The organism is Bradyrhizobium australiense (assembly GCF_013114825.1).
Classification (GTDB): Bacteria; Pseudomonadota; Alphaproteobacteria; order Rhizobiales; family Xanthobacteraceae; genus Bradyrhizobium; species Bradyrhizobium australiense.
Genome location: NZ_JAAVLX010000002.1, coordinates 391,678 through 448,749, shown reverse-complemented (window position 1 = coordinate 448,749; position 57,072 = coordinate 391,678). Strand labels below are relative to the sequence as shown.

The window sequence follows — 57,072 nt, the reverse complement described above, 5'->3', positions numbered from 1 at the left end:
ATTGTAGAGCGTCTCGGCATCGACCTGGAATAATTCGTCGCGCGGATACTCTTCGAGGATGTGCTGGACCGCCTTGCCCGAATGGCTTTCCGGGTCGAAGCCAGCACGCTGCAGCACCTGAGCCACCTTGTGCCGCATGTAGGGAATCTGGCGTGCCGAACGGGTATAGGCGGCCGAGGTGAATAGGCCGACAAGGCGCAATTCTCCCTCTAGTCGTCCGTCGTGGGCGTAGACCTTGATACCGACATAATCCATGTGAACGCGCCGATGAACGCGGCTGCTCACATTCGCCTTGACGACGATGAGAAGCGTCGGTTCGCGCATGAATTCACGAATTTCCTGCGTCATGACCACCATTTCGGTTCCGCGGCGCAGGACTTTGAAGTCGGGATCGCGCAAGATGCCGAGGCCTTCACCGGTACTGACTTCGTCCGACGCGTCGGCATCGGAGATGAAGTGATATTCGCGCAGTCCGAGGAAGGTGAAGTTGTCATCGCACAGCCATTGTAGGAATCGGTTCGCTTCGGCGACCTCGTCGACCGGCAGCGGCGGCGGGTTCGACTGGAAATTCTCGATCGCCTGCTCGATACGAGCGCGCATGGCACGCCAGTCGGTAACGCAGGCGCGCACGTCGTTGAGCGTCTTGGTGAGGCCCTCAACCAACTTTCGGCGATCGGTATCGGCATCCAGCCGGGCGATGTGAAAATGGATCAGACTTTCGCGCGTGCCCTTTTCGCCCTCGGCCAACGTTTCGCCGAAGAAACGCAGGAGCTTGCCTTGGCCGTCGCGCTCCACGGCGATGATCGGGTGAGCAACGAGCGTAACTTCGATGCCTTGCTCGGCGAGCTCCGCCATGGTGGAATCGATCAGGAACGGCATATTATCATTAAGAATCTCGAGCACTGAAATCTCGCGCCCGTCCGGCATCAGCGGATTGAGCACGCGGACATCGGCGCTGCCGGCGGTACGTTGCTGCACATGTTGCCAAGCCTGATCCGCGAGGAAGGCCAACGAGGCGGCATCGTAGTTGGCGAGGTCCTCAATATTGGTATGGCCGAACAGAAGCTCGGCAAAGGCGCGGGGCGTCTCGCCCGGCTGTACGCTTCCCGCCGCCTCGCAGATGAGGTTTGTCCGGGCTTTATCGTCACGCCATGCCATGACGTCCTCCGTTTCCCGCGCTGGCTCCTCGCAGAGAGCATCTGCCGCATATTGCAGCGCAACCATAGGAGTATCCCTACTTTAGCTGCAATTCGTGCCCTCCGCAAAGCTTCTCAGCGTCGCTGCGTCCGTTGCTCTCGACGATCGCTGATTTTGGCGAGCAATCTTGAGCACCGCGGTGTGATTGGGGGCGGCTGATCGCGATCCGGAACGGTATCGAGATTCGTACCATGCGAACGGTTTCGCTTGGCATCGACTGGATCAGTCGACGATTGAAGCCAGCACGAGATTCTTTACCAGCGCCCGAAAATGCGCGCGAAGCTCACTTGGTGTGGCCGCCATAAAGACGACTGCGAGGTCTTCCTGCGGATCGACCCAAAAGTAGGTGCCGAATGCTCCTCCCCAGGCAAACTCCCCAGTAGACCCGGCCAGGTCAGCGCGCCCGATCTGGGTCCGAACGATGAAGCCGAGGCCGAAACTATAGCCCTCGGCAAGCACCGTGGAGGTGGTACGCGCCCGGACATTGGGATCGAGTTGATCGCTGGTCATCAGCTCCAGGGTCTTGCGCGACAAAATCCGCTGGCCATCAAGCGTACCTTTGTTTGCCAGCATCTGGGCAAAACGCAGATAGTCCATCGCGGTTGAGACCGCGCAACCACCGCCGCATTCGAACTTGAGCGGCCTATCGATTGCGTGCAATACCACCTGAGGCTGGCTTGTCAGAGGATCTTTGGGAAACGCCCGGGCGTAACGGGCTCCTTTTGCATCGGGGACGACGAAGCTGGTATCGACCATGCCAAGCGGCTTCCAGATGCGGTCCTCAAGAAAGGCACCCAGCGATTTCCCCGTGATGGCCTCAACGATGAGACCTAAAACATCAACGGACAAGCCGTAGTCCCAGACCGCGCCGGGTTGATTAATCAGCGGCGCCTTGCTGAGCAAGTCGATGAACTCGGGCCCGGTGTAGTTGAGAGCGGCAAAGGATGACGAGACCGGCTGCATTTCGTGTGCCTCGGTCGTCCCGTTGCTGCCGTAGGTGAAACCAGAAGTGTGCCGCAACAGGTCCTGTATCGTAGGCTGCCGCGCAGCCGGAACGATATCGACCGTGCCGTCGATCTTGGTCACGGCCAGCTGCATGTTGGCAAGAGCTGGCAAATATTTGTCTACCGGATCGAACAGAAACAGCTTGCCTTCCTCGTGCAGCATCATGATGGCGACTGACACCATCGGTTTGGTCATCGAGGCGATTGAAAAGATCGCGTCCCGAGGCATCGCAGCGTTGGCTTCCGGATCACGGAAGCCCACAGACTCGAAATGGGCAAGCAGCCCCCTGCGAGCGATCGCGATTACCGCGCCGGGAAGACGGCCCGTTTCAACCTCGGCCTTGAGGGTCGCCATAAGATGTTTGAGCCGGTCCGACGAAAGGCCTACCTTTTCCGGCTGACTCAATGGAAGCTGATCCGCCCGAACTGACCCTGAAAGCAAGGCGATCGCCAGCACTACCGATAGGGCGATTATAATTCGATCGCCGGCAGCCTTGAAGGTCTTCATGGCCTTGCCCGTTTATATCAGACTGAAGCACTGACCTCGGAGAAATAGACGGCAGATGAGGCTCCGCCATCAACTGCCGGCGCCGGTTTCGAGCGGGACAGCGTTGCATCCTGAGATCTTTCCCGAAGGCTGTCTAGACCCTCGCGAGCACCGGTAAACCGGCACAACCAAATAAGCCGCCAGAAAGCGACGGGCGAGCCGTCCACACCTGGCCCATAAGCCGACCTAGGCGCCGGCTACTTAGACGTCTGATCTCGGGTGGACTTTCAAAACTAGAACCCAGGACGCTGGCTTGCGGTGCGCGGACCACGCGAATGCACTCACGATACGCATTTTCGGCAGTGAGAATCGGCTTCAACTATCGGCGACAAATTTGCTGAGATTACTTACTCGCACAAACCAAAACGAACCTATAGATCGATCGAGAGCGCGGACGATTGCCCTATAGAATAAAGGAGAAATTGGCGCACCCGACTTCAACGCGTGACCTTTGTCTTCGGAGGGCAAACGCCCAAGTTATCCCAATAGAACATCTACCTTCGATCGCGCCGACCGAAATTGAAGTGTTGGACAGAAGTTAGGACGGGCCGCGATCGGACTCCCACGAGAGAGTGGAAATGCCAATTTCGGCCGTAGCTCAACTGGTAGGTTTTGGTCCCGGAAGATCAAGTTGACTGACACTCTCTCCGCCATTTACACGATTTTGCGCGCCAAACTCCGATTCGTGCGAGTTCGCTTGCTTCGGTTCGTTTGTTGTGCCGATTGCACGCCAATGGCCGGGGCAATGAGAGAATTTCCCGCTAGAGTGCGAGAGGCTCATTAAGCAGTTCGAGAAGATTTCGCATGGCGTTTCACCAGATCATTCGAGACGGTGTCGATGATCTCACCGGATAGTGCGGGATCTGGCACCACGCGGGAGAGGACAACCGATCCGATCATCTCGGCGAGCGCCGCTATCGCCGCGCTCCGCTTCGCTTTCGCACTGTGTCCCGGCACGAGCTTAGTGAGAAGGCCGATATAGTTGCTCACTATGCTGCCAAAGCACTCCCGCAGCTCCGGATCGTCGTGACGTGCCGCGTCGGCAGCCATTGCTGCAAGGCCGCACCCTTGCCCCGGATCATCTCGGTGGTAGTCCGACACATAATGACGCACGAGGGTCTCCAGCGGATCATCGCTCGCCGCAATACGGCCCGCGATATCCTCGCTCATATCTTTGTAGGACCGCTTGACCGCCTGAACGATGAGGTCGTCCTTTGACTTGAACTGCCGGTAGAAGCCTCCGGGAGTGAGCCCGGCCGCCTTCATCAAGTCGACAAGCCCGATACCGTCGATCCCACGCTCCCGAAACAGCCTTGCGGCGGTGGCGATCACACGCTCGCGATTCTGCTCGACCGTTTCCTTGCTGATCTTCACCAGCCCATTCCTTCCGATGGCGGGGCCGACACCTAGCGCCGGCGTGACCTCTTTCATCGGGGCCCGGACCGTGGTCCAAAAAGCCCCTTGACAATGATTACATACATAATCATAAATCGCGATGATTATGAACATAATCATTAAGGCCAACGACGAGGGAATTCGAGATGGCACAGGCGCAATCCCGCGCAGCGCGCGAAAAGGTCGCCCTGATCACGGGCGCTTCCGGGGGCATCGGGCTTGCGACCGGAGTTGCCCTGATCCGCGCGGGATATCGGGTGTTCGGCACCAGCCGTCAGGCCGCGCCCGACGAGGTGCGACAGGGCATTCATATGCTCCGCTGCGACGTCACCGATGATGAGTCCGTCAAACAACTGATCAAGGACGTCGTCGGCCTTGCAGGCCGGATCGACGTGCTCGTGAACAATGCCGGCCGCAGCTTGATCGGCGCCGCCGAAGAATCATCTCTCGATCAGGCACAGAGCCTTTTCGATATCAACGTGTTCGGCATTCTTCGCACGACCACCGAGGTGCTACCCACCATGCGCAAGCAGGGCCAGGGCCGGATCATCAACATCAGTTCGGTGGCCGGCTTCCTGCCCGGACCATATACGGCGCTCTACAACGCCACCAAGCACGCCGTCGAAGGCTATTCCGAATCGCTCGACCACGAACTGCGAACATTCGGCATCCGTGTCGCGCTGGTCGAGCCAGTCTTCACCCGCACCGCGTTGGAAGAGAATGGCGACAAGCCCGATCGGATCCTGAGCGTCTACGACAAGGGACGCGCGGCTATGAATGCGACCTGGCGCAACGGCGTCGCGGCCGGAGATCCCGTGGAAGCCGTGGCGGACAAGGTGGTGCAGGCTGCTACCGAAAAACAGCCGAGCATTCGCTACACGCCCGGAAAGATGGCGGGCCGTCTCCGCCTGATGCGGCGCTTTGTTCCCGAAAAGATGTTCGAGAAGAGTTTTCGCAAGCAGATGGGCGTGGCCGATTGATCCCTCGAATCGAGAGATCGCGAAGCAAGCTGAAATATCTTTTTCACCGAGGAGCGACCCATGAAGTACTATTTGTGCAAGTACATCCCGCCGCGCGCCGATTTTATCGCGACCATGGCCGCGGTAGCCGTCGAACTTGATCTCGTGAAGCCAGCGGGTGCCGGAAGGAACCTTCTCGATGGAGGAGTCCAGCCCGGGCTCGACTGCATCCGATTGAGGTATCCGTAGACATAAATCTTCAACAACGTCGCCGGATGATAGGCCGGCCTGCCTGTCGCCTCCGGCTCAACAATCATCGCCAACGACAAAGCGCGTCATCGAATCCTCCGGCCGAATCGCGGGAGAATCATATCATTGAGGGTGTTTCACACAGTCTGGACCCAAAGGGGACATTGGAAGTAACGGGGCTCCGCATTCTGGATGGGCCAGGATCTTTGCCATCTCGACAGAAATGTTGCGCGGGATCGGCGCTCTCAGCCATTGGGACGTATCCGGCCCTTTTCATTGCCGTGAAATCTCCGAGAGACTAATTGCCTCCGCCCACCTGCCTCATTGGTTTTGGTAGGATGTGTGATTGGGAGGATTGTATGCATATACTCGGCCAGCGTTTCACAAAAGGCGACGGCGTAAGAAGGAAGCCGGCGGCGCCTGTCCCATTGCATTGCAACTCTTTCTCGAATTGGCTTGCGGCCATGCGTTACGCGGACAATTCGCAAAGCGTATCGGTCCGTTCGCTGAAGGGAGGGGATGATCGCCACACCCTGCCCAACCTCCGCCATAGCGAGCAGCGTGTGCGGTGCACGACTCTCGAGCACAATATTCGGCTCGACCTCTGCGAGGCGGCACGCTGCGTCGAATAGCCTTCGGATGGAATAGCCGGGATCCAGTAGCAGCAACGGATAAGAGGCAAGGCGGGTGATGTCTATGAAACCTGCATGGCCTAGCTCTAGGGATGTCGCGCAAGCCGCCAAGGCCTCAGCTGGTGGTAGGACGCGGCTCTCGAAGCGGGGACCCCCTTGTTCAAGTCTGATGCCCACATGAACTTCCCCGCGTTCAAGCATCGCTGTCTGTTCAGCACCGAGTGCTTCAATCAGCTCTACATTTACGTTGGGAAAGCGCTCAGCGTATTGAGGAAGAAATCTCGCCAGCACACTTTCGATCGTGTGCGGTGGCGCGGCGATTTTCAGCACTCCCCTGTCTCCGCGCCGAAGGACCTCCGCGTGTTCGCGGATAGCGTCGAGATCGGTCATTACGCGGCGGCAATCCGCGAGAAGCTGTTTACCTTCTGCGGTTAATACGAGGCCCCGCCCGACACGGTCAAACAGCCTGAGCCCCAACTCCTGCTGAAGATCACCGATTTGTCGCGAAAGCGCAGGCTGTCCAATTCGCAGGCGCACTGCGGCTTTCGATACAGTGCCCAGTTCAGCGACTGCAACAAAGGTTCTTAGACGCCTCAGATCCATGGACCAAATTTATGCCTTGCCGGCATGGAAGACCAGCACAATTATGCATTGGACGTGGATCCACTCTGGCGGCATATTTGCCAACAAGCTTGGAATATCGCCTCCGGCATTTCCGGCGAGCGATGCGACCACGAAGATCCGAGCATAAGAGCGGGCTTCTGCTGCACGCCTCTATGAGCGCCTGAGTAGGAGGATCATCATGGAGAACAGTAAAAATAGCAGGAATTTCACCACCGAGGGGCGCAAGCCGATGCGACCCTATCTGTCCCGTCGGACGGTCCTCGGTCTCGCCGGGGCATTCGGGGTCGCAACGCCGATCGCGATGGTCGGTGGGGCACGTGCATTGACGGCAGTGAAGAGCGCATCTCTTCCTGATGAGCTCCCTCTTTGCCGCACGACTATGCCAGGGGAAAGGTTATCGGGACCGCAGCGAGCGCTCACACTTGCATGGAATGCGACGTCGATTTGCACGGCGGCGGCCCCTGTCGCAAAGGAACGGGGCATCTTCGCAAAACATAATCTCGACGTCGATTTCATCAATTTCGGTGGTTCGACCGAACAACTCCTCGAAGCGATCGCGACGGGCAAAGCGGATGCGGGCATTGGGATGGCTCTACGTTGGCTCAAGCCGCTAGAGCAGGGATTCGACGTTCGTATCACAGCCGGCGTGCACGGCGGCTGCATTCGGCTGCTCGGGTCCAAGGCTGCCAACATCACGAGCCTGGAATCGCTGCGCGGCAAGACCATTGCCATCAGTGACCAGGCAAGCCCGGCGAAGAACTTCTGCTCCATTGCGTTCGCCAAGAAGGGGATTGATCCGGTCAGGGACGTCGACTGGCGCCAATATCCGGCCGATCTGCTTGCGCTTGCCGTTGAGAAGGGCGAGGCTCAGGCACTCACTGACAATGACCCACGCACCTATCTTTGGCTCAAGGGTGGCAAGCTCAACGAGGTCATGACCAATCTCTCTGGGGAATTTTCCGATCGCATCTGCTGCGTGCTCGCTATCCGAGGAAGTCTGATCCGTAGCGAACCGGCCGCGGCAGGTGCATTGACACGATCAGTACTCGAGGCTGGCGACATGGTCGCTGACCGTCCCGCCGACGCCGCCGCGGCGTACTCCGTCTATGGGGGCAAGGGCTCGCTGGACGATCTCGGCGCCATGCTCGCAAGCCACACTCATCATAATCATCCGATCGGGACGGAACTCAAGCGGCAGATCGTATTGTACGCGAGCGAGCTTAAAGAGGTGAACGTGTTCAAGCGAAGCACGGATCCGACGAAGTTCGCAGAACGGGTCTACGTCGACGTCCTAAGCTGAGCGGGCAACAGCCGTGGCGATCAATTCCACCATGGATCAAGTGAGCCGCCCCACAATGATGGCTCTCGCCCAGTGCCAGAGTTCGATGCGGCGGGCATGGATCCTTGGAATGGCAGCGGCGGTATGGCTCGGAGTCGCCGTGCTCACGGGCGTCTGGTCCGACCAGCCGGGAACGGATTGGAGTTACACGGGCGACCTTGCCGCTGCATTTGGTGCGCTCGGCGCTGTTCTCGCATTCGCCACCCTTGCCAGCCCTTGGTTTGGCTGCTTGCCGCGCATGCAGCGCCTCGCACCGTGGATGCTTGCTCTCGCATTGCTTCTCGGTGCATGGGAGACGGTTACGGCGAAGCTTGGCCTCCTTCCGATGCCATTCTTCCCGCCACCTCAAGCTCTGTTGGAAGTCATAGTTGATGATCGCGTCCGCCTCGTCGAAGGTGTTCTCGCCTCGTTGCGACTGTTGGCAGGGGGCTATTTTCTTGGCGCCGTGCTCGGTTTCGTCATCGGCGTGGCCATTGGCTGGTCGAGCGCCGTCGGCTATTGGATCCACCCGGTCTTGCGGCTCGTCGGCCCGCTGCCTGCGACGGCCTGGCTACCGCTTGCGTTCTTTGTCTTCCCATCAAGCCACAGTGCGAGCACGTTTCTGATTGCGCTGGCGACTGGATTTCCGGTTACCGTCCTAACCTGGTCGGGGGTCGCAGGCGTGAGCAAGGCCTATTACGATATCGCGCGCACGCTCGGCGCAAACCAAAGCTTCCTCATTCTCAAGGTGACCATTCCGGCGGCGATGCCACACGTATTCGTCGGCCTGTTCATGGGCCTCGGAAACTCGTTCGCCGTCCTCGTTATTGCTGAGATGCTGGGCGTCAAGGCAGGTCTTGGTTGGTACCTTCAATGGGCGCAGGGGTGGGCTGCTTATGCTAATATGTACGCCGCACTGCTCATCATGGCGCTCATCTTCTCCGGCTTGATCACCCTGCTTTTCCGCCTGCGTGATCGGCTTCTGGCATGGCAGAAGGGGTTGGTGCGATGGTAGCCCACACGGCAGAGTCGGAACCTGCGCTTCAGGCCGGTATCCCATCGCAGCGGGGAGCCGCGCTCTCGATTCACGAGATAAGCCATTGTTTCGAGTTGGAGGGACGTCCGCTGCCGGTACTCGAAGGTATCAGCTTGCGTCTCGAGCCCGGAGAGTTCGTCGCAATCCTGGGTCCGAGTGGCTGCGGCAAGTCGACTTTGTTGCGACTGGTTGCAGGGCTCGACTTCCCCACGATCGGCAGACTATCCATGGACGGCCGGGCGATTGACGGGCCTGATGCATCCCGCATCATCGTTTTTCAGGACGCAACGCTCTATCCATGGCGCACAGTTTGGAGCAACGTTGCCCTTGGGCTGGAAGCGCGCGGGCTGCTTCGAAGCCATCGCGAACGCGTCGATGACGCGTTGCGACTGGTCGGCCTTGCTGGTTTTCCCACGGTTTATCCACGCCAGCTTTCCGGCGGAATGGCGCAGCGCGCGGCTCTGGCGCGGGCACTGGTCAACGACCCAAAGCTTCTCATTCTCGATGAGCCGCTGGGCCAACTCGATTCCTTGACGCGCATCATCATGCAGGAAGAACTCGTGCGACTCTGGCAGCGGGCGGGCTTCACTGCGCTTCTGGTCACCCACGACGTGGAAGAGGCCATATTCCTCGCTACTCGGGTCATCGTGCTGAGTGACCGTCCCGCACGTATCAGGGCCGAGGTTGTGAATGCGCGGCCTTATCCGCGTCATCGCGGCGATCCGCATCTGGCAGAGCTTCGGCGTGAAATCATGGGCCATCTGGGGCTTGCCGAGACCTGGTGAGGGCTAAGGGAGCGTCGCATTGACCGATCTGCTCACGCGCATTGAAGATCAGCCGCCCGAGGTGCTGGATGTCATCGCCAGATCGATGAGCATCCGCGCAGCCGAGCCAGCCATGCAATCGATATGCGCACGCTATATGAGGGAAATCGGTGTGCAGGACGCCCACGTGCTCGAGGTCGGCTGCGGCAACGGTGCTGTCACGCAGCTCATCATGCAACACCTGCGCCCGACACGACTCTTGGGTATCGATCCATCCTCGTTATTCATCAAGATGGCGAACGAAACATTCAACGGTGAGCCACGCGCGTCGTTCGAGCGCGGCGATGCCGCATCTACCGGGCAGCCGGACGCCAGTTTCGATATTGTCATTGCACATACCGTCTATTCCCATTTACTCGACCCCAAGGGTGCATTGGCCGAAGCCTGGCGGGTACTTAAGCCGGGAGGTCAGCTCGTTGTTTTTGACGGCGATTTCGCGACGCTTGGCGTCGCACTTTTCGATGGCGACCCGTTGCAATCGGCAGTGGCCGCGGTGCTACGCAATATGGTACACGCACCCTACATCATGCGGCGGCTCCCTGTTCTCGCGGCCGCGGCTGGTTTCTGCGTGCAATCGCTGGATCCCCATGGTTACGTGCAGACGACGCACCCCGACTACCTGCTCACTTTGCTCTCGCGTGGAACCAGCGCGGCCGGCCGGGCTGGCGAGATTGGGCAAGCACTGGTGGATGGCTACGAACGGGAAGCGCAGCGGCGCGTCGCCAACGGCACCTTTTACGGATCCATGCTCTTCCTAAGCCTCACCGCGCGCAAGATTGACGATGCGCCATGACCGCTTGTGGCGGCACTTAGCCGACATCTCGAAGTCCCCGCCGTTGCGACGGCAATTGCCTTTCGCTAGTCGCTTGATGGCACTGTTGTCGACGACGGGCCATTGGGTGGGACCGGCTTTTATCGAAGGCGAATCCCATTTTCCGGCGGTAGCTCAAACAGTGGGCTCTGGTCGAACAAGGTCGAAAATACTTGATCTTTCAAGGGGGATTGACTGACACTCTCTCCGCCGCACTGCTTCGCCATCGTATCCGCCAACTGGAAGTGACCGCATGTCCATGAATGGAATGCAGTAATAACGCCCCTTGGAGTCCGGTACGGTGATCGTCACCGGCCCCTTCTCGAGGTACAGCCAAGCCTGCGAGTAGAGCGTGTCATTGTTTGGGGTCGTGACGAACTGACCTTTGGCCGAGACGAGCTTGCGCTGGTGCTGGAACGTGTTCGCCTTGACACCCTCGCTGAATCGCGCGCTTCTCTGCCGTCCCATTTCGATCAGCGGCAGACCCCACATCCATGCGTCAGCGCGCTTTACGCAGGCTACCCCGAGCGTCGGTGGACGACTCCGTTGCGCGAGCGACGCCGGAGACCTGTGCGACCGTCGCAGCAGAGGTGAAAAGAAAGCGTCTTCGGTTCATGTTGTTCCTCCTGTCGCGTGGCTGGCGCGCCTCATCGGAGAGCGTCGAGCTTCCCAGAAGCCAATGCTTCCCGAAGCCGGAATTTCTGCACCTTGCCGGACGCGGTCAGCGGAAACTCGGTGCAGGCAAACCAGAGCGTCGGCGCCTTGTGGTGCGCCATCGCCGCGCGGCAGTGTGCGGTCAACCGCTCCGCGCATCCGGACGCGTTCGACCTTAGCCGGACGGCCGCGGCGACGACCTCTCCCCATTTCTCGTCCGGCGCGCCGAACACCGCGACATCGGCGACGTCAGGATGCTGCAGCAGGCAGGCCTCGACCTCGACCGGATAAATATTCTCTCCGCCGCGGATGATCATGTCCTTGAGGCGGCCCGTGACACGCAAGTAGCCGCGCTCATCCAGCGTCCCCAGGTCACCAGTGCGCAGCCATCCATCAGCCGTGATGGCCTGACGCGTATCCTCCGGTGCGTCGAAATAGCCGATCATGGTCTGATATCCACGGACTTGAATTTCGCCCTCAGTGCCGGTCGGCAAAACGCGAAGATCCAACGGATCCGCCACGCGCACTTCGACGTTCCAGAGCGGCCTTCCCACGGTGTGGACGAACTCGGTCTCCGGATCGTCGACGCTCGTCTGCGCGACGATCGGGCTGAGCTCGGTCTGACCGAAGACGGTGACAACCGGAAGGCCGAGCGCTTCCTTTACGCGGCGATGGATCTCCGGAGAGACCGGCGCACCTCCGGACAATGCGGCGCGCAGCGACGACAGATCGCGCGGGGCGGTCTTCATCGCGTCGATCAGCGCGAGCAGCATCGTCGGAACGCCGAAGACAATCTCAGCTTTCGTCGCTTCGATCGCCTGCAACACCGTCGGCGGATCGAAAAACAACGGGAGCACGAGCGTCGTGCGCGATGTCATGCATCCCAAGACGCTCATCACCGACCCGGCGGTATGGAAAAGCGGCATTGGACTGAGCAGGACGCTGTCTTCGAGGCCGGCCCTGGCGGCAACGTAGCTCGCGTTCGATACAAGGCCACGGTGATGAAGCAGCGCGCCCTTGGGGCGGCCCGTGGTTCCCGACGTGTACTGAATTTGAGCAGGATGTCCCGGGTCGATCTCGCGTAGGGGCGTCGCCCGTATGCTCCGGATTTGATCGAGCCAGCCGTCGAAAGCGTAACGCTTCAGGCCGATCATCTTTTCCATATCGCGGGCCACGGCTCCGGTGTCGACGCCGCGGAAGCTCGATAGATGGAAAAGGGCGGATGACCTCGACTGGCGCAGCACGAACTCGAGTTCGCTCGGTTTGAACGCTGGGTTGGCGGTCACAAGGACTACGCCAGCGAGCGCAGCGCCGTATTGCAGCACGACCCACTCGGGCACGTTCGGCGCCCAGATGCAGATGCGGTCGCCAGTCTCGAAGTTCCGCAGCAGCCAGCTCGCGCAACGTCTCGCGTCGTCCTCCAGGTCAGCGTACGTCCACCGTCGATCGGTGTTCGGGACCCCGACGGGCGACGGCATTGACGTCGGCACGACCTCGATCAGTGCGGTACCGTCGGGAATCTCGGCGGCCGTCGTGGCCAGCGCCCGGCCGATGCTGACGTCAAGGATTGCTCGCGTCGTATCGGCCGGACAGTATGATTCTGGGAGCCTCTTCCCGTCCATATTCATCCTCCCTCCCTCCTTTGCCTTGCTGGCATCTTCTTCTTTGTTTCGAGCAGCGTCCGCATCGCTTCGGCCCAGACGGCGACAAGGCGCTCGCGTCGCCCCGGCGAACTGCGGAGATTCTCGGAAATTGCGAGCCCTCTGATGAAATGCAGCGTCAGCGCGACGACCTCGTCGTAGGCGTTGGAATCCGTCCACTCGCCAAAAAGCTGGAAGTAGACTCGGTCGAGATCGCGCCGCGCGCCGCGTTCGGCTGCGATCAAGGCCTGCTTCAGCGCCGCGTCGGTGCGCGCGACCGCCCACAGCTCCAGCTCCGCGAGATAGGCCGGCTGACGCGCAGCGAAGGCGAGCGCCTCGACGGCTGCCACCAGGCTATCGGCTGGGCCGCCTCCGGCGCGGCCTTGCGAGACGGCCCTCTCGTTGCGGCGGACCAGTTCGGCCACGCTCGCGGCCAACAGGGAGGCGTGCGTCGGGAAATGATGGAGGAGGGCGCCACGGCTAACTTCCGCCCGATGCTGCACGGCGAGCGTTGTCGTGCCTGCGACGCCGGTCTCGATCAGGCATTCGACGGCGGCATCCAGGATGCGTGATCGTGTGGAATCGGCCCCTCCAGCCGGGCCTCCGGTCTTCGCCGTTCTTGACATACCTCTCCCTTCGACAGTCAGTGTTGACTGTATCACGACAGGTGTTACAGTCAACATTGACTGGTTTGACCGCGAAGGAATCCCATGCCTAGTTTTTCGACCCTCAGCATCACAGTCCGCGAGGACGCCCCCCGCATCGCGCGCCTCGTTCTTGACCGTCCCGAACGCTTTAACGCCATCGACGAAGCGATGCCCGGAGAGATCCGGGCCGCTATCGAATGGGCGGAGAAGAACGACGACGTGCACGTCATCGTGATCGAAGGCGCCGGCAAGGGCTTCTGCGGCGGCTACGATCTTGTCGCCTACGCGGAGAGCGAGATCGAGCACCCCTGCCAGCAGGAGAGCGAGCCTTGGGACCCTATGGTCGACTACGCTTTCATGAAGAAGAATACCGAGAATTTCATGAGCCTGTGGAAGTGCTCGAAGCCGACCATCGCCAAGATTCACGGCGCCGCGGTCGCCGGCGGCAGCGACATCGCGCTCTGCTGCGATCTGATCGTGATGGCCGAGGATGCACGGATTGGTTACATGCCGACACGCGTGTGGGGTTGTCCGACTACCGCGATGTGGACGTTCAAGCTCGGACCTTCACGCGCCAAGGAGGTGATGTTCACCGGCAACATGATCGACGGTCGGACGGCGGCGGAGTGGGGCCTGGCGAACGCCTGTGTTCCGGCCGAGCAGCTTGAGCCGGCAACGCGAAGGCTGGCGGACCGGATCGCCGGCGTGCCGAAGAGCCACCTCGCAATGCACAAGATGGTCGTCAACCAGGTCATGCTGAACATGGGCCTCGAACAGACCCAGTCGCTTGCGACCCTGTTCGACGGCATCACGCGTCACAATCCGGAGGGCCTGTGGTTCAGGCGTTACGCGCAGAAGCATGGATTCAAGGCTGCGATCGAGTGGCGCGATAGCGGACGTCCGATTCCGGAACGCGACGAAGCGCGCAAGTTGATCAACGAAATGGATCGCCGTAACTGAGGCCCGCCAGGAGCGTGATCGATGTCGGTCAACATCCATCCGGTCGATACCACGGCGCCGGCTACCTATCTGCAGACACCGGGCCTGATCGGGGGTCTTCAGTGCTGGAACATCCCATCTTCGAGTTTGCCTTCATGCGACGAGCTGGCACAACCCTCCCAAGGCGCTGCTCGGGCTCAGCGGTCTGGATCGCGGCGCGCTGGCGCATTGGCCTCTCGCTGGCGAAATGAAGGCGCATGACCGAACTCATTCTCCATCACTACGACTTCTCCAACTATTCGGAGAAGGTGCGCGTCGCGATGGGTTTCAAGTCGCTCCGTTGGAAGAGCGTGGTCGTGCCGCCGGTGATGCCAAAGCCCGACCTGATGCCGCTGACGGGCGGCTATCGCCGCGCGCCGGTTCTCCAAGTTGGTGCGGATGTCTATTGCGACACGCGGATGATTCTCAGGGAACTCGACCGGAGGCATCCCGCGCCGACGTTGTTTCCTGCCGGATGCGAAGGGCTGGCCAACGCGGTGTCGGCCTGGGCCGAAGGACCGCTCTTTCGTTCCATCATGTTGTATGCATGGGGCACCAATCACGATTTGATGCCGCCCCAACTGTTCGAAGACAGAGCTCGGATGAGAGGTTTGCCGGTTCCGAGCGTCGCGGCGGCAGAGAGAGCGGCGGCGCGCAACGCGCCGCTGGTTCGTGCGCAGTTGCCGCTGGTCGAAGATATGCTCGCTGATGGTCGGACATGGATCTGCGGCGACCGGTTCACCGTGGCGGATCTGTCTGTATTTCATGCGCTGTGGTTTTTAACGGACCGTAGCGACCGTTTGGCGCACGAACTCCAACGCCTCTCCGCCGTTCGAAGCTGGATGGAAAGAGTTGAACAACTCGGTCATGGCGAGCGTGAGGAGATTGCGCCAGATGAAGCGCTGGAGATCGCACGCAAAGTCGCGCCGGCGCCACCCTCGAGAAACGGCGTCCGGCATCCCGAGGATCCCGAATACGGTTCGCTCGTCGAGGTGCGCGCCGTCGACTACGCGAAGCATGCAATCGTAGGCCGCGTCGAGTTTCTCGACGTCGACGAGGTTGCCATCGGAATCCGTAACGATCGGGTCGGAGACATCGTGGTCCATTTCCCGCGTGTCGGCTTCGAGTTGCGAAAGACACGGAGTTAGCCGCGGATCAGGTCCGCTGACCAAGCGCCACGGCGCTTACCACTTTGGCAGTGCATTGAAGAACGCCCGGAGGAGCAAATGAAGATTGAGAACAATTCGACAGATGACGTGCAAGCTTATCGTGCGGTTGAGCGGATCTATCATTCGTATCTCACGGGCCTCATCCTTCATCTGTCGTCGCGCGCCGGGGCGGCTCGCGCTGCCGAGATCGTGTTCAGAATGTTCCGGCGCCAGCAAGCAACCCATTTCGTGGCGAGCCTTAAAAAACTCGGTTTGGACAGGCTGCCGCATGCAGTCGCCAGCGCACAGTACAACTATCTCGCCAACCAGGTTGGTGGCGTAAAGGTCGAATACGTTTATGAAAGCGACAAGAAGGCATGGATTCGTTATCCGCCTCCCCGTTGGCTTTGGTATGGCACCGCAATTTGTGGAATTCCCTCGGAAGTGTCGCGCGGGATGCTAAGGGGATGGCACGGCAACAATGGCGTGGTTCTCGGTAACCCTCGCCTCGGCTTCGTCTGCACGGGACAGACCGTCGACGGGCAGCCTGGCCTGGAGGGATATTACCGGGAGTACGATCACGAGCTTTCTCCGGAAGAGCGGCTGCAATTTTCGCCCGGTGAGCGCTGCCCGCCATTCAGGCCAGAACTTGCGCCACGCCTTCCCGAAACCAATTGGCCAGAAAGTCGCCTGAGAAAGGCACTCCGCAACTACGCGATGGATTATATCACGTCGATCCTGCCTGAAATGATGTCGGTACTTGGACCAGCCGAGGGAGGTCACTTGGGAGGTCTTGCTGCCCGATTGATCGGCATGCATACGTTCGACGATGTGGCGTCCATGCTCGGTGGAGTGGAGCAAGGTGTCGCAGGCTTTGCCACCGCACTTACGCGGCTGTTGCGGGGCCAAGGCGATGACGCAGAGATGCATCTTGAAGGCGACACGGCGATCGTAAGACAAACGACGTGGCGCCTCATGGCTGGACGGGAGCAAATGTCTCACGCCATATTCGATGCTTGGAACGAGTTGTGGATGGGCGCTGCACTCGCCCACGATCGCTTCATGCGCGTCGCCCTAATCAGCCGACGTGATGCCGGCGACCCGGTGTGGGCATGGGAGATTCGAGAGGGGCGGTAACTCGCAGTAAAACCGCCAACTTGAATTCGGCAGCACCGATGAACTTATCGGTAGATCGAGTCTACCAGTATCTCGACCAGTAACCGTTGAGCGATGACTTCAAGTCCCGTCGTTCAGCGGTTGGCCTCCGGTCAGTATCGTGCCACGCCGGAGGTCTCAGGGCCGTTCCGCACGGTCCAGGAAGGCGTGCTCGCCGGGCTTGCCGCTGTGGAGATCGATGGCCATGCACGACCGGGTTTCCAGGTCCTTTCCTCCCGGACCGAATTTCTGCGCCCGGTGCCGCTTGGAAAGCCTCTCGACGTCACGGTCGACAAGGTTCAGCAAGAGTGCCGCACTGCTACGCTTGGTGCGGTCATACTTGGCTCAGGCGAGGGCTGTGTGCGCAGCACCATCACACTGTCGTGTCCCGTTCACAGAGAAGCATTCGAGAAATTGAGCCCATTCAGTGCGGTCACGCCGCCGAAGCTTTGTCGCCGCGTCAACGGCCGCTCTCCTTATGCGGCCCTTGGTTGTCTGATCGCGCGGCATTCTGAACGCAGAAAATTCCTCATGCTGTCAATGGGTGAATGGAACAGGAAAATTCAGAAGGATCATTGACTCTACTCATGAATTCGTAGGATTTTGATTCTGCTGTCGGGCTCTTTTCCGCGGCGGTGGGCCAATCGCACATCAAATGGCTCTTGGACTTGAACCTAGTCGGGGACAATGTTGGTCAGTGATCGATCGCGCACAAACCGCGGTCTTTGGCGGACTACCAAGACGCAATGTCCGGAGTTAGGCTGCCCTCCGGTAGGAAAACAGCGCTTTTGCAATAGTGGGTTTCGCGATGTAGCGGACCTCCGAATTGAACCCACGACGCTCAGACGGGCCGGGCTTTGGGCGATAATCCCCGACCCGCAGAACGCAAGTTTTCTTACTCTGGCATAGCCAAAACTACGATCGCGGTGTTGCTGCGCTGGGCGTTGGGAGGTCGGCACGCTACTTTGCAACCGAAGGAAGCTCGATGAGGAGGTGTTCAAACTAGCGCGGTACTGCACGAGCTCTTGCAATACTGCGGCGCCGTACCAGACAACGCGCGACGTGGTCGAAGGACAACAGGTCATCCGCTAAAACACTTGAAAGGAAAGGAGAAGTGCCTCAACTGTGAGCCTGAACTTTCTGTCGGCCCAAAAATCAGTATTCCAGACGAGATGACAAAGCGAAATAACATCAACGTGTTATCGCATCGATTTTGCATTGCCCCCATGATGGACTGGAGCGAGAATTCAAGATTTTCAATTAGTTAGAAGGCGGCGTGTGCACGACGTGTGCACCGGGGGATCAAGAAAAATCTTAAAGGCCAGCGTTGGCGGTCGTCCTTGGAAGTGGAATTGATGTCCGTAGAAGCGTGAACGCCCTCAGAGTGACGCGGCGTAGCAAGAACAGGGGTCATCACCTAAAACTTGGAGTCGCCGCACGAGCAGAACTTGGCGATCGGCCGATCGCCAAGGGACCCAAGAAACAGTGAGGCGAAAGGTTGGTTCTTTCGCAGCCCCGTTGGCGCTCAGCACCACGATCGTGAATCGTGGGTTGGACTCCCACTCTCTCCCAGCACACGATTTTCTACGCCAAATTACGATTTTGGACTATTTCGCGCGCGGCAGTGCGCTGACAAGCCTCGGTCCTTGCGCGGGGGCAAGAATTCCTGACGCGGGGGCTCGTCCGTCCGCAGGCAATTCTATGCGGACGATGAGTCCATGTGGTTGGCGGTCATTAAGTCTCAGCGTTCCACCGTGCGCATCCACTATTGCGCGGGCGATAGACAGGCCCAGACCGAAACCCGGGCTTTCATCCATACTGCGCGCGTCATCTCCGCGCATGAAAGGCTCTAGCACAATCTGTTTTCTGGGATCAGAAATGCCAGGCCCGTCGTCCTCGACATCTATTATTATGATCTGCGGCGAGATCTTGAGACGGATCGTCACCTCCCCTCCGAACCTGACAGCGTTCTCGACGAGATTGGTGATGGCGCGATGCAAATCATCGGGACGGGCCATGATTGCGACATGTGGGGGGCCGTCGTAAACGATCTTGTGTCCCATATCGGCGAACTGATCCGCCACGAGCTGCAAGGTAGTCGCGATATCGACCAACGTCATAGACTCCAGCTTGCTGTCGTTACGCAGGAATGAAAGGACCGACTCGAGCATTGCGCGCATCTGGTCGAGATCGCCGAACATGCGGCTGCGAAGGGCTTCGTCCTCAATGAATTCCGACCGCAACCGCATTCGCGTGATCGGCGTACGCAGATCGTGACTGATCGCGGCCAGCACTCTTGTGCGATCGTCGATTAGGCCGGTGATTCGCTCGCGCATGCGGTTGAGCGCTTTCGCGACCGAGCGGATCTCTTCGGGGCCGCGTTCGGGCAGCGGCGACACGGTGCCGTCGAGGCTGAAACTCTCGGCCGCTTTCGCGAAGGCCGATAGCGGCGCGGTGAGCGCGCGGGCCGCCCACAGCCCGAGTAGCGTCATGCTGATGACAGCGAACAACAAGGTGATCATCCATGGCCCGCCCAAAAATGGCGGCCCCTTACGATCAGCGCGCAGTCTTGCGGAAAACGGCGCGCCGTCGGGCAGCGTAATGCCGATCCGTTGCATATCGCCCTCGCGGTCGAGCGCGATTATCCGATAGGCGTTGCTGAAGCGTCGGCTCAGGTCGTGCAAAGCGCGTCCATTGACTTCGCCAGATACAGGAGCGTTGCCGGAAGCAACGCCTTCGATCCCGAGCTGCGGGAAGGCGGTGGCAATATCCGCTGCTAGCCGCTGCCGCTCGGATGCTGGCGCGGCGCTAAGCAATTGGATGGCGCTAGCGAGCTGAGCATGTCCGCGGTCGCCGGGCGGCTCTGATTCGTCCGGGCGATTCACGAAGAACACCGTCGTGATGATCAAATGAATAGCGAGGATCGAGGCGACCACCAGCGCCGCGAGTTGCCCGCCGATGCCTCTGAGATGGAGGAGAGACAGCGTCATGCTTAGTTGCCGGCGCCGACCGCGTCCACCCGCGGGGTGAACATGTAGCCGCCGGATCGCACCGTCTTGATAAGAGTTGGTTCTTGCTGATCTGGTTCGATCTTGCGGCGGATGCGGCTAACTAGGACGTCGATACTGCGCTCGAATGAGCCAGCATTGCGACCCTGGGTGAGATCGAGAAGACTCTCGCGCGATAGCACGCGGCCGGGGCGTTCGCAGAACGTCCACAATAAGTCGAACTCGGCGCTTGTCATTGCAACGCGGGCACCCTCGGGATTGCGTAATTCGCGCAGGCGGAAATCGATTCGCCAGCGCAGGAAGGTTAACGCGGTCGCACCGTCGTTCGCGCTCGCGGTACCGGCGATCGCCTGCCGCCGGAGCACTGCGTTGATCCGTGCCAGTAGTTCGCGCGGATTGAACGGCTTTGCAAGGTAGTCGTCGGCGCCCATCTCAAGACCAAGAATGCGATCAACGTCCTCGCCACGCGCAGTCAGCATGATAATCGGCGTATGTGATTGCGCGCGGACCGTGCGGCACAGGCTCAAGCCGTCTTCGCCTGGCAGCATGACGTCAAGAATTATGAGGTCGACGCGGTGGTCGGTCATTGCCCGGAACATCTCGCGACCATCTGATGCGATCGTCACGTTGCAGGAGTTGTTGCGCAAGTATTTTGCGATGAGAGTCCGCGTTTCACGGTCGTCCTCGACAACAAGGATATTGGGCTGCAGGCGGGCCATGTCTACCTTTTGTGGGTGATTCGAGGGGGTTGGTGAAAGAATGTTTTTTCAAAATGTTTCTGAACCGGCTTTAGTAACAGAATATAACAGATCGCAGGGCTTCGTTAAGATCATTGCCCCAACGTCCGCTTAGTTGCATGAACATTTGCCGAGTGTGCACGGCGAAGGCGGTGCGTGGAGCGACGGGATTGCATCCAACTCGACGTGCGCCCGATCGGGTGTCAGAGAACTCATTTCGACGCGGCGACGCGCGTCATAACCATCCTTCCCTCCGGCCCGAGGAGGGAAGGGCGGTTGCCTATTTACGCGGATCCTTCAGTACAGTGACTCCTTTTTGTTGGTGGGTAGCCCCAGTGGCCGCCCCGGCCACGACCCGCCTCGCCAATCACGACCAAAGCGTGGGACGGCAGCGCGCTGCGTCAAGCAGCAAACTAGGCAAGTCCGGGATTCAGAGGATTCAACGCTCGCTCTTCCAACTAAGGGCTGACCGGGAGAGAATCGGGTGGGATTAGACCAGGGCGTGCTATTTCGTCCCGAGCCGGAGTGTGAAATGTGGTCTTACGCTTGCCGTCGGGGCGCTCGCTTGCCCAAGTCTCGGCCAACCTTCGATTTTAGCTCGAGCAGATCGGTGAAGGTGTCGGCCTGTCGGCGCAACTCGTCGGCAATCATCGGCGGTTGACTCGATCTCGTTGAAACCACGGTCACCCGTACTCCACGGCGCTGTTCAGCCGCAACAAGGGGACGAAAAGCGCCGTCACCGGAGAATAGCACAATCTGGTCGACGTGCTCGGCAGTTTCCATAGCGTCAATTGCGAGTTCGATGTTCGTGTTCAGCTTTGGCCTGAATCGACCGTTCACACCGACAAATTCTTTCGCCGCCTTGGCAACGACTATATAGCCGTTCCATCCGAGCCAGTCGATCCACGAGCGCGCCGGGGAAGACTTCGGATTCTCGATCGTTGCTATGTAGTAGAATGCGCGCAACAGCGGTCCGCGGGACCGGAACTCCTCCAGCAGTAGTGTGTAGTCGATGTCGAAGCCAAGATTTTTGGCGGTTGATTGGAGATTGGGTCCATCAATGAATAGGGCAATTCTGTTTGACTTGGTTCGCACCATTTTGTTCGACTCTCCCAGCTGACTTAACCGAAAGGGTGGGCAGGTCGATGAATGAGTCTGGCAACAGTGTGCCCCAAAGGAGCCGGCGTTACGAGAACGGCGCGGAAGAGATCCCTTTCTGGATATTGCTTAAGTCCTCTTGGCAATATTTGGAAATGTTTTGGCGTATTCGCCATAGGCGCGAAAATCGCGCTGTAACGGCAAATTAGCTTGGGAAGCCAAAAAGCCTAGGAATAGGACGTCGTCCGAAAAGTGTCGAGGTGTCGGAAAGTAAATTGACACTGGTAGCGGAGTCGCGAAGATGGAAAACGAACACTTAAGCTAGAAATGGGAGCACTTTACCGACACGCACCTACTAAGTTAGGCGGTAAGTGCCGGAATCCGCCTGGCGTCTGTTTGGCGTTCAATGTATCGCGGAAATCTGATTTCCTGTCGCAGTCCACCGGCGATCCTGTTCGTTAGGATAATCTCACCATCGTGCCGCCCGACAATTTCCTTGGCGATAGCAAGGCCGAGGCCCGCGCCTGGAATCGGTTGCTGTCGCGCCGGATCAATACGAAAGAAAGGCTCGAAGACCTGGTCGATGACCGCGGCTGGAATGCCTGGCCCGCAATCCTCGATTACGACGATCGCTCGCTGCGGCTGCGCTTCGATCAAAACTGCGCAACTGTTGCCGTGGGTCGCAGCGTTGGTGATGAGGTTTCTGAGTACACGAGTGATGGCGAGAGGTGCAGCTCGTATCAGTACCGGGCTGGAGGCGAGAAGTTCGATGCTAAGGCCGGCTGCAGTCAATTCGTCGATGACGGTTCCAACGAGACTATCGAGGCGTACCGACTCGCCGCGTTTTCCTTCTACTTCTTCATAAACCAGTTGGATCGAGCTGTCCGCAATCCGGCGCAGTTCGTCCAAGTCACGAAGCCATGCGTTCTGCTCGTGGTCTGGCAGGAATTCGGCACGAAGCCGCATCCGAGTGATAGGCGTTCTCAGGTCGTGACCTGCCGCCGCAACCAATCGCATGCGGCTTTCCATCGCGACCTTCAGGCTCGCGGTGAGGCGGTTTAGCGCGCGTGCCGTGGCTTTCACTTCGGCAGGTCCGATTTCGGGGAGGACGATCATCTGTCCGTTTTGCGAAATCGTACTCGCCACTTTCTCCAGCAGCGCGAGCGGGCGGGCCACCCTGTGCGCGATGGCGAGCGCAATCGCGACAGCTCCGGCGCTGATGAGGCTTATCCAGCTGGCCAGCGCGAACCATGGCCCGATCGAGCGCGGTTCGTCGAGCACAGGGATGGCGAACCAGCCGCGCCCCGGCAATTCGACGGATACGACCGCCAGATCGCCGCCGTGGGGTTTGGTTACGGTGAGCCGATTCTGTGCGCCGGCCTCGCGAAGGGCTCTCTGGAGCATACGCGTGGAGAATTCGCGAGGTGCGCCATCGGTCGGCGCACTGTCGAGTGCCATCGGAAGCGAACCGCTGGGCTCATGGTTCTCGAAAAGCCGAAGCAGCGTTGTGATTTGCATCGCCGTTGCTTCGGCGAATTTATCCGGTCCTCGCGGACCGAGGATAAGGATGCTGGCCGAGGTCGCAAGCCCGACGACTGCTACGATGGAGATTACGAGCAAGAGCGCAATCCGTATCCTCAGAGTGTTCACGATTAAACTCCGAGGATCTCGACCGGTGCGCTGAACTGATAGCCACCATTGCGTACGGTCTTGATTACGTCATCGCTGCCGTTGTCTCGCAGTTTTCGGCGGATGCGGCTCATGAGGACGTCGATCGAGCGGTCGAACGGGTCCGAATTCCGCCCACCCGTAAGGTCGAGCAACTGTTCCCGAGACAATAGCCTTCCGGGACGAGAGATCAGTGCGTGTAGCAGGTCGAACTCGGCGCCGGTGAGATCGACCTCTTCCTGCCTGCCGTTGACGATCCGACGTCGGACGGTCTCGATTTCGAAGCCGGCAAATCGGTATGTCTTGTTCTGCTTCGGGGAGGCCGCAACTTCTTGTTGCCGCCGCAACACGGCCCGGATACGCGCAACCAATTCCCGCGGATTGAATGGCTTTCCGAGATAATCGTCCGCTCCGAACTCGAGACCTATGATGCGATCAATGTCCTCTGTCCGCGCAGTGAGGAGAATTATCGGGAGTGTCGAATTTTGCGCGCGCAAGTCGCGGCAAATGTCTAGCCCGGAGCCGTCGGGGAGCATCACGTCCAGAACCGCAAGGGAGATAGTGCTTGAAGCGATTGCCTTCCTGAAACTTTTCAGATCTGAAGCGAGGGAGACACGGAAGTCCTGACTTGCAAGATACTTTCCGAGCAGATTGCGAATTTCCAGATCGTCGTCGACCACAAGAATGTGCGGCTCTCGTTTAGGAGTCATGAGACATCAACCGTGGCTTTGGGTCTGATTGCGATAGCGAAGTTTGCAGAGGTTCACTCGGCAGCTAAACCCAACGATGAGGCCAATGCATGATGCAGAAAGGGCTAATGCATGGCCTGGAAACACTGGGAAACAAAGTCAGGTATTCCGTGGAAGCGCGGCCCTCACAGCTGGAATCAAGCACGGCAGGCACGGACACGCTGCGGCGAAAACCTGCCGGCTAACGAGGTCTAGAACGGTGGAAATGGAGGTGGTGCATCGAAGGACGCTCGCTGATCAGGCGTCAGTTGCCCGAGAAGATGCTCCAGCGGCGCCTTGAGAGCTCGCAGAAAATCCAGTCGAGCGGATAGCTGCCGCTCGAGAAAATCGGACCGTTCGACAATGCCCGGGCTTCCGACGTAGTGGTTGGGCAAGGTGCCGCATATGGCGCGCATGTTTTGAGTGAAAGCATCCACCGCGTCTTCGACGGCCTTCCAGGCCGGCTTCTGGTCGTCGGTAAGCAGAAGCTTGCTTTTTCTGTAGCCGTAGGCGCCCATCTGCCAGTTGATAGCCTCAAGGCAGGCCGTTCGAGGACCAAACTTGGACGGCATTCCTTCAGCAGGTCCCGGTCCCGGGCCCGCTGAAGGCGGACCGAGGTGATCAATCATTCCGAAAGGTGGACCGTCTGGAAAGTCCGGCTGGTTGAAGAATTGGGCCGTCCAGAGCTTTCCGCTCTTACGTGATGGCCCCGACGATTGGCCTGAAAGTGCCAACGAGGCCTTTCCAACGTCGGCCGCAGCAACATCAGCATCCGACGCTTTCCGGATGGTTATCGGATCGTCCTGAACTCGAAGGAGATCATTCGGGATCGGCGTTGCTGCGACGACCTGGAAAACGATAAGCGAGGCAATTACGCCGCCGACCAATTGTGTTCCCAAGCACGCGTAATTTCTCGTCTTTGCTTGCTTCAGCATGCCGCTTCTCCTGCTGTCAAGTGACGAGCCTGAAGCAAATACGTTGCTGCTTTTTGTCCGCTTTGTTGAAATTTGAGAATGGGGTTATTTGTCGAGGCTGTAATGTCATGCTGTGGGCGAAGCTCGCGCTGGACCCGATCAGTACAAGGGAAACACCTGCTGAATTCCACCAAAGTCCGAAGCCGGATTCAATGGCTGCCGATCAATTGGGCGGTCCCGGTTCTCGCGCCCGAACGAATATCCCGGCGGAAATGCATAATCGGAAAATTTGCGGTCTCCTGGCAGGACTTCGGTGCCTGCATCCAGCCACGATCGCGTCGTAACATAAACGCGGGTATGCGGTCCCGCCTGATAGGATCTGTTTGGTCCATTGGGGCCATAGTAGAAGGCGCTATTACGGTCATCGAATTTTTTCTTGGGTGCCGCATGGACTGGAAGCGGTTCGACCATGAATGCTGCGACAGCAAGGAACGTCACGATCCCTGTCGTCGAAATGAACTTCATTTTCATCGCGGGTTTCCTGGCGAAAGTGCCGCTTTCAGCGAGCAGCGTCGCGGCCACATGCTTCGCAGGTCCATTGGAAGTAAAGTGCTTAACTGTTGCCGAGTATTTCCGAGAATGTGCGAGCCGACTGCACGGTGCGACATCGGCTGAACCGCAGTTGAAGAACCGGTTTGCAGATGCGAACGCTATCTTCTCGCACGTCGATCTCTGAGGAAGTCAATCGACGGATTGTGGAATTAGCGACGTTAGAAGCCGAGCCGCCAAGGCATTGCCTGAGTCCCGCTCTGTATCCAGGACAGGGATGGCGAACAACAAAACGAGCGCTTCGGAAACCTCATTTCCGATCCAGCAACATTTCAGAATAGTCGGAAATAATTCGGAGATTTCTCAGCCACATCTGAGCCCTACGGTCCTTCATCGGATCGACGAGGAACAGACTACATGAAGCTGGGGGTATCTATGCGGGGAGGCGCGCTCGCCGCCCCGATCGTGTTTTCCGTGTCGGTTGCCACCACGTTGGCGGCCGTTCTTGTGTCTTGGCCGGCCTTCTCTCAGGCCCAGGTTTCAATTGCCGTCGAGGGAAACCGGCGCGTCGAGGCCGAGACCATCCGCTCCTATTTCAAGCCGCGTCCGGACGGGCGTCTGAACCAGGCGGAAATCGACGACGGCCTGAAGGCGCTGGTCGAGACCGGCCTGTTCCAGGATGTGAAAATCAACCAAGCGGGTAGCCGGTTCGTAGTGACCGTGGTCGAGAACCCGGTGATCGGTCGCATTGCCTTCGAGGGTAATAAGAAGGTCAAAGACGACCAGCTTTCGGCGGAAATACAGTCCAAGCCGCGCGGCACGCTGTCGCGTCCGATGGTGCAATCCGACGCCCAGCGTATCGCCGAAATCTATCGGCGGTCGGGGCGGTATGACGTGCGCGTTAATCCTGAAGTCATCGAGCAGCCCAACAACCGTGTCAATCTGATATTCACCATCACCGAAGGTTCGAAAACCGGCGTCAAGTCGATCGAATTCATCGGTAACAACGCATACTCGTCCTATAGGCTGCGAGACGTCATCAAGACCCGTGAATCGAATTTGTTGAGCTTTCTCGGCGGTAACGACCTCTACGATCCCGACCGCATCGAAGCCGACCGCGACCTGATTCGCCGGTTTTATCTGAAAAACGGCTATGCCGATGTGCACGTGGTGGCGGCATTAACCGAATACGATCCCGAGAAGAAGGGGTTTCTCATTACTTTCAAGATCGAGGAAGGCCAGCAGTATCGCGTTGCCTCAGTCGAGTTCCAGTCCGGCATCGCTACGCTTGATGGAAATTCTCTGCGTAAATTATCGCGCATCAATGTCGGTTCACTCTACAACGCCGAAGCACTGGAAAAGTCTGTCGAGGAGATGCAGATCGAGACCTCCCGCCGAGGCTATGCGTTTGCCATGGTTCGCCCTCGCGGCGATCGCAATTTTGAGACCAACACCGTGTCAATCGTCTTCACGGTGCAGGAGGGACCGCGGAACTATGTCGAACGCATCGATATCCGCGGCAATCACCGCACCCGCGACTATGTCATACGCCGCGAGTTCGATTTGACCGAGGGCGATGCCTACAACCGCGCGCTGGTTGATCGCGCGGAACGGCGGTTGAATAATCTGGATTTCTTCAAGTCCGTAAAGATTACGGCGGAGCCCGGATCATCGAGCGACAGGGTCATCCTCGTCGTCAATCTGGAAGAGAAGTCGACCGGAGACTTCTCGGTCTCGGGCGGGTATTCGACGAGCGACGGTGCATTGGCCGAAGTCAGCATTTCCGAGCGAAACTTCCTTGGCCGCGGCTTGTATGCGAAGGCCGCGGTGACATACGGTCAGTATTCGAGGGGACTTACGCTCTCGTATGTCGAGCCGTATCTGCTGGATTATCGCGTCGCACTGGGATTGGATGCTTTCTATAAGGAGCAGCTCGCGACCAGCACCACTACTTACGGGACCAAGACTATCGGCTTTTCACCGAGGTTGGGTTTTACTCTGCGCGAAGATCTTTCGTTGCAGCTTCGGTATTCGATCTATCAGCAACAGATCACGCTGACGGACGCTTACAACAACTGCAACAACAACACGTCAAATTCACTGCTCGCCTTCAATCCGACGCCTGCATATATCAGTAGCGTGTTAGGCGGCGTCGATCCGACCAATTCCAGTTCTTCTTCTTATTATGGATACGGCTGCTATTCGGATGGTGAGTCCGCGCTGCCGGTTCGAAAAGAACTGGGCAATGGCGCCGTTTGGACGTCCGCCATCGGATACAACCTGGCCTACAACACGCTTGATAACAACAAGAACCCGACCGACGGCTTGCTGATCGATTTCAAACAGGATTATGCAGGGGTCGGGGGCGATGTTAAATATCTCAAGACGTCCATCGACGCGAAGTATTATACTCCTTTGGTAGCCAACATTGTCGGTCTCATTCGCGGTCAGGCCGGAATCCTGAATAGCTTCGGTGGAGATGGTGTTCGAATGCTCGACCATTTCCAAATGGGTCCGAACCTGGTTAGAGGTTTTGCATCTAACGGCATAGGTGCTCGAGACCTCACTTATTACAATCTGGGGGCGACCGGCGACGCCTTGGGCGGCACCAAGTATTGGGGTGCTTCGGCTGAATTGCAGATGCCATTCTGGTTCTTACCAAAGGAAGTTGGACTCAAGGGATCGATCTACGCAGACGCTGGCTCGCTCTGGGACTACAAAGGTCCGACATCGTGGGCCGCAACGGGCGAAGTCAATTCGCCGGCCTGCCCAAGATGCGGCCTGCAATATGACGACGGCAATCAAATACGCTCCTCGGTCGGCGTCGGCTTGATTTGGGCTTCGCCGTTCGGTCCACTTCGGTTCGACTACGCGGTTCCGCTGACCAAAGGAAAGTACGACATCGTCCAGCAGTTCAAGTTCGGCGGCGGGACGTCTTTCTAGACCATTTATTGAAGTCCAGTTCTCGGGCCTCGCGTGCGAGGGATCGACCGACGGTCAAGCTTTGGTGAGAATGCTCCAAGCGACGCCGTCGGCGAACGAAGCTATCCAGCGCAGTTTCATGAACCGTCGATCCGCGGCACGCCACCATTGGGCCGAATTCTGCCATGCGGATCTCGTGATAGGCGGATTCAGACGAAGCAGGAGCTTCATCGGCCGGCATTACCGCGATAGAGCCACAACTGGATCGAGAAGTGACGCGTTCCTGGCCGGTAGATATCCGAATACGATGCCGATTATTGTCGAGAAAGCGAACGCGGCAACGATGGAGCTTGCGGAATACACCAGATGAAAGGCGGGGGTGAGCGCGTTGAAGATGGCGCCAAACCCCAACGCCGCAAGAATTCCGATCGTGCCGCCAATCAGGCACACCAGAACCGCTTCAATCAGGAACTGTTGCAGGATGTCGCTACGGCGAGCGCCGACCGCCATGCGCAGCCCGATCTCACCGATCCGTTCGGAAACTGAGACAAGCATGATGTTCATCACTCCGAGACCGCCGACGATCAGCGAGATAACGGCAATGGCAGCGACCAGCAGGGTCAGCACCTGGGCGGTACTCGTGATCGTCCGGCGAATGTCGTCCGTGTTGAGAATAAAGAAGTCCTTGGCTCCGTGGCGCTGTGTGAGGAAATCGACGGCAGCAAGTTCGGCGGCGCCGCTCGCGGTTTCGTTGGCAACGCGCAGCGAGATGCTTCGCAGCGAAGAATCGCCGAGGAACCGCGCTTGGACCGTCGTATAGGGTAGATAGACAGCCGGGTTAGCATTCGAACCGAAGCCGCTCTGTTGCTGACGTATGATCCCAACGATGCGGCAAGGCACATTACCGACTAGAATGGTCTGGCCGAGGGGGCTGCCTCCGTAATCCGGGAAGAGCGCCTTGCGCGTGTTGTCGTCGATGACGATGTCCTGGGACAGGCTGCGAACACTGCCGGCATCAAAGAACAATCCCGCGGCAAGCTTGGTGCCCTTCACGTCAAAATACTGCTCGCTGACGCCGTTCACCAGCGCGCTCGCTTCCACAGAGCCGTAGCGGAGCGTCCGGTTTGTCGAAACGGTTGGGGTTACCGCGGCGACATAGGGTTGCTGGGCGAGCGCTCGCGCATCCGCAAGCACCAGGGTTTTGATCTTGCCAGAACGAACGTCGCCGAAATCCTTGCCGGGGAAGATTTCCAGTGTGTTGGTGCCAAGATTGCTGATACTGGAGAGGACTTGGCGACGCGATCCTTCGCCGAGCGCTACCACGCACACCACCGAAACAACGCCGATGATGATCCCGAGCATGGTGAGGGCGGTTCGCAGTCGATGAGCTTTCATGGACGCTAGTGCCATACGTAACGCCTCGCCGAGCCGACCGATCTGCGTCCGCCACCGCGCTGGGGGCGGACCTGCTTCTACGGCGAGGTTGCGCGCGGCCGGCGCAAGGCGGGCTCGTTCCGTCCGCCGGTCGGAGACGATGGCCCCATCATGGAGTTCGATGATGCGTTCCGCGTGGCGGGCCACCGTCATATCGTGTGTGACGATGATGACTGTTCGTCCCTCGGCGTGCAGCTCGTCGAGAATGCGCAACACCTCTTCGCCGGCGGTGCTGTCCAGCGCGCCGGTCGGCTCATCTGCAAGAAGGACTCTGGCACCATTGATGAGCGCTCGAGCAATGGAGACGCGCTGTTGTTGTCCACCCGAAAGCTGACCCGGCCTGTGGCTGATCCGGTCGGTCATGCCAAGCCGCGCAAGCAGGGTACCAGCTCTCGCGCCCCGATCGCTCGGTGACAGTCCGGCATAGATAGCCGGCATCTCGACGTTGGCGAGTGCGTTCAGTTCCGATAACAGGTTATAGCGCTGGAAAATGAAGCCGAAGTGCTCGCGCCGCAGCGTAGCCAACTCATCAATGTCCAGCGCGGCCGTTTCCCTTCCTGAAATGCAGTAGCTTCCGGTGGTTGGTCGATCAATGCAGCCAAGTATGTTCATCAGCGTCGATTTGCCGGAGCCCGATGCTCCTACAATGGCGACCATTTCACCGGCTTCGATAGTGAGACCGACTTCCCGCAGTGCAACGACGGTGGCATCGCCAGCGACGAAATGCCGGCAAAGATTCTCAAGGACGATGAGAGGGGCCATTGCTAGAGTTCCCCGGGCGGCGAAGGAATCGCAGCCGCCTCGGACGCACCACGGCTCCTTTCTCCGATCACGACGTGCTCACCCTCCTTTAGGCCGGCCTTCACTTCGACCGTGATCTTGTTGTTAAGGCCGATTTTAATCGTGCGGGTCGTGATCCTGCCATCCGACCCGGCGATGCGCACCGTACTGCTTTCATCCGGCCCGGCGTTGCCGAGTGCGGCGGCCGGGATGGTTAGAACCTTGCGTGCTTCGGCGAGAATGATATGGACCTCCGCGGTCATGTAGGTTCGCAGTTTCCTGTCCGTGTTCGGGATAGTGAATATGCCGTTGTAGTAGACAGCGGATGTGGACGATGACGAGGAACTGCTGTTGGCGGTCGTCGCGGTGGTTGCACTGAAACTGCTGTCATTGCGGATGGATTCCGGCGCCGGCTCTATGGAACCCAGTCTTGCGTAGTGGCGATGTTTCCGATCGCCGAGGACCGTGAAATAGACCGGCTGACCCGGATGGACCTTGACGACGTCCGCCTCGGAGATCTCCGCGCGCACCATCATGGTGTCGAGCTGACCAAGAATAACGATGGTGGGCGCCGACTGAACGGCATTCACCGTCTGACCTTCCTGAGTCACGCTTAAGAGTACGGTGCCGTCGATAGGAGCCGTGATGCGAGTGTAGCCTAGATTGATGCGCGCGGTCTCGATACCGACCTCTGCCTGCACAATCTGGGCGTCGAGCTGCGCCAGCTGCGCGCGTGTTGTCTTCACGGTCGCTTCGGCGGAGTCATATTCGGCGCGCGACGACGCCTTCTGCGCCCAGGTAAGTTGCTGGCGAGCGAGAGTAGCCTCGGCCAAGACAAGGGCCGCCTCCTTCTCGAGACGCTGGGCGCGGGTGTAAGCCAGCGTCGCTTCCGCCGTCCGCAACGAATTCTGCTGCGTCAGGGAATCAATCTCCGCGATCAGATCTCCGGCCCTTACCGTCTGTCCGAGAGATACTTTCAAGGATGTGACGCGACCGGAAACCTGTGCGCCGACGGCGACGAGCTTGACAGGTTTCAGCGTGCCGCTGGCCAGCACTGATTCTTCGATGTCACCGATCGTCGCCGGAGCCGTAATCATGGTCGCGGTCTGCTCTGAAACGAGCATGATCTTGACCAGCCAAAGGAGCAAACCCACCGCGACAAGCGCGAGGATGACGACAGCGAAACGTCTCAAGATGTGCCTGCGCTCGGTCGCTACGTTTGTCGGCATCTATGGAATGTGATTTTCGCGGGGTAAAGTGAAGTGCCTGAAGTTCGGAGTGCTACTGCGAAACTGGAATGTGCGGTCCTGTATTGACGTCATTCACGTCCGGCCGCGAACTCTCGATCGCGCCGTCCCAGCCACCGCCGAGCGCCTTGGAAAGCGCGATGTAATCGGTTGCAATGGCGATGCGGCTCTGCAGGAGCGAATCTTCCGCCGTGTAAAGCGAGCGTTCGGCATCGAGCACGTCGAGAAAACTCGACGAGCCGGTCTCGTAAAGCGAGCGAGATAGGCGCGCCGCCTCGCGGTAACGCTGAGCGGCCTTTGAAAGGCTCTGGATCCTGATGCGTTCCTGCGCCAGCGAGACGATGGAGTTTTCCACGTCCTCGAGTGCAGAAAGCACAGCCGAGCGCCAAGCGATGTAGTATTGGTCGCGCTGGGCCTCCGCGATTTCGACGCCAGCACGCAGCTTACCGCCGTTGAAGATTGGAACGCTGACCGTCGGCCCGAATGACCATCCGATAGATGAATTCTCGCCGAGATCGCCGGTCTTGAGGCCGGTCGTCGACACCGAGCCGGTGAGGGTGACGCTTGGATAGAGCGCGGCCTCCGCCTGGCCGATTTTGGCCGTATACTGTGCCAATTGCCGCTCGGCCCGACGCACGTCGGGCCGCATGACAAGAACGTCGGCCGGAATACCCGTCGGCAACGGAAGGCGGGGAGCCGGAATAGGCGCCCCGCGGCGAAGTGGCTGAGTCAATGCCGTCGGATCCCGGCCGAGCAGCACGCCGAGCCGGTGAACAGCTTCCGAATAGGATGTTTCGTAAGTAGGTATGTTTGCTTCCGTGGTTGCAGCTTGAGCCGAAGCCTTGGCTACATCGACTGCGGAAGAAGAACCGGCATCGAATTTCTTCTGTGTCAGCGCCGCGGTCTCGCGCTGCGAGGACGCAGTGCGGCGCGCGAGCGCGATACGCGCCTGATAGCCGCGGGCTTCGGTGTAATAGGCCGCTACGTCTCCGACCAAGGTCAGCAACGTAGCGCGCAAATCGTCCTCTGCCGCATCGACTCCATAAGTCGCGGCCTCGACGGCGCGACGATTGCCGCCGAACAGATCAAGCTCCCAACTGGCATCAAAGCCGGCCTGGAACTGATTATAGGTACCTGTCCCGCCGCCGCCTGCCGAGACCGCGCTGGCCTGATTTCGGGTAGCCGAGCCGGAACCCTCGACTTGTGGGAACAAGGCACCGACCGCTTGCCGACGCGTTGCTCGTGCCTCGCGAATTCGTCCTTTTGCGCGCGCCACGTCGAGATTGCCGTCCACGGCTTGCTCGATGAGTGCGTTCAGTACCGGATCCTTCAGACGACGCCACCAATGGGACAGATTTGCGGCCGGCGGCGTCTTGGTAGCCTTTGCGTTCGACCAACGCGTCGGAAGCTCAATGGAGGGGGATCCGAAGTCGGGGCCCACAGCGCATCCGGTCAACAGCTGGATTGAAAGCAACAGGATGAATATTCGGCAAGCGTTGCCGCGAGAACTCGCCCCGAATTTCTGACCCGCCCGGGCGGCCGTGATTGCTCCGCGTTCGGAATAACCTGTTGATAATCGCCGGGTCATGGCTGGATCGTCTCCGGCGTCGGATCGGTTTCTCGCGGTGCATTGCGTTTTACGTGGCCGCCTTTGAATACTCTGCGCACGACGACGAAGAGGAGCGGCGCGAAGAGTATTCCAAGCGCGGTGCTTGCGATCATGCCGCCCATGACGCCGATGCCGATCGAATTCTGCGCGCCCGAGCCCGCTCCGGATGCGAAGGCAAGCGGCATTACACCCAGGATGAAGGCAAGGGACGTCATGAGAATCGGGCGAAGGCGCTGGCGAGCTGCTTCGAGGGTCGCCTCGACCAGGTCGATGCCCAACTCCTGCCGCACAAGCGCGAATTCGATGATCAGGATGGCATTCTTTGCCGCGAGGCCAATCGTCGTCAGCAAGCCGACCTTGAAATAGACGTCATTGGCCTGACCGAACATGATCGCCGCCAGAAGTGCGCCAAAAATTCCGATCGGAACCGAAAGCATGACCGCGAACGGGATCGACCAGCTTTCATACAGGGCAGCGAGACACAAGAATACCACGAGCGCCGAGATCACATAGAGCGAAGCAGCTTGATTGTTCGACAGTTGCTCTTGCGCGGAAAGACCGGTCCATTGATTGGCGTAGCCGGAGGGCAGCTGCTTCACGAGGTTGCCGATCGCCTCCATGGCAGCACCTGAACTGATCCCGGCAGCAGCTTCTCCCTTGATCTCGACCGCCGCGGAGCCGTTGTATCGTTCGAGCCGCGGAGATCCGAATGTCCAGCGGCCGGATGCAAAGGCCGAGAATGGCACCATGGTATTCGACGAATTTCGCACGTACCACCGGCCCAGGTCATCTGGCTGCATCCGGAAATCCCGGTCCGATTGCAGGTAGACTTTTTTTGACGCGGCCGCGGTCGATGAAATCGTTGACATAGCTGCTGCCCCAGGCCGTCGAAAGCGTCGTGTTGATATCCGAGAGGCTTACGCCAAGCGCGCTGGCCTTTTCCTGATCGATGTCGATCGAGAACTGCGGCTCGTCTTCCTGGCCATTCGGACGGGCATTGGCGATAGACTTATTCTGTGCCGACAGTTGCAGGAGTCGGTCGCGCGTCTGCATCAGTTCGGCGTGTCCGGCGCCGTTGACATCCTGCAGGTAGAAGTCGAAACCGCTGGAGTTGCCCATGCCCTGGATGGCCGGCGGAGCAAGCGCGAACGCCAGTCCGTCTTTGACGCCGCGAAATGCCATCATGGCACGTCCGGCGACGGCTTGCGCGGACAACACCGCCGATCTCCGTTCAGCCAACGGTCTCAACCGGACGAAGGCGATCCCGACGTTCTGCCCTTGGCCGCCGAAGCCGAAGCCGGCCGTGGTGAACACGCCTTCGACGGCATTCTTCTCCTGCGTGAGGTAGTGCTCCTTGACTTCCTCCAGGACGCGCAGCGTCCTGTCCTGCGTCGCGCCCACCGGAAGCTGCACGCTGGTCATCAGAATGCCCTGATCTTCCTGGGGAAGGAATGAACCCGGCAGGCGCATGAACATCACGCCGATCGCGACGACGATGGCCACGAAAACGAGCAGGAAATGTCCGGATCGTCGTATGGCTCCCTTCGTGACGTTACGATAGGCATGCGTTCCCGAATCGAATACGCGGTTGAACCAGCCAAACGCCCCGGTTCGCGTCGCCTGGTCCCCGGGAGGGCGCAGGACGGTCGCGCACAACGCAGGCGTCAGCACGAGCGCGACCAGCACCGACAGGATCATTGCCGAGACGATCGTGACCGAGAACTGTCGATAGATGATACCCACGGAGCCGCCAAAGAATGCCATCGGCACGAACACGGCGGACAGCACCGTCGCGATGCCGATGAGCGCGCCCGTGATCTCATCCATGGACTTCCGCGTCGCATCCCTTGGAGAAAGTCCTTCCTCCCGCATAACGCGCTCGACGTTCTCGACTACGACGATCGCGTCGTCGACCAGAAGCCCGATTGCCAGCACCATGGCGAACATGGTGAGCGCGTTGATGGAATAGCCGAAGACGGCAAGCACGCCGAACGTGCCAAGCAGCACGACAGGAACCGCCAGAGTTGGGATGAGGGTGGCTCGTATACTCTGCAAGAAGACAAACATAACAATGAAGACGAGAATGATGGCCTCGATCAGCGTCTTTACCACTTCTTCGATCGATAGTTCCACGAAAGGCGTGGTATCATAGGGGTAGACCACTTCGACGCCTTGCGGAAACGTGGAGGACACACGCGCGATGGCGGCCTTGACGGCTTGCGCGGTACTGATGGCGTTTGCGCCCGTCGCCAGATTGACAGCGAGTCCCGCGGCCGGCTTTCCATTATACGCTGCGCTGGTGGTATAGCTTTCGGCGCCGAGTTCGACACTGGCGACGTCGTTCAGCCGCACCAGCGAACCATCGGTGGCGCTCTTGAGGATGATGTTGCGGAATTGCTCGGTCGTCTGGAGGCGACTGCGCGCGGTCACGGTCGCGTTGAGCTGCTGTCCCTTGCGCGCTGGCAAGCCGCCAAGCTGGCCGGCAGAAACTTGCGTGTTTTGCGCTTCGATCGCGGAAGCGACTTCGCTCGGCATCAGCCCGTACTTGGCAAGCTTGTCCGGGTCGATCCAGATGCGCATTGCGTAACCGGATCCGAATAGTTGGGTGTCGCCCACGCCTTCCACGCGCTTGAGCGTATCGTTCAGCGTGCTGTTGACGAAGTCGGCGAGATCGATTGAGGAAAGCTTGCTGTCGGACGAGACGAATCCGATCACCATTAGGAAGCCGGTCGACGACTTCGTGACGGAAACGCCGGAATTCTGTACGGTCTGCGGCAGCAGCGAAGTGACGAGTTGGAGCTTATTCTGTACCTGGATCTGCGCCGTATCCGGGTTCGCTGCGCTGGTGAAGGTAAGCGTAATTTGCGACGAGCCGGTCGATGTGGAAGTCGAGGTCATGTAGTCGAGATTGTCGATACCGGTCATGCCCTGTTCGATGACCTTGGTCACCGAATTTTCGACAGTCTGGGCATCGGCGCCCGCGTAGGTCGCGCTGACGCGCACCGTGGTCGGCGCGATCTGCGGGTATTGCGAGATCGATAGCGTTCTGAGAGAGAGTAGACCGCCCAGCATGACGACGATAGCGAGCACCCAAGCAAATACCGGGCGATCGATGAAGAAACGAGACATCGGCTAGTTCCCGACTACCGGGTTGGAATCCGGCTCCCGGTCGCCTCCAGCCGACTGCTGCATCCTGGATTGTGAGGGTCCCTGCTTTCGACGGCGAACTTCGCCTGTCGTCTCGTCGATCGTGACTTCGACGGCGCCGACCTCCTGGCCTGGCCGCACCAACTGCATGCCCTGAACGATGACGCGATCGCCGCTTCGAATGCCGCCGTCGACAAGCCAGTTGTTTCCCACGCTTCTGCCGACTGACAAAACGCGCAGCTCCACCTTGCCGTCGGGCGCGACAAGCATCGCCGTGGGCTCCCCCTTCGTGTTCCGCGTGACGGCACGCTGCGGTACCAGGAAGCTGCTTTCGGCGACGCCTTGCTCTATAACGGCCCGCACGTACATGCCGGGAAGGAGCAGCCGATCGGGATTGGGAAATTGCGCTCGCAAGGCGAATGTGCCGGTCGTCTCGCTGACGTAGGACTCGACGACGGAAAGCTTGCCGGTGTGCGAGTAGACGGCGCCGTTTTCGAGCTTCAGCTTGACGTTTACATCCGGACCGCTGAACTTGATGCGCCCCTCACTGACAGCTTGCCGCCAGTTGAGCAGATTCGTGCTGGATTCGGTCACGTCGACATTGATCGGATCGAGCGTGCGAATGGTGGCCAAGGCCGTGGTTTGACTTGCCGTCACAAGTGCACCGGGCGTGAGCGAGGACTTGTCAATCCGGCCCCCGATCGGTGCGGTGATCTTGGTATAGGCGAGATTGATGCGGGCGGTTTCGACGTTGGCCTCGGCCGAAGCCACGTCGGCCTTGGCCTGCGCAAGCGCCGCACGGGCATCATCGAAGTCCTGTTTGCTCACCGCGTTCTGCTTGACCAGTCCTTGATATCGTTCGACCTTGGCTTCGGCACTCGGCACGGCTGCCTCGGCTTTCTGATGCGCCGCCACGGCGCTGTCGTATGACGCGCGATAGCTCGCCAGATCAATCTGGTAGAGTGGATCGCCCTTCTTTACCTCGCTCCCTTCCTCGAACACGCGGGCTTGAACGATGCCGTTCACTTGCGGGCGCACCTCCGCTGTCAACGATGCCGCGGTGCGGCCCGGTAGTTCGGTTGTTATCGCCACAGATCGAGGATGAAGCGCGACGACGCCCACCTCGGGCCTGGGAAATGCACCGGGGGGCCGTTGCTGCCCCTCACAAGCTGTCAACAGCAGGAGCGAGACGACGCACGACGTCGTCCGGCCAAACGGGTGACATCGAAGAACAAGGTATAAGGGCCTCTGTTTTCGCTCGTTCACGCAAGTTCCTAATTGCGGTACTTATAAGTACTGATATTAACTGTCGGAGCGGGAGTCAATAGGATCGGTCGGCCCCGAGGCCTCCGGAATGAGGGCGAAAGGAACGCAAGATGAGTCCACCGAACATGTTGCGTCGAAAGCGCGGACGTCCAAAGGTAGTAACCGACGAGGCGCAACGTGCACTTGTGGTCGAAGGCGCCAGGATACTGTTCCTGAAGCGAGGTTACGGTCGCACCACCACCGACGATGTTGCCGAGCGCTGCCGGATTTCAAAGCAAACGCTGTACCGGCTGTTTCCGAGCAAGCAAGATCTGTTCGCAGCCGTCATTGATGTTCATCGACAGAGCATGCTTGCGCTCCCGGGCAACTACGAGGGCATGACGCTCGACGAAGCGCTGCAAAAGATTTTCAGGCTCGATATCGACGCCCGTGCAGACCGGGAACGTATGGCACTGTTGCGCATGGTGATGCTGGAAGCTCCGCAATTTCCCGAACTTTTCAACATCATGCGGCACCAAGGAGCACAGCGATCGCACGCGGAACTTGCCAGATGGCTGTCCGATTTGCGGGAGCGAGGAGCGATCGAGACCGACGATACCTCCAGTATCGCGCGCATTCTGATGGATATGATCTTTGCTCCTCCAATCCTCGAGACCGAAAGCGCTGAGAGCGGAAGCTCCGACCGGCATCAGGCCCATATCCGAAGGTGTATCCAAGTCTTCTTGAGAGGCGTAACACCGCGGTGACGAGGCTGGCTCTCTGCGAGAAGCCCCCGCAATCGGCGGCGAAAGCCGATGGGGCCGCTTCAACAGCTCACCGACATCCTGCGTGCCGGCGGCCAGCACGTCCCGGATCGCGACCGTGACCAGACCGAGGCCATCGCCGGCGCCCTTCATCACCAGATGCGCTTTCGGTGGCTGGTGTCGGCTGAACCGTCGCCCCGATTGCAGAGGCGTCGCAAACGGTGCGAGCGAGTGATCGTTATCGCGACTGTCGCCCTGCCGAAGAATGGTAGTGCCGGCGCGGGGCTTAACGTCTGCTGTCTGCCAATAGGTATCGGGCAGCCAAGCCGTCTCCAACTGTCGCTGTGCATTGGTCATCGTCCATGCATGATCGAGCAGGAGCGACTCCGGCAGGTTGGGATGACTGCAGGTGAGACGTTGCCAGATATCGAGCAATGCCTGTGCGCGCTCGGTCTGGTGAAAGAATAGCACACCGGTGGTCATCGCACCGTTGGACCGTCGATGCATGGCTATGTCGCATCCAAGTGCCTGCGGGAGTAACGGATGACCCGCGAGTCGTGCATGCGGACTGATCCAGAACACCGGCCGACGTGCGCGGGTCCACTGCTCTATGATAAAGTCGACTTTGGACGGCGCCTCCATGATGCAATCCGACTGCAGTGGGGCCTGCATGACAACGTGGTCGAGGCCGAACTGCCGGAAGTCACCGACAAGGCGTTTGGCTTGATCGGCACAGTCGCTCGCTTCGTAAGACGAAATAAACAGCGTGTCCTGTTTGCGATAGAGACCCGTCGGCACCGCAAGTGGCTTGAGGCCACCCCACCACAAATGATGCGGCGCTTCGTCGCCCTGCGTGCCGAGCGTGCCATGAGCATGAAATCTGGACTTAACAAGGTCGAAGGCCGGGTCTTCGCCGAAAGGTAGAATTACAATCGAATTTTCGTGCAGTGATTCGATCAGCCTCTCGACGCGCGTCGCATGCGTCGCCTCGAGTACCACTACTGCAATGGAAGGAAGCGAAACCGTGCTCACCCCGCGCCAGCGAATGACTCCATGATAGCGATTGGTCACCTCGCGCAAGCGCGCCAGCTGCGTCGGCAATCGCGGCGCGCGCGTATGCTGTCTAAGGGCCCCTTCCAAGGTGCTGTTCATCGTTGCCGGGCCACCCATTGGACAATCCGATCATGCGGGTGACGCAATGTTTCGAGGCAAATTGAGGCGTATCTATTGACGACGTGTGGTCGAACGGCGTCCGTGCCGTTTCAAAATATTTCAGGTGGACGCCATTTGTTTCTGTTGGAATTGCTCGTTGCGATCGCGCGTGCATTGCGCGCCATTAACGTTCAGAAACAAAAATGGCAATGCATCCCCGATGAGAGGTCGATTGCGGACCGTTTCGCGTTTTATCGCGACTAAATCACTTATTCTCAGATTGCGAGTCGGCAAGAGTTTTCGAGCGAGACCTGAACCGGCACTATCCACCGACGATATCGCTGCAACGTCTCTGCTCGACACGATCGAACTTCGTCGATGCATTCCTTTGCAGCGTGCGCAAACTCCGTTGGGACTTTGGGCGCAATTGGAGAGCCGCGTCACGTTCAGTCACACAAGGCAACACTCGGACAATCATCGATCATTGTTTGGTCTATGTGGGGTATGAGAAGACCTTGACGGTGTGTTTCCTCCACTGCAGAGTTCAATGGATCCGAAGAGTCGCCTTCTCGCGTTGAGCTTCTGTGTCGGGAGCGAAAGCAGATTGCAAACAGGAGGCAGGCTGTGGCTGGCCGAAGCCGAAGAGTGGGTTAATGGCGAACGACATGCGTCGGCGCAGGGCGAGGTTGTTCAAGTGCGACCAAGGTCAGGTTGTCGTGAGTAGATCAGAGGCATACAGCAGACGCCCTTAGATTGTCCTGAAGTTTCGAACTTTGCGAAAGGCCATGTCGATGTTGTTGTTCAACGCAGTTTTCAGGCGTCCGCGTCCACTCTCTGTGCTGCTGATTATACTAAGTGTTGCACCGGTTTCGGCGCAAACGTTGGAAAATGTAGCCGGGTCATGGTCGGGCAGCGGAACGATGAAGCCGTCCGATGGGCCTCGAGAGCGCGTTCGCTGTAAAGCCGACTATATCGTGAGAAACACAGGGCTTTCCGTCAAGATGACTGTGCGCTGCGCGAGCGATGCTTACAAAATGGAACTAAGCGCTAATATTGATCAGCAGGGAACCAATCTTTCGGGTAACTGGTTTGAAAGTCAGTATCGACAAGGCGGCAAGGTTTCAGGCCGAAATCTCGATGGTCTTATCGAGGCCAAGGTAGAGAGTGAAACGATCACGGCTCTCCTGACGGTTCAGACAAACGGCGCACGACAGACGTTCAGTATGGAGTCCCCCGGCGCATGGGTTTCGCAAGTCACGATCAATCTTGTTCGCGATCCGAAGTGAGAGAGATCGTACGCTCGCTGCCATGAACAGCTCTCGTGGCAGACTCACAAAACACGCCGCCTAACCGTCGTAATGTGCATGCCATCCGAAGCATGCCAATCTGGGTCGTGCACTCATCAACCCCATGGCGTGACGCACCGAAGCTGATGTTCGCTTTGGCTCTAAAGCTACACGATTGCTGCGCTGGACGAGTGCGCGACGATATCTGGAATCTGCGTGTCAGATAGCGGGTGAAGGTCGAGATCCTCTGCATCTGACGGCATGGAGAATCGACGGCCCGGTACGCTGGAATGATTGGGAATCGCTGCGTACCGGGCCTTGCCGAATTCCGGGGGTGTAAGTCATTCGGCATCCAAATCTATATCGCGGCATTGTTTCTCGAGTATTTCCGCATACGCATTTCAGTGGTTTCCTGTCGCGGGAGATTAACAAGCGGAGTCCTCGGACTGCAGGCCGCGTCAATCAGCGCAGATAGCTCGCCAGGTTCAGGCTCTGGACCTTTGCGATGGCGGCGTAGGATGCTGTCAGTTGGGCTTGATAGGTCGCCAGCTTGGCTGTCACCGCAGCAACATCGACACTGGTGAGGTCGCTTCCCAGCGTCTGTACGTATGACAGGTATTCGGTCTGATAGGCACTGGCCGTCTCGATCGACGCCGAAGCATTCGAGATGCGCGTTTGAACGAGGCCGAGCTCGTCGACCGCGTCGACCGCCAGATCCAGCGCTTCGTTCAGGGTGTCAGTGGAAAGTGGCGAGTTACTCGCCACGAGGTTCATCGCGCGCATGAGTTTTTCGAACGCGGGGCTGTCCGCCGACACGCCATAGGACACGGTCCGACTATCGGATACGCGCACCGAGGCTAGCTGGCTATCGCCCTGGTAGTAGCTGGTATCGGCTGAAGACGGCGAGATAGCTGCAGCGTAACTCGTGCTCGAAACGTCCACCGGCGCTGCCCTGGTCTCCGAGCCGCCGAAAACGTAACTACCATTGTACTGCGTGTTGAGAACGGAGGCAGTCTGTTCGAGCATGTTCCTGGCTGATTCAGTGACGCTGGCTGCGTCGGTGCTGCTGGAGGCACTCGTTGCGCTGGTAAGTAGCGCGCGGAACTGGGTTGCCAGCTCGGCGATCGAATTCACCGCCGAATACATCACCTGGATCTCGCTATTGGTGAGCGTGGCCGCATCGATATAGCTCTGCGACCGCGTCGCCGAGACCTGCAGATTGAGAACCTGCTGCGTTGTGGATCCAAGTCCGCCGAAGTCCGACGAAACCAGACCGGAAGCTTCCTGGATCTGTTGGTTGGCCATAGTGCTCTGCGTACGCAAAGCAGATGCGATCATCTGATCGCTGATCCCGAATGTGGCCACGCGCATCTGCATCGCTTGGATTCCTGTCAGCCAACGCTCTGTACGGCGCTCAATAGCGACGAGAACATCTCGTTAATGGCCTGAATCAACTGCGACGCGGCCGAATATTGGTTCTGCAAGGTGCTGATCTTGGCGGTCTCTTCGTCCAGATTGACGCCGGATTGCGACGACATCGCGCTGGCGAAGGTCGATTGGACCGTGGTTTTCGAAGTGTAGGTAGTGGCAGCCGAGGTCGCCTTTGAGGCGACGTTCGAGATGATCTCGGCTGCATAATCCGCGAACGAGCCTGTGGACGACCCCAGTCCGCCCGATGCGCTGAAAGTGCGAGAATCCGTAAGCGTTGCGTAGATGGCATCGACCACGTCGGTGGAGCCCGCCGTCAGTACCTTGCCGCCTGTCGTCAAGGTTGCCGAAGAATCGAGGGTGGAGACCGGCAGTAGCCCGGAATTGGCCAGGATGTCGCTGCGTACGGCAAAATTCGATGCGCCTGTCCCGGTGACGAGATCGTTCAGGCCGAGATAATCCGAGAGGCCGGTGCCGTCGGCGCCTACCGAACTTGTCATTTCGTTGATCGCGATGCCGTTGCTGCTGCTGGAGCTCGTGATCACGACCTTGCCGCTGGCATTGATCGAGGCGCTCAGGCCGGAGATGCCGTTGATCGCACTGACGAGATCGCCGATCGTCGAATAATTCGAGAGGTCCAGATCACCATAGGATACGAGGCTGCCGGACTGGTCGACTACGGCGATACGCACCGTTCCCGTTGCATTTAGGGCCGTCGAGGAACTGACGGTCGTTGTGCCCGTCAGAGTCGACGGCGGCGGCAGCGACGTACCCTGATTGCTGGCGGCATTCAGGCCGTCTGTCAGCTCGTTGGCGAGCTGATCGAGCTGGGATTGTGCGGCGGGCAACACGGTGTCGCGCAAATTGATCAGAGCGTCGATCTCGCCGGATGTAATCTGCGAGGTGACATCGACGCCATTGACCGAGATGCCGCTCAACCCGGATGACGAATTGGGATCGTAGGCCGCAGTTGCGGTAACTGACGACGCCGCGGTGAAGCTGAGCAGGTGAGGAGCGCTACTGTCGACTAACGTCTGACCGGATGCTGTGTAAACCTGCATGTCTCCGGTAGACGAAATGAAGTAGCTGACGTTCATCCTGGTCGCGACGCTCTGCAGGGCGACGTTGCGTTGATCCTCAAGGTCGCCAGTCGGCTGGCGGGCGGCGGCCGCCTGCTTGATCTGGGCGTTGAGACTGGCAATGGTCTTCAGATTGTCATTCACCTGATCAACATCGGAAGAAATCGCCGCATCGGCCGTGCTGCGCAGTTCTTGAATGCCGTTCGAGGTTTCGCGCAACTGGGATGCCAGATCGTCGAGCGCAGTGACGACGCTGGATTGAAGAGACGCGCTGCTTGTGGTCGCGGCCAGTGACGACACGGCCGCCTCCAGGGAGGCGAGCGTGTTGGCAATCGAAGTGCCGGTATCGTCCGCTCCCGCCGTGCTTCCATAAAGTGCCTGCAGGCGGTCGAGATAGTTGTCGTCGATATCTGCGGCGCCAAGCTCCGATTCTGCCGTTATCAATGACCTGAACAGCAGCTTGTCGACATTGCTGGTGATGCCTGTGATGGCCACCCCGGTCCCGGCGCCACCGCTCGTTGTCGAAACCTGATTGGCCGTCTTGACCGTATAGCCGGTGGTGTCGGCGTTTGAGACGTTTGAAGACGCAACGCTGATCTGAACCTGGCTTGCCATCAGGCTGCTGACAGCAATGCTGCGTGCTATATCGAGCGACACCGTGACCTCGCGACTCTGGGTTGATCAGATCTGCACATTGCGCGCGTAGGACGCCATCTGGCCTTTGACGCGCCCGTTCGATCCGTAAGGGGAGTTATCGGAGATCTGCTCGCGGATCGCGGCCATCACGGCGTCGATGCGGCGCTGACTAGCCTCGATGGCGGCACGCAGCCGGGTGATGTTCTCATCCATCGTCATGCGCAACTGTTTGGCGCGCTTTCTTCCAAACTCGATCAACCGTTCTCGATTGAGCGCGGGCAGTTTCACACTGCCGAGCTCAGTCTTGAGCGACGCCATCACGGCAGCTTTTGACCGGCGAGGGGCTTTCCAACTTCGCGCATGTCCTCGTCGTGCAGGTCGATCAGGTCGCCAAATGTGCGAACGTTCCGGACCAGGCGTGGCTTGGACGATTCGTTGCGGTCGATATTGCGCTCCATCTCGAGCGCCCATTCTTCTCCGTCCTTGCGTCGTCGGAACGTCTCGGCCACATAACGGGTCTTGCGGCGGACCTGGACGCGCCAGTTTCCAGATGCCAACTGAGTGAAGGTCGCCACGCGTGTGCACTCCGGCTTTCGTGTGCACCATGTGTGCACCGAGAGGTCAAAACGGGTACAAACGTGTGCAATTTCGTCTAGTTTGGAGTGCACACGTTCTTCTTTCATCCCATTGAGAGTGTAGGGTAAATCATTGGAATCGCAAGACTATCGCTTTTCTGTGGCACCCATGATGGATTGGAGCGAGAGGTCAAGTTTTTCAATTGCTTAGACGGCGGCGTGTGCACGACGTGTGCACCGGGAGATCAACAAAAATCTCACCAGAGCTAATGTGAGCGCGCTTGTGGCGAACGTGCAGGATCTGGATTTTCGAGAGCAGGAGGTAGAAAGTACTGACGCGCAGTTTCAGCTGTTCGACACGGAATTATCGAAAATCGTAGGTTTGACTCCCACTCTCTCCGCCACGAATTTTTTCTATCCTATTGATAATACTTGATAAAACTATCATTCTCTGCTTTCGGTCCCCAGATTGGTCCCCAGACGATGCGCGGTCTCGCTACTTTTCGATTGGCCGAACGGGTCCGCAAATAAGTTTGGTCTCATCCTCCGGCCCGCGTGATCCGCTCCGAATGATCGCGAACAGTTCGGCGTCGGTCAGCGCCTCTACGGAGACCTCGCCGCGTTCGATGGTCTGCGTACACTTGCCGTCCAGCCTGTCTCCGACCTCTTTGATTGCTTGCAGATCACCCTGTTCGGCTTTCTCAATCAGCTTCTCGGTGATCCCGCGCAGCCGATATGGATTGCCGCTCCGAAGGGCCATCCGGAGCGCATCAGCAAACGGCTTTTCCCTGTTTACGGATCCGATAGGTCTGCCCATGTTCTCCCCTTCCAAGCACTTGCTACTTGAGGCAAATTCCGGGTGGAACTATGACGTAAGCTACCGGCGATTTGGTCTACAGGACGTGATTCTTCCTGATTGGTGCCGTGCGAACCGCTGCAATCGCGTCACACTTTGCAGCAGTTGCGCCGCTCGCAACGTTGCGCCTATTGGGAGACGGTCGGGGCAATATCCTCATCCTAGCCTTGGACGCACGCGACGGCCCTCTTCGGGCCGTTTCCCGTTGGACGCATTAGGTAGTTAAGATGACTAAGACTTCAAACCTTCATGATCCCAAATTTTGGGCCACTGCCGATGCTCTCAAAAAAGTAGGCGATTTAAAGCTTTGCTTGGCAAACTCTTCAGCGGATGCTTGCGAAGGTCCGATTATCAACGCGCATACGATACCCCGCAGTCAGCTTCAGCGCATCGCAATCAATAGCCACGTTTATGCCTTCAAAGGCAATCTTCCTACGCTTGCAAAAAACGAGGGAAAGCTGGAAATAGGTAAATTTGGCACCTCTCAATTCTCGGTACTAAAGTGCTTTTGCGCCAAGCATGATCGTGAAATATTTTTGTGCGTTGAGAACGCGGCTCTTGAGGGAACTGACGTTCAGGTGGCTACCCTGAATTATCGTGGCGTTGCATCAGAGGTCTACCGCAAGATGCGAAGCTTAGCCACCTTCGAACACGCCTCTATGATCGATGAAAGGGTCGTCGAAAATGCGTTTAAGCAGGAAATTGTCGATGCCTTTCTCCACGGCTCTAAGCTGGGCCTGCTGGACATAGGCCGAACCTTCTCTGACTGTGAGCGCAGTATATTTTCTGTCAGCCATGACGATGTGAGTTCGCTCATCATTCAATTTCAGCGTCCGCCGGGGGTCATGAGCGTCGGCGGGTTTGGCCCTGAATACGATTTCAACGGCCGCATGGTTCAAGTGTTGGGCATCGATGAGACAAAGTATCAGCACGCCACGATATCTCTCCTCGCAAATGATGAGGGAGCATTCTTTGTGCTTGCTTGGCTGAAAAAAGAGACGGCTGCTCTACGACTTGCTCAATCTCTTATTTTACAGGATCCCAAACGCTATACCACGCTGATCCTACAGCTTGTGTTCGAGTATATCGAAAACACGTGTATGAACATTCCTTGGTGGGATGGCCTTAAGGAGGTCGAGCGCAACGTGCTGACGCGGCGTATGCAGGATGCAGTGTCCACAAGCAATAGGAGCAACTCGCTCACCTATGGCGGCATGACGTTCGACGACTGGGGCTACAAGAGCCACAAATTCAGCAATATCTGAGAGAACTTTGCGCAAGATTGTCCTAAATAGGCTCGGGACGCACAAAAGTCTCTGCTCGCGGGTCAAATTGGCAGAGGTCAGGGATTGGGCCAGACCAAGAGCGCGACGAAAATCGCGTCATCGCCTGTGCGCGCAAATGGTTAAAGGAATACGCGTCAACGGTAAGTCTCGTTTGTATCGGTAGGCTCGCCAGCCAAGATAGATCGGTACACCAGAGGACCTTTTGACGCAATTAGTTTGCGGAAACTACCGACTGAGCAATACTGATACAGGGTCTGTTTTGGGCTGTATTCGAGGAAGGCCATATGGGAGTTTTCGCATAATCAGGAAACTGCGGCGACAACAGCGCAATCAATATGGTTCAATACTGAATTCGTTATGCTGCTTTATGCCGTTAGTCCATTCATGGATGATTGCCCGCAATGCAGCAAGCCTACTACACCTCGACCGTCGCCGATTTTCTGACCAAGCCCGTGCAGGCGGTTCTAGGGCATTTAGCCGAACATCATCCGCATGACCTCGTTCCGCTACAACGCAATGCTTGGATCGCCTAAATCGGCCTCTTGCAGAGCGAGCTACGCCGAGTTGCCAGGGGTTGGATCGCTCTCGAATTTTCAATCCCGCGTATGGGAAAGCGCGTGGATGCCTTGGTTGTTTTGGACGGCATCATTTTCCACATTGAGTTCAAAGTAGGTGCAGAAAAATACGACGCATCGGCGGTCGATCAGGTCATGGACTATGCTCTAGACTTGAAGAATTTTCATGCTGGCAGTCATTCGCGACGGATTGACTCGTCTAGGGCCATGTCTGTCACGGAAGCCACGCCCGAAGTCGCCGACCTGGACCTCGCGGCGGACCAGGTGATAGCAGCCTGCGGCGGCGAGCCGAGGGAGGCGGTGAAGTCGCTCCTGGTCGCGAACGATTTTTTGGAACGGCAGCTTGACGAACTCCGCGCCAAGGTGTCGGCCGGCTAGGCGCCCAAAAAAGGTCATAGGCGCCCTCCGCAAACAAGGGCGCCTATGACTGACGAGGGCGCCTATGAACGGAAGGGGCAGCCCTGTTCCGGTCCCCGGTACGGACGTTTCCGTAGCCGCACCGGGGGAGGGAAAAATTGCTGCGGATAAGAATGCTTTTTTGCGGCCCCCGGGAGAGGAAAACTGACCAGAATAAGAATTCGTTTTTGGCGATGGGCCGCCGGACGCCCTCAGCCTCGCCGTTCCCACGTCCGACAAACTTGTACATAGTTGCGGCGGGGGATTGAGGGCTGGCCGAAGTGCAGCCAATCCGGGTAGGACGCAGGTTATCGGCGATACTAGCCGCTGATGTGGCCGGTTTTTCTCGTTTGATGGGCCTCGATGAGGTCGGCACCGCTCGCATTCTTCGTGAACACCGTAGCGTCACTGATGCACTGCTTGCAATGCATGGTGGTCGGATCGTCAAGACCACGGGAGACGGCTTGTTAGTCGAATTTCCCTCTGTGGTGGATGCGGTCGAGTGTGCCGTGGCGGTGCAGGCGGTGATGGCCGAACGCAACGAAAGCGTCCCTCAGGACCGGCGCATGTTATTCCGAATTCTCGATCCGACGCTTACGCTCTTACTTAGCGAGTGACAATCCGATTTTCCTCGATGGTCATAGCCGGCTTTGCGATGGGATGCGGTTGGCCGGTGTGCCTGAGGACTGACTGATTTTTCAATGATGCAACGGGTGTGGCAATGCCAAAAGGCAGCGTAGGCCGCCTCCCCGAGGGAGGGGAAAATTGCCGAGCATAAGAATTCTTTTTCACCGAAAGCCAAGTCGCGAGGGCAGCGGCACCGACCATGCTGATCGAACGGCAGTTAAGTCGCTTCTAGCCCGCAATCTAGAAGAAACTGAAATGTTGCTTCGTATTGAATTGGCTGACGCGTGGGATCATTTGGATTGCCCCTAGGAACATAGACAATCATGCCCTGGCGAGCCCTTGTCAGCAGGACGCGATAAGCGTTGGCCAAGTATGTTCGACGGTGTTCATTGTTAACGTTTTGCCAGGCGGAGCCGCTAAATTTGTGATGGGACCATTTTCCATCGACTATCCGAAAGTCTGCTTCCCAACAAACGCCAACCCAATCGAGTTCTAAACCCTGGATATCAAATTCGGTAGCGGGGTCTTCGAGATAATACGACGAACGCACGTCACTCTTGTCATTGAGGAACCAGTGAGTGGCACTGAGGTCTTGGGATACGTTCAATCCCTCAGGCTTGAGCCTATAAGCGCCCGATGACGCGACCAGCCCAAATCGTTCCGAACCTCGGGCCCGAGATCGTAACCAACTCCACGCTCTTTCAAGGTCGCGTGTCACCGCAATCGGATAGGTGGCTTTTATCTCTTGGTAGAGCGCGCGGGCGCTTTTATCTTCCCCTGCAATGAGCGCGCCAACGAACTCTGATACTTTCTCCGCGCGAAATGAACGCACTGATACGGCAAGATGCAACGCATCACGCGTTTCGTGCCTCAGGCCCGCAAGCATACCGGCCAAATCTTGCCCCCAATGATAGTCGCGGTGATTGAGTTGGGGAGACGTATATATCAGCCAATGGGAAATCGCTTTCTGAGTGCTTCAAACCATTCGGTTAGACCGGCTTCACCGGCGTTGATTTCTTGACCTCCTCCAACCAAGCAGACAATGGTGCACCACTCCTGATGCCGATCCATCACGCTGATGAGAAATTCAGGCTCTGAGCGGTTCAGCGATGCCGTCCGTGGTCCAACGAAGTTGATCCAGTAACTCCGGTTGCGCCTTCGTCGCAACGACGATTGGGACAACCCGAACCTCGCAGATGCGCGAGGTCGAAGCTCGCGCCCCGCTGCGCGACCGCGGGCATCCGGATCGTCCGTGTCTGGTCGTCGCTGCCTAAGCTCCAGTGGCGCGGTACGATCGTCTGGATACCGCAGTCTGCGGACAGATCGAACGCGACGGCGCCGTGATTCACCAATCCCCCACCTACTCGCCTGTCCGTCCGGCTATCTCGCAAGCGCGCCGCCACGCAGGCTCGGACCCGGAACACCTAAGCCCCGGCGTTTTCGATAGCAATTGCAGCGTATTGGCCCTGCCGCGGGTAGAATAAGACGCCGCGGGACCTCGAGCTGACCGAAATCTTTTTCCCGAAGCCTTGCAATGTCACACCATGTGATACATATTGGAACTATGACCTTTAAGCCGCAGCCAGAATTGCTCGAAGCTGTCCTTGGTGAAGAGACCAAAGTCTCCTTGCCAACGAACAAGGCTGCCGTATTCGTCAGCTTCCATCACAGGCACGCCGCCGACGTGGCACGGCTTGTCTCGGCGCTGACCGAAGACAAGAGGCTCAGACAGAAGCACTTCTGGTCGATTTTCGACCATTCCGACATCAAGCCGGCGTCGCTGTTGCTGCCTGAACAAGCGAAAGTCCGTGAGGCTGGTCGCGCTGCAGGCAGGCCGTTCTGGCAAAAGCATGCGCAAATCGACGAAACGTACATTTCGCGAAAGCAGATCGACGCTATCCGCGACGAGGTCGCCGACGTCTGGAAGAGCATCTTGCCGGATCCGGCTATCCTCGCCGGAAACCACGATGTCCCGGAATACATTCTTCCGGAGCCCGACCCGGAGCTTCTCTTCCGTCTCTGCCATGAGATCGCGCATGTGCATCTGTCCGAGACGGATGTTCAGCGCATCGAATTGGCGGTCAAGCAGGCCATCGAAAAGCGGGCCCGCCGTATTCAAAGGTTCGTCTTCAGGCGGACCCGCGCGTACCTGCGCGGCTACGACGCGGTGCGCGTCGCAATCCACTGCTATCGGGTGAGAACCGGAATTTCTCCTCCTGGAACCGAGCCGAACTGGACGGCGTGTTCGTCCAAATCAGCCTCGATTCCATTTTCTGAGGAGAAGTACCATGAACACGTTCGCCGACGAGCGAACCGAAGACGTTTTCCGCGGCCGGCACCGGACGGATGTGCCCGAAAGCGTCGCACGCCGAGCCGCCAGGCAAATCGACATCCTGCTCGCAGCCGCAAAGCTGGAGGATTGTCGAATCGCCGGACGGGGACGCATTGCGAAGCGCCGCAACACCGCGCCACCCACCTTCTGCTGCAACACCGAGGGCCGGTGGTGGATTACGTTCCAATGGCAGCATGAAAAGGCTGTCAACATTGCGCTCGAAGACACAGGCTGAGAAGACAGAGGCCGACATGACCGAACGACGCCCGACCAATCCGGGTGAGGTACTCCGAGAAGAGTTCCTCATCCCTTGCGAGATCACCCAGGACGAGCTCGCGGAAGCGATGGGCGTATCGCGCTTCCGCGTCAACGAGATCGTCAACGGCAAACGGGCGATCACCGCAGAGACCGCGATCCTGTTGAGCAAGGCGCTCGGCACGTCGGCCAAACTATGGATGAACCTGCAGATGGCGGTCGATTTGTTCGACGCCGAGAAGAAGCTCGCGGGCACGGCCGATACGGTTCGCTGTCTTCTCCCGGCGACGGACTTCGTGGCGGAAATGCCGGCTTAGGCCAGTCGCAGCAGCGCCGGGTTTTCGCGCGCGCCCCTTCCGGCGGACACATCGTCCGTCCAAGCCCACCAATGTTCCTGGATTGCCGTGATGAAGAAACTTCTCTTGGCCGCCGCGGCCCTGATCGCGCTTCCCGTCGCCTCGCATGCCGCCTACACCGAGTGCACCGTTCCGAAGGAAACGGAGCTGGCTAACCGGCCGGGCGGGCAGACCGAGCCGCGTTGGCTGCCGATCGAGAAGGGCCAGAAAGTCGCGATCCGCGACACGTACCGCGACTGGGTCTTCGTCGTCCATTTCGGCAAGGATTCAGGAGAGTCCGTGTACGGCTGGGTCCAACGCAGCGATCTTGCGAACTGCAGGGCGAGGGAAGGCACCCCATAGTGCGTAGCTGCAGCCCGCGCGGGAGGTGCGCAGGAGCAGGGATTGCGTTGTCGCGCCACGGTATCAGGCGCATGGACAGCGATTAGGATCCCGAGCGCGAAGCCGAAGCGGCGATGAAGCTGGCCGCTACGAAAGGGCTGGAGCGGCAACGCTGGATCCGCCTGGCGATGGCATGGCGGGAAGTCGCACGCGCGCGTTCGCCCGAAGGTGCCCACTCCGAAGCCGCGGCCTAGTCGGAATCCGGCGGACACTCGGGGCAGGTGTCTCCGATTGAATCCAGCACATCTCTGATCTCAGCGACTGCCCCTTCCGGCGAGATGCCCGGCGGCGCATCCAGCCGAGCCAGTTCGAACGCGCGCTCGCGGGCGTGCGGGTCGGCGCGGTCCTGCATCCAGCCGTGCTCCTCGCACTCGCGAACGGCGCCGGCCTCCTGCAGCACGGAGATCGCCCAACCGCGCAGCGTCCGGATCGCCGGTCGTCTCTCCTTCGTCATCAGCATCGAGGTAGCTCCTGCCTGGACGAATCCTTGTGCCGCCCGCGTCGTTCCGGCTGGTAACACACAGCAGCGATTCCGATTTGCCCGGTCTACGCTTTTCCACTGTGTTCCGCCCCATCGCCAGCGGCGTCAGTCGCGCGCCCGAAGAGCGGAACGAAAGGACCGTAGCCAAGTTTTTTCCGGATGACGCCGAAGAGGTTTCAGTCGATGGTCGAACTGCTTAAGGACGCCATCACGCGTGTTCCGTCCTTGCGTTTCGCGTACGGCGCGGTCGGCATCGCCGCGGCCGGCGGACTCGCTGCAATGATCCTGGGTCAGAGCGAGGCGGCAATCGTCATATGGGCGTTGGCGTTCCTGGCGACCGTCCTGGTTACGGTTTTCGCGAAGACCATCGGAGGTCGAACCGCAGGTCGACCCTTGGCCGGTGTCGTGCTGATCAATGCTGTGGTGGTTTTCTTTTGCGTCTTCCTTCTGCTGACGATCACCGCGTTCATGGGCCTTGGTCCCCGCGTCTGGGCGAACTTCCTAGAGGTAAGCGACCAGCCGGAGGTGACCGCGTTTTCGCAGCCCGGTGGCGTGGTCAATTTCGGGTGCGAGGCCGGAAATACCGTCTCGGCGGAATACAGGGCTCCGCAAGGATATCGCATCCTCAACGCAACCGTCGAACCAGTCGATCCTCGGGCAGCGAAGACGGTCACGCCGCGCCTGCTTTCGAACGACGGCAGGATCGCCAAAGGACAGGTCGAATATTTCGGTCGTGATCGGACCTGGCTCCGCAACTGCGAGGGCGGCGGTCATGGAAGCATGCGGATCAAAGGCGAAATCGTGCGCGAGGAATCCAACACGTGGCTTTTGGTTTGCTCGTTGTTGGGCCTCGCACTGATTATAGGGATAATCACGCTCTTCGGCTCGGTCCCGCCGCCGGACTCGGGGTCGCGAACCCGCAGGGTTCAGTCCACGCTCCAAGCCAAACCCGGCTAGGCCGACAGGCTGCCGCTCGCCGCTCCGGATGACGGGCCAACGGAGGTGTGCCCGAAGATCGGCTTCAATCGCGCCGTCGAGATGCACGAATGCGGCGATCAGCCGGGAGGAGGGCCGGCTCGGACCTGCGCCAGGTGCGAGGATCATTGTCCCGTCCGCCAGCACCGATCTCAACCCGCAACCTTGTCTTCCTTGTCCGCGCCGCGCATGACGATCTTGAGGGAGTCGTCCGGCAACGGACGCTGCAGCGCCTTCGCCTCGTCCCAGGGCGCACGCATCCACACGTCGCGCTCCTCCTCGGTTGTCAAAATCACCGGCATCGCTTTCGGATGGATCGTCTCTACAACGGCGTTCGGCGATGTCGTCAGGAAGCCGTAGACCAGGTGTGGTCCGGGGATCGGCTTCGACTTGGTGCCGCGGTCGCCCCTGAATTCGGTCCAGATGCCGGCGAAGCAGAACAGCGGGCGACTTTCGTCGAGCGCGAACCAGACGACGTCCTTCTTTTTGGTTTCCGGGTTCGGCTCGGGCGCGTATTCGGCGAAGCTGTTGGCCGGCACCAGGCAGCGGCTCTCCGGCTTCAGCCAGCCGCGCCAGTGCGGGGACGACGTGTTGCGGATGTTTGTGACCGGCGGGCCGCCGGTCCTGGGAGGCGAGGGCATGCCCCAGCGCATCAACACCATCTCCTCAGCGTCACCAGCATTGCGCACGACAGGCGCCGGATAGTCGGGGAAGACGCCCGGCATCGGCGGCAGGTTGCCGACGTACCGGTTCATTTTGCGGAAGAGGCCGGCGATCGCGGCCTGGTTCGTAGTGATGGAGTACATATGCACATCAGCGCTCTTCTTCCGGATACCAGGGTTCGAATTCGAGGGTCTTTTCCTTGCGTAGTCACACGATGTTGGCGGCCGGGCGCCGGCCGCGCAGCGCCTCGCTGCAGTGGCGGCATCGTAGCGAAGCTTCAAGTTTCCAGATGGGCGTGTCGGGCTTTCGGTGAACTTGGTTGACAGCGCTCAGATCGATGATCGAGTGCGTCGAACAGCGGCGGCATTTGACTTCGACGTAGTAGAAGCCGCCGGAGATCGCTTCGGCGGTGGTGGGCGAGGGCTGCACCGGGCCGCCGAAACCGATCATCCGGTAATTCCAGGCCTGGCGGGTCTCGGCGGCGGCCTCGCGCAGCTTCTCGGCCGCTTCCTTCTTGGCGGAATCCGCCTTCATCTCGGCGGCCATGATCCTGCCGCCAAAGACGCGGCTCGGATTCCGCCGTCCCACACATCACCTCGCTGATGCGTCCACGTCCCGCTGCGGGGACCGGATCAGGCCGGTTTCGGAATCGATGATGCCGACGATTTCGCAGACGCGGGTGAAATCGAGGACCGCGCGGCGGTCTTCGAGGACACTGGGCCTTCGGCCTTCGACAACACGCAGGGCAGGGCGTTGACGGGTTTTGGTCATGCTGCCAGCATAGAAACATGAGGAACACAAGCAAGGACGGCAGCCAGCCCCCAGAGTGCTGACTGCAATCGCGGCCGCGCTTATACCAACGCGGGCCGTCCCCCTAACCAAATCACCTCCAAAGCGAGCATCATGAAAACGAGCAAGTCGCCGCACGAACGCATGGAGGCGCTTGAGCGCTGGTCGGCCGGCGCCACGTTGGGAATCCTGGTCGGAATTCTAATAGAGATCGGCATCCTCTGGAAATTCGAACACCACCCGGGCGAGGCGAAGTTCTGGTTTTCTATTCTGGCGAACGCCCTCATCGGCATCGGGCTCGCGATCGAGTATTTCTGCATCCGCTGGACGATCATCGCGTCCAAAGAAGCGGAGGCCGAGAACGACGCAAAGCTCGCGGCGGCACTCAATCGAGCCGCTTCCGCGGAGGAGGACCTCGTCGCGTTCCGGACGACAAGGCGTCATGTGATCGGTCCGCAGCGAGCCGAGCTCACAAGCTTGACGCGTCCATTCGCCGGGACGGTCTTCGACAGCGCCATGAGCCATTTCGAACGAGAGATCGGCGACATCCTGTGGGACATCGAAGAGGCCCTTCATGCCGCCGGCTGGCAACAGATCGATTGGGCCGCGCCCGCAAACGCCTCCGCTATCCGGCGCAGCCACCGCCCCATTTCCGGGTCCGCCCTAGCTCAGAACGTGGAGATCGAAATCGACCCGAACCAGCGACAAGCCCTGCTGCCGGCGGCCGAGGCATTGATCCAGGCCCTGAACCAAAGCGGCATCGACGCCCGCGAGGCTCCGTACACCTCCGTCAACGGCAATCCGCACGCCGTACACATCATGGTCGGCCCAAAGAGATAGCGGAAGCTCCTGTCGTCGGTGGAAACGTCGCCTCCAGAGGCGAGGGCGCGACGACACCGTGTCTCCCTTTCCGCTCCACGAACTTCTTCTTTTGGGCAAGGCGATCACGGCCTGATCCGTAAGGCCGTCGTCGTGTCAGCGCAGAAGTATCCTACGCCGCAGGCGGGCTCGCTGCTTTGCTGTCGTGCGAGACCCCTAACGAACAGTCTGACGGTCTGCCGAATGCACCAGAACAACGGTAGAAAAATCGGAAGCAGCAGTTGGAACATAAGGAGGTAGGCGAAGAAGATGCAGATGGTCGGATCTAACCCGAGGCTCTCAGCGACCCAACCCGCGGCGGAGCCGATCAGCGTAGGATGCGTCACGAATATGTAGAGGAGGGCGAGATTGCCCACGGGACCGAGCGCTACGTTGCCGACTGTCCGGAGCGTTCTGTAAGCGTTTGCCGAAACGGCCCGGACGGATCCTCTGCTGGCGAACACATCGGCGGCGCGAGCTTCCTTCGCGAGAAGGCCGACGCCGCCGGCCATCGCGGCCACATCCAACGCGGCGCCACCGACGTCTCCCCACGTCAAGGAGCGCTCGCCTCTAACGACGATCGTCTCCACGTTCTGGATGCCGCCTAGAAAGAAGTTCTTTGTTCCGAGGACCACGGTTTGGAACGGCTTTCTTTTGGCACGACCGTCCACGATCTCGAATTCCGCGAGCAGTTCGGGCCCGCGCTCGTCCAGTTCGTGGATCGCCATGAGGCCGATCGTTTCCTTGTTGAGTTGCTCCGGCCATGTCGGCAATTGGCCTTGCCAGATCCGCTGCACGGCCCCGCTGAAGCCCTGACTGACCTGGTATTGCTTCGACCCGTTCTCGAAGAAATATCCGACGACCGGAACGACCTGATGACCGTAACGCTCGAAGACGGAACGGAATCGCGGATCTTCGCCGTATAGACCGAATACTTTCGTGGCCAGCGCCGGATATCGTCGGGCCGCCTCCATTGCCGGCAAGCCGTAGGCGACGCAGACCGAGAGAACGTCCAGATCGAGGCCGTCCATGTACGGCTTCGAGAGAGGACACTTGGAGCCGGGCTTGGCCGCCTGGTCAGCCATCGCCGTTCTCGCGGCTAAGTCCTTGAAATCTCGCCAGTCGGTCGCCACAGCGGACGCGCCCGCTACCGCGCCCGCCATCAAAAGGTAGGACACCGTGAGTTTGAGCGACATGTCGCGACTCCCGTAGCGTAGCCGGTGATTCGAACCAAACCAGCATAGGGCAAAACCGGTCGGACCTCGGCACGAGGTTTCGGTGACCATCGGATCGGATAAAGAGTGCAGCCACAATTTTCGAGCTCCAGCCGGCCCTTGCTGCATCCCTGCAGAACGTCTGCAGAACAAAATCTAGTTCCAGACGCCTAAAGGTTTAGCAATTTCATATATATAGTGCCC

The 57,072-nt window shown here is 59.0% G+C and carries 52 protein-coding genes and 2 pseudogenes (1 of these 54 only partly in view); 24 read left to right on the top strand and 30 right to left on the bottom strand.

Going from position 1 to position 57,072, the window contains the following annotated elements; genetic code table 11:
• The 3 genes from HCN58_RS05755 to HCN58_RS05745 all read right to left on the bottom strand — a co-directional run.
• On the bottom strand, positions 1-1,158 hold the 5' portion of the coding sequence (locus HCN58_RS05755; protein WP_171578374.1) for an NAD-glutamate dehydrogenase. Its footprint begins 3,663 nt before the window's first position; the window shows 1,158 of its 4,821 coding nt (coding positions 1-1,158); the start codon lies at positions 1,156-1,158; the stop codon falls past the left edge of the window.
• 261 nt (positions 1,159-1,419) lie between these two features.
• Entirely contained in the window at positions 1,420-2,709 is a 1,290-nt protein-coding gene (locus HCN58_RS05750; protein ID WP_171578373.1) for a serine hydrolase domain-containing protein, read from the bottom strand.
• 819 nt (positions 2,710-3,528) lie between these two features.
• The gene (locus tag HCN58_RS05745) at positions 3,529-4,122 is read right to left on the bottom strand and encodes a TetR/AcrR family transcriptional regulator (RefSeq protein ID WP_171578372.1); all 594 of its coding nucleotides are present in this window, start codon (positions 4,120-4,122) and stop codon (positions 3,529-3,531) included.
• A 167-nt stretch (positions 4,123-4,289) separates the two neighbouring features.
• Here HCN58_RS05745 and HCN58_RS05740 point away from each other — a divergent pair, with 167 nt between their 5' ends.
• Both HCN58_RS05740 and HCN58_RS05735 read left to right on the top strand, forming a co-directional pair.
• On the top strand, positions 4,290-5,123 hold the full coding sequence (locus HCN58_RS05740) for an oxidoreductase (protein WP_171578371.1): 834 nt from the start codon (positions 4,290-4,292) through the stop codon (positions 5,121-5,123).
• A 60-nt stretch (positions 5,124-5,183) separates the two neighbouring features.
• A complete protein-coding gene (locus tag HCN58_RS05735; RefSeq protein WP_171578013.1) occupies positions 5,184-5,351 on the top strand; it encodes a hypothetical protein in 168 nt (55 codons plus the stop codon).
• Here HCN58_RS05735 and HCN58_RS05730 read toward each other — a convergent pair.
• Together HCN58_RS05730 and HCN58_RS05725 are read right to left on the bottom strand one after the other, a co-directional pair.
• Positions 5,321-5,413 (bottom strand): annotated as a pseudogene (locus tag HCN58_RS05730) (transposase); the annotation flags it as partial. The gene HCN58_RS05735 and the pseudogene HCN58_RS05730 sit on opposite strands and share 31 nt — an antisense overlap.
• Before the next feature lie 183 nt (positions 5,414-5,596).
• Positions 5,597-6,586 carry a LysR family transcriptional regulator gene (locus HCN58_RS05725; protein ID WP_171578370.1) on the bottom strand — a complete coding sequence of 330 codons (990 nt, stop codon included), beginning with the start codon at positions 6,584-6,586 and terminating at the stop codon, positions 5,597-5,599.
• A gap of 199 nt (positions 6,587-6,785) precedes the next feature.
• Here HCN58_RS05725 and HCN58_RS05720 point away from each other — a divergent pair, with 199 nt between their 5' ends.
• The 4 genes from HCN58_RS05720 to HCN58_RS05705 are packed head-to-tail and all read left to right on the top strand — an operon-like array spanning position 6,786 to position 10,578.
• A complete protein-coding gene (locus HCN58_RS05720) occupies positions 6,786-7,907 on the top strand; it encodes an ABC transporter substrate-binding protein (RefSeq protein WP_235983403.1) in 1,122 nt (373 codons plus the stop codon).
• A gap of 55 nt (positions 7,908-7,962) precedes the next feature.
• Positions 7,963-8,940: an ABC transporter permease gene (locus HCN58_RS05715; protein WP_171578649.1), complete on the top strand. Its 978-nt coding sequence runs from the start codon at positions 7,963-7,965 to the stop codon at positions 8,938-8,940.
• Positions 8,934-9,746: an ABC transporter ATP-binding protein gene (locus HCN58_RS05710; RefSeq protein WP_171578369.1), complete on the top strand. Its 813-nt coding sequence runs from the start codon at positions 8,934-8,936 to the stop codon at positions 9,744-9,746. The genes HCN58_RS05715 and HCN58_RS05710 overlap by 7 nt, the downstream gene beginning before the upstream one ends.
• A gap of 19 nt (positions 9,747-9,765) precedes the next feature.
• On the top strand, positions 9,766-10,578 hold the full coding sequence (locus HCN58_RS05705; protein ID WP_171578368.1) for a methyltransferase domain-containing protein: 813 nt from the start codon (positions 9,766-9,768) through the stop codon (positions 10,576-10,578).
• A 153-nt stretch (positions 10,579-10,731) separates the two neighbouring features.
• On the opposite strand, the gene HCN58_RS05700 is transcribed toward HCN58_RS05705, so the two are convergent.
• From HCN58_RS05700 to HCN58_RS05690, 3 genes are all read right to left on the bottom strand, one after another.
• On the bottom strand, positions 10,732-11,064 hold the full coding sequence (locus tag HCN58_RS05700; protein ID WP_235983462.1) for a DUF1254 domain-containing protein: 333 nt from the start codon (positions 11,062-11,064) through the stop codon (positions 10,732-10,734).
• A 179-nt stretch (positions 11,065-11,243) separates the two neighbouring features.
• Positions 11,244-12,872: an AMP-binding protein gene (locus HCN58_RS05695; RefSeq protein WP_171578366.1), complete on the bottom strand. Its 1,629-nt coding sequence runs from the start codon at positions 12,870-12,872 to the stop codon at positions 11,244-11,246.
• Between the two features lie 2 nt (positions 12,873-12,874).
• Complete coding sequence (locus HCN58_RS05690; RefSeq protein ID WP_171578365.1) at positions 12,875-13,516, bottom strand: TetR/AcrR family transcriptional regulator; 642 nt, start codon at positions 13,514-13,516, stop codon at positions 12,875-12,877.
• A gap of 84 nt (positions 13,517-13,600) precedes the next feature.
• Between HCN58_RS05690 and HCN58_RS05685 the strand changes: the two genes are divergently transcribed.
• The 4 genes from HCN58_RS05685 to HCN58_RS05670 all read left to right on the top strand — a co-directional run bounded on the left by HCN58_RS05685 (position 13,601) and on the right by HCN58_RS05670 (position 17,397).
• Positions 13,601-14,497, top strand: coding sequence for a crotonase/enoyl-CoA hydratase family protein (locus HCN58_RS05685; protein WP_171578364.1), 897 nt, complete (start codon positions 13,601-13,603; stop codon positions 14,495-14,497).
• Positions 14,498-14,733: 236 nt separating this feature from the next.
• Positions 14,734-15,663 carry a glutathione S-transferase family protein gene (locus tag HCN58_RS05680; protein WP_171578363.1) on the top strand — a complete coding sequence of 310 codons (930 nt, stop codon included), beginning with the start codon at positions 14,734-14,736 and terminating at the stop codon, positions 15,661-15,663.
• A gap of 78 nt (positions 15,664-15,741) precedes the next feature.
• On the top strand, positions 15,742-16,800 hold the full coding sequence (locus tag HCN58_RS05675; RefSeq protein WP_171578362.1) for a hypothetical protein: 1,059 nt from the start codon (positions 15,742-15,744) through the stop codon (positions 16,798-16,800).
• Between the two features lie 120 nt (positions 16,801-16,920).
• Positions 16,921-17,397 (top strand): acyl-CoA thioesterase domain-containing protein, encoded by a 477-nt coding sequence (locus tag HCN58_RS05670; protein ID WP_171578361.1) that lies wholly within the window; start codon positions 16,921-16,923, stop codon positions 17,395-17,397.
• Positions 17,398-18,425: 1,028 nt separating this feature from the next.
• Here the strand turns inward: HCN58_RS05670 and HCN58_RS05665 are convergent.
• The 7 genes from HCN58_RS05665 to HCN58_RS05635 all read right to left on the bottom strand — a co-directional run bounded on the left by HCN58_RS05665 (position 18,426) and on the right by HCN58_RS05635 (position 25,502).
• The gene (locus HCN58_RS05665; protein WP_171578360.1) at positions 18,426-19,808 is read right to left on the bottom strand and encodes an ATP-binding protein; all 1,383 of its coding nucleotides are present in this window, start codon (positions 19,806-19,808) and stop codon (positions 18,426-18,428) included.
• A gap of 2 nt (positions 19,809-19,810) precedes the next feature.
• A complete protein-coding gene (locus tag HCN58_RS05660; protein ID WP_171578359.1) occupies positions 19,811-20,545 on the bottom strand; it encodes a response regulator in 735 nt (244 codons plus the stop codon).
• Positions 20,546-21,103: 558 nt separating this feature from the next.
• Positions 21,104-21,661, bottom strand: coding sequence for a LabA-like NYN domain-containing protein (locus HCN58_RS05655; RefSeq protein ID WP_171578358.1), 558 nt, complete (start codon positions 21,659-21,661; stop codon positions 21,104-21,106).
• Between the two features lie 360 nt (positions 21,662-22,021).
• Positions 22,022-23,311: an ATP-binding protein gene (locus HCN58_RS05650; protein ID WP_171578357.1), complete on the bottom strand. Its 1,290-nt coding sequence runs from the start codon at positions 23,309-23,311 to the stop codon at positions 22,022-22,024.
• A gap of 2 nt (positions 23,312-23,313) precedes the next feature.
• A complete protein-coding gene (locus HCN58_RS05645) occupies positions 23,314-24,039 on the bottom strand; it encodes a response regulator (protein WP_171578356.1) in 726 nt (241 codons plus the stop codon).
• Positions 24,040-24,269: 230 nt separating this feature from the next.
• On the bottom strand, positions 24,270-24,992 hold the full coding sequence (locus tag HCN58_RS05640) for a Spy/CpxP family protein refolding chaperone (RefSeq protein WP_171578355.1): 723 nt from the start codon (positions 24,990-24,992) through the stop codon (positions 24,270-24,272).
• A 138-nt stretch (positions 24,993-25,130) separates the two neighbouring features.
• On the bottom strand, positions 25,131-25,502 hold the full coding sequence (locus HCN58_RS05635; protein ID WP_171578354.1) for a hypothetical protein: 372 nt from the start codon (positions 25,500-25,502) through the stop codon (positions 25,131-25,133).
• 435 nt (positions 25,503-25,937) lie between these two features.
• Between HCN58_RS05635 and bamA the strand changes: the two genes are divergently transcribed.
• Positions 25,938-28,463, top strand: a complete 2,526-nt coding sequence (bamA, locus tag HCN58_RS05630; RefSeq protein WP_171578353.1) for an outer membrane protein assembly factor BamA — start codon at positions 25,938-25,940, stop codon at positions 28,461-28,463.
• Positions 28,464-28,682: 219 nt separating this feature from the next.
• Here the strand turns inward: bamA and HCN58_RS05625 are convergent, their stop codons facing one another.
• The 5 genes and pseudogenes from HCN58_RS05625 to HCN58_RS05605 form a co-directional block, all read right to left on the bottom strand.
• Positions 28,683-30,638, bottom strand: a complete 1,956-nt coding sequence (locus HCN58_RS05625; protein ID WP_171578352.1) for a MacB family efflux pump subunit — start codon at positions 30,636-30,638, stop codon at positions 28,683-28,685.
• Positions 30,639-30,640: 2 nt separating this feature from the next.
• Positions 30,641-31,885, bottom strand: coding sequence for an efflux RND transporter periplasmic adaptor subunit (locus HCN58_RS05620; RefSeq protein ID WP_171578351.1), 1,245 nt, complete (start codon positions 31,883-31,885; stop codon positions 30,641-30,643).
• A 52-nt stretch (positions 31,886-31,937) separates the two neighbouring features.
• The gene (locus HCN58_RS05615; protein ID WP_171578350.1) at positions 31,938-33,491 is read right to left on the bottom strand and encodes an efflux transporter outer membrane subunit; all 1,554 of its coding nucleotides are present in this window, start codon (positions 33,489-33,491) and stop codon (positions 31,938-31,940) included.
• Positions 33,488-36,641, bottom strand: a pseudogene (locus HCN58_RS05610) (efflux RND transporter permease subunit). The gene HCN58_RS05615 and the pseudogene HCN58_RS05610 overlap by 4 nt, the downstream one beginning before the upstream one ends.
• A 3-nt stretch (positions 36,642-36,644) precedes the next feature.
• The gene (locus tag HCN58_RS05605) at positions 36,645-37,835 is read right to left on the bottom strand and encodes an efflux RND transporter periplasmic adaptor subunit (RefSeq protein WP_512698829.1); all 1,191 of its coding nucleotides are present in this window, start codon (positions 37,833-37,835) and stop codon (positions 36,645-36,647) included.
• A 200-nt stretch (positions 37,836-38,035) separates the two neighbouring features.
• On the opposite strand from HCN58_RS05605, the gene HCN58_RS05600 reads away from it, so the two are divergent.
• The 4 genes from HCN58_RS05600 to HCN58_RS05585 all read left to right on the top strand — a co-directional run bounded on the left by HCN58_RS05600 (position 38,036) and on the right by HCN58_RS05585 (position 41,106).
• Positions 38,036-38,671, top strand: coding sequence for a TetR/AcrR family transcriptional regulator (locus HCN58_RS05600; protein WP_171578348.1), 636 nt, complete (start codon positions 38,036-38,038; stop codon positions 38,669-38,671).
• Between the two features lie 48 nt (positions 38,672-38,719).
• A complete protein-coding gene (locus HCN58_RS05595) occupies positions 38,720-39,136 on the top strand; it encodes a hypothetical protein (RefSeq protein WP_171578347.1) in 417 nt (138 codons plus the stop codon).
• 75 nt (positions 39,137-39,211) lie between these two features.
• Complete coding sequence (locus tag HCN58_RS05590) at positions 39,212-39,592, top strand: hypothetical protein (protein WP_171578346.1); 381 nt, start codon at positions 39,212-39,214, stop codon at positions 39,590-39,592.
• Positions 39,593-40,605: 1,013 nt separating this feature from the next.
• Positions 40,606-41,106 (top strand): hypothetical protein, encoded by a 501-nt coding sequence (locus tag HCN58_RS05585; RefSeq protein WP_235983399.1) that lies wholly within the window; start codon positions 40,606-40,608, stop codon positions 41,104-41,106.
• 462 nt (positions 41,107-41,568) lie between these two features.
• Here the strand turns inward: HCN58_RS05585 and HCN58_RS05580 are convergent, their stop codons facing one another.
• The 5 genes from HCN58_RS05580 to HCN58_RS05560 all read right to left on the bottom strand — a co-directional run bounded on the left by HCN58_RS05580 (position 41,569) and on the right by HCN58_RS05560 (position 45,656).
• The gene (locus tag HCN58_RS05580; RefSeq protein WP_171578345.1) at positions 41,569-42,483 is read right to left on the bottom strand and encodes a flagellin; all 915 of its coding nucleotides are present in this window, start codon (positions 42,481-42,483) and stop codon (positions 41,569-41,571) included.
• Positions 42,484-42,497: 14 nt separating this feature from the next.
• On the bottom strand, positions 42,498-44,270 hold the full coding sequence (gene flgK / locus HCN58_RS05575) for a flagellar hook-associated protein FlgK (RefSeq protein ID WP_171578344.1): 1,773 nt from the start codon (positions 44,268-44,270) through the stop codon (positions 42,498-42,500).
• A gap of 24 nt (positions 44,271-44,294) precedes the next feature.
• Positions 44,295-44,567 (bottom strand): hypothetical protein, encoded by a 273-nt coding sequence (locus tag HCN58_RS05570; protein WP_376701149.1) that lies wholly within the window; start codon positions 44,565-44,567, stop codon positions 44,295-44,297.
• Positions 44,567-44,824: a hypothetical protein gene (locus HCN58_RS35575; protein ID WP_235983397.1), complete on the bottom strand. Its 258-nt coding sequence runs from the start codon at positions 44,822-44,824 to the stop codon at positions 44,567-44,569. Before HCN58_RS35575 ends, HCN58_RS05570 begins: the two co-directional genes overlap by 1 nt.
• A 496-nt stretch (positions 44,825-45,320) precedes the next feature.
• Complete coding sequence (locus tag HCN58_RS05560; RefSeq protein WP_171578343.1) at positions 45,321-45,656, bottom strand: hypothetical protein; 336 nt, start codon at positions 45,654-45,656, stop codon at positions 45,321-45,323.
• A 251-nt stretch (positions 45,657-45,907) separates the two neighbouring features.
• On the opposite strand from HCN58_RS05560, the gene HCN58_RS05555 reads away from it, so the two are divergent.
• The 4 genes from HCN58_RS05555 (at position 45,908) to HCN58_RS05545 (ending at position 48,554) form a co-directional block, all read left to right on the top strand.
• Positions 45,908-46,945 (top strand): hypothetical protein, encoded by a 1,038-nt coding sequence (locus HCN58_RS05555; RefSeq protein ID WP_171578342.1) that lies wholly within the window; start codon positions 45,908-45,910, stop codon positions 46,943-46,945.
• Positions 46,946-47,367: 422 nt separating this feature from the next.
• A complete protein-coding gene (locus tag HCN58_RS36720; RefSeq protein ID WP_283814534.1) occupies positions 47,368-47,499 on the top strand; it encodes a hypothetical protein in 132 nt (43 codons plus the stop codon).
• Positions 47,500-47,583: 84 nt separating this feature from the next.
• A complete protein-coding gene (locus HCN58_RS05550) occupies positions 47,584-47,919 on the top strand; it encodes a hypothetical protein (RefSeq protein WP_171578012.1) in 336 nt (111 codons plus the stop codon).
• Between the two features lie 350 nt (positions 47,920-48,269).
• On the top strand, positions 48,270-48,554 hold the full coding sequence (locus tag HCN58_RS05545; protein WP_171578341.1) for a nucleotidyl cyclase domain-containing protein: 285 nt from the start codon (positions 48,270-48,272) through the stop codon (positions 48,552-48,554).
• A gap of 227 nt (positions 48,555-48,781) precedes the next feature.
• Here HCN58_RS05545 and HCN58_RS05540 read toward each other — a convergent pair whose 3' ends face one another.
• On the bottom strand, positions 48,782-49,450 hold the full coding sequence (locus HCN58_RS05540; protein ID WP_235983451.1) for a DNA/RNA helicase domain-containing protein: 669 nt from the start codon (positions 49,448-49,450) through the stop codon (positions 48,782-48,784).
• A gap of 678 nt (positions 49,451-50,128) precedes the next feature.
• Between HCN58_RS05540 and HCN58_RS05530 the strand changes: the two genes are divergently transcribed.
• The 3 genes from HCN58_RS05530 to HCN58_RS05520 all read left to right on the top strand — a co-directional run bounded on the left by HCN58_RS05530 (position 50,129) and on the right by HCN58_RS05520 (position 51,849).
• Entirely contained in the window at positions 50,129-51,094 is a 966-nt protein-coding gene (locus tag HCN58_RS05530; RefSeq protein ID WP_171578338.1) for a hypothetical protein, read from the top strand.
• 53 nt (positions 51,095-51,147) lie between these two features.
• Positions 51,148-51,468 (top strand): HigA family addiction module antitoxin, encoded by a 321-nt coding sequence (locus HCN58_RS05525; RefSeq protein ID WP_171578337.1) that lies wholly within the window; start codon positions 51,148-51,150, stop codon positions 51,466-51,468.
• A 90-nt stretch (positions 51,469-51,558) separates the two neighbouring features.
• Positions 51,559-51,849, top strand: a complete 291-nt coding sequence (locus HCN58_RS05520) for a hypothetical protein (protein ID WP_171578336.1) — start codon at positions 51,559-51,561, stop codon at positions 51,847-51,849.
• 229 nt (positions 51,850-52,078) lie between these two features.
• Here the strand turns inward: HCN58_RS05520 and HCN58_RS05515 are convergent, their stop codons facing one another.
• Positions 52,079-52,348, bottom strand: a complete 270-nt coding sequence (locus HCN58_RS05515; protein WP_171578335.1) for a hypothetical protein — start codon at positions 52,346-52,348, stop codon at positions 52,079-52,081.
• A 204-nt stretch (positions 52,349-52,552) separates the two neighbouring features.
• Between HCN58_RS05515 and HCN58_RS05510 the strand changes: the two genes are divergently transcribed.
• On the top strand, positions 52,553-53,326 hold the full coding sequence (locus HCN58_RS05510) for a hypothetical protein (protein ID WP_210265874.1): 774 nt from the start codon (positions 52,553-52,555) through the stop codon (positions 53,324-53,326).
• A 170-nt stretch (positions 53,327-53,496) separates the two neighbouring features.
• On the opposite strand, the gene HCN58_RS05505 is transcribed toward HCN58_RS05510, so the two are convergent.
• Complete coding sequence (locus HCN58_RS05505; protein ID WP_235983395.1) at positions 53,497-54,150, bottom strand: SOS response-associated peptidase; 654 nt, start codon at positions 54,148-54,150, stop codon at positions 53,497-53,499.
• Between the two features lie 64 nt (positions 54,151-54,214).
• Complete coding sequence (locus HCN58_RS05500) at positions 54,215-54,553, bottom strand: hypothetical protein (protein WP_171578333.1); 339 nt, start codon at positions 54,551-54,553, stop codon at positions 54,215-54,217.
• 357 nt (positions 54,554-54,910) lie between these two features.
• Between HCN58_RS05500 and HCN58_RS05495 the strand changes: the two genes are divergently transcribed.
• Positions 54,911-55,636, top strand: coding sequence for a hypothetical protein (locus HCN58_RS05495; RefSeq protein WP_171578332.1), 726 nt, complete (start codon positions 54,911-54,913; stop codon positions 55,634-55,636).
• A 104-nt stretch (positions 55,637-55,740) separates the two neighbouring features.
• Here HCN58_RS05495 and HCN58_RS05490 read toward each other — a convergent pair whose 3' ends face one another.
• The gene (locus tag HCN58_RS05490; protein WP_171578331.1) at positions 55,741-56,850 is read right to left on the bottom strand and encodes a hypothetical protein; all 1,110 of its coding nucleotides are present in this window, start codon (positions 56,848-56,850) and stop codon (positions 55,741-55,743) included.
• Between the last annotated feature and the right edge of the window lie 222 nt (positions 56,851-57,072).

Excerpts from the sequence above, each read along its gene's own strand:
- HCN58_RS05735 (WP_171578013.1), top strand. The coding sequence starts at position 5,184 with ATGAAGTACTATTTGTGCAAGTACATCCCGCCGCGCGCCGATTTTATC.
- HCN58_RS05490 (WP_171578331.1), bottom strand. The coding sequence starts at position 56,850 with ATGTCGCTCAAACTCACGGTGTCCTACCTTTTGATGGCGGGCGCGGTA.
- HCN58_RS05690 (WP_171578365.1), bottom strand. The coding sequence starts at position 13,516 with ATGTCAAGAACGGCGAAGACCGGAGGCCCGGCTGGAGGGGCCGATTCC.
- HCN58_RS05510 (WP_210265874.1), top strand. The coding sequence starts at position 52,553 with ATGGTCGAACTGCTTAAGGACGCCATCACGCGTGTTCCGTCCTTGCGT.
- HCN58_RS05595 (WP_171578347.1), top strand. The coding sequence starts at position 38,720 with ATGGGGCCGCTTCAACAGCTCACCGACATCCTGCGTGCCGGCGGCCAG.
- HCN58_RS05570 (WP_376701149.1), bottom strand. The coding sequence starts at position 44,567 with ATGGCGTCGCTCAAGACTGAGCTCGGCAGTGTGAAACTGCCCGCGCTC.
- HCN58_RS05660 (WP_171578359.1), bottom strand. The coding sequence starts at position 20,545 with ATGGCCCGCCTGCAGCCCAATATCCTTGTTGTCGAGGACGACCGTGAA.
- HCN58_RS05625 (WP_171578352.1), bottom strand. The coding sequence starts at position 30,638 with ATGGCCCCTCTCATCGTCCTTGAGAATCTTTGCCGGCATTTCGTCGCT.
- HCN58_RS05710 (WP_171578369.1), top strand. The coding sequence starts at position 8,934 with ATGGTAGCCCACACGGCAGAGTCGGAACCTGCGCTTCAGGCCGGTATC.
- HCN58_RS05665 (WP_171578360.1), bottom strand. The coding sequence starts at position 19,808 with ATGACGCTGTCTCTCCTCCATCTCAGAGGCATCGGCGGGCAACTCGCG.
- HCN58_RS05725 (WP_171578370.1), bottom strand. The coding sequence starts at position 6,586 with ATGGATCTGAGGCGTCTAAGAACCTTTGTTGCAGTCGCTGAACTGGGC.
- HCN58_RS05495 (WP_171578332.1), top strand. The coding sequence starts at position 54,911 with ATGAAAACGAGCAAGTCGCCGCACGAACGCATGGAGGCGCTTGAGCGC.
- HCN58_RS05675 (WP_171578362.1), top strand. The coding sequence starts at position 15,742 with ATGAAGATTGAGAACAATTCGACAGATGACGTGCAAGCTTATCGTGCG.
- HCN58_RS05580 (WP_171578345.1), bottom strand. The coding sequence starts at position 42,483 with ATGCAGATGCGCGTGGCCACATTCGGGATCAGCGATCAGATGATCGCA.
- HCN58_RS05615 (WP_171578350.1), bottom strand. The coding sequence starts at position 33,491 with ATGACCCGGCGATTATCAACAGGTTATTCCGAACGCGGAGCAATCACG.
- HCN58_RS05700 (WP_235983462.1), bottom strand. The coding sequence starts at position 11,064 with ATGGGACGGCAGAGAAGCGCGCGATTCAGCGAGGGTGTCAAGGCGAAC.
- HCN58_RS05720 (WP_235983403.1), top strand. The coding sequence starts at position 6,786 with ATGGAGAACAGTAAAAATAGCAGGAATTTCACCACCGAGGGGCGCAAG.
- HCN58_RS05750 (WP_171578373.1), bottom strand. The coding sequence starts at position 2,709 with ATGAAGACCTTCAAGGCTGCCGGCGATCGAATTATAATCGCCCTATCG.
- HCN58_RS05520 (WP_171578336.1), top strand. The coding sequence starts at position 51,559 with ATGAAGAAACTTCTCTTGGCCGCCGCGGCCCTGATCGCGCTTCCCGTC.
- bamA (WP_171578353.1), top strand. The coding sequence starts at position 25,938 with ATGAAGCTGGGGGTATCTATGCGGGGAGGCGCGCTCGCCGCCCCGATC.
- HCN58_RS05685 (WP_171578364.1), top strand. The coding sequence starts at position 13,601 with ATGCCTAGTTTTTCGACCCTCAGCATCACAGTCCGCGAGGACGCCCCC.
- HCN58_RS05500 (WP_171578333.1), bottom strand. The coding sequence starts at position 54,553 with ATGGCCGCCGAGATGAAGGCGGATTCCGCCAAGAAGGAAGCGGCCGAG.
- HCN58_RS05645 (WP_171578356.1), bottom strand. The coding sequence starts at position 24,039 with ATGACTCCTAAACGAGAGCCGCACATTCTTGTGGTCGACGACGATCTG.
- HCN58_RS05540 (WP_235983451.1), bottom strand. The coding sequence starts at position 49,450 with ATGCTTGCGGGCCTGAGGCACGAAACGCGTGATGCGTTGCATCTTGCC.
- HCN58_RS05680 (WP_171578363.1), top strand. The coding sequence starts at position 14,734 with ATGACCGAACTCATTCTCCATCACTACGACTTCTCCAACTATTCGGAG.
- HCN58_RS05505 (WP_235983395.1), bottom strand. The coding sequence starts at position 54,150 with ATGTACTCCATCACTACGAACCAGGCCGCGATCGCCGGCCTCTTCCGC.
- HCN58_RS05655 (WP_171578358.1), bottom strand. The coding sequence starts at position 21,661 with ATGGTGCGAACCAAGTCAAACAGAATTGCCCTATTCATTGATGGACCC.
- HCN58_RS05555 (WP_171578342.1), top strand. The coding sequence starts at position 45,908 with ATGACTAAGACTTCAAACCTTCATGATCCCAAATTTTGGGCCACTGCC.
- HCN58_RS05640 (WP_171578355.1), bottom strand. The coding sequence starts at position 24,992 with ATGCTGAAGCAAGCAAAGACGAGAAATTACGCGTGCTTGGGAACACAA.
- HCN58_RS05715 (WP_171578649.1), top strand. The coding sequence starts at position 7,963 with ATGATGGCTCTCGCCCAGTGCCAGAGTTCGATGCGGCGGGCATGGATC.
- HCN58_RS05635 (WP_171578354.1), bottom strand. The coding sequence starts at position 25,502 with ATGAAAATGAAGTTCATTTCGACGACAGGGATCGTGACGTTCCTTGCT.
- HCN58_RS36720 (WP_283814534.1), top strand. The coding sequence starts at position 47,368 with ATGCAGCAAGCCTACTACACCTCGACCGTCGCCGATTTTCTGACCAAG.
- HCN58_RS05530 (WP_171578338.1), top strand. The coding sequence starts at position 50,129 with ATGACCTTTAAGCCGCAGCCAGAATTGCTCGAAGCTGTCCTTGGTGAA.
- HCN58_RS05600 (WP_171578348.1), top strand. The coding sequence starts at position 38,036 with ATGAGTCCACCGAACATGTTGCGTCGAAAGCGCGGACGTCCAAAGGTA.
- HCN58_RS05740 (WP_171578371.1), top strand. The coding sequence starts at position 4,290 with ATGGCACAGGCGCAATCCCGCGCAGCGCGCGAAAAGGTCGCCCTGATC.
- HCN58_RS05695 (WP_171578366.1), bottom strand. The coding sequence starts at position 12,872 with ATGGACGGGAAGAGGCTCCCAGAATCATACTGTCCGGCCGATACGACG.
- HCN58_RS05525 (WP_171578337.1), top strand. The coding sequence starts at position 51,148 with ATGACCGAACGACGCCCGACCAATCCGGGTGAGGTACTCCGAGAAGAG.
- HCN58_RS05585 (WP_235983399.1), top strand. The coding sequence starts at position 40,606 with ATGTCGATGTTGTTGTTCAACGCAGTTTTCAGGCGTCCGCGTCCACTC.
- HCN58_RS05515 (WP_171578335.1), bottom strand. The coding sequence starts at position 52,348 with ATGCTGATGACGAAGGAGAGACGACCGGCGATCCGGACGCTGCGCGGT.
- HCN58_RS05620 (WP_171578351.1), bottom strand. The coding sequence starts at position 31,885 with ATGCCGACAAACGTAGCGACCGAGCGCAGGCACATCTTGAGACGTTTC.
- HCN58_RS05590 (WP_171578346.1), top strand. The coding sequence starts at position 39,212 with ATGACCCGCGAGTCGTGCATGCGGACTGATCCAGAACACCGGCCGACG.